Source organism: Nonomuraea sp. NPDC051298 (assembly GCF_055586305.1).
Genome location: NZ_JBVJIM010000010.1, coordinates 112,694 through 169,209, shown reverse-complemented (window position 1 = coordinate 169,209; position 56,516 = coordinate 112,694). Strand labels below are relative to the sequence as shown.

Genomic DNA, 56,516 nt, shown 5'->3' with positions numbered 1-56,516 from the left:
GGCCGCTCGCCCGGCAGGCCGGTCTTGCGCGCGGGCTTCTGGAGCGGCTCGGCGTCGGTCTTGGGTGCGTTCTCAGGACTGCTCATGCGGGTGTCCGTACCCGGCCCCGCCGGGGCCGTTTCGAGCGCCGGGCAAAACAATGGCGATTTCTCCCCGAAGTTTCCCCCGAACAGCGGGCGTATGACTTTTGTCGCCACCGTCCTCTACGCTCCCGGATCAATCGATCAAGCCAGGCGGATCTGGGAGAAACGCGGACATGACCTACCTCGAGCTGTCTGAGGACGGCGGCGGATCGCACAAGTTCTACGAGGTGACCGTGGCGGGCACGCAGGTCACGATCACGTACGGACGCATCGGCGAGGCCGGCCAGACCAAGGTCACCGCCTTCCCCACGGAGGCCAAGGCCCAGACCGCGGCGGCCAAGAAGCTCGCGGAGAAGGCCCGCAAGGGCTACGCGCCCGCCGTGCGCGGCGTGCGTCTGCGCCGGGCCGTCACCCGCCGGGCCATCGCCAGCACCGGCTCGACCGCCCAGCAGGCGCCGGTCCTGTGGCGGTTCGACAGCGGCGCGTCGGCGTTCGGCATCTTCGTGGACGAGGAGCGCTGCTGGGTCGGCAACCAGCGCGGCGACGTCTACACCCTCGGCCACTCCGGCACCGTGACCGGCCGCTTCCGGCTGCCGGACGGCGTGAAGTGCATCGTGGCCGACGACTTCTGGATCTACGCCGGGTGCGACGACGGCCGCGTGTACGACCTGAGCGGCAAGGTCCCGAGGGCCGCGTACGAGATCGCGCACGACGTGGACATCTACTGGCTCGACATCCACGACGGCGTGCTCGGCGTCTCCGACCGGGCCGGCCGGGTCACCGCGATCGACTACGAGGACGAGTTCCAGTGGGCGCGCACCGCGGGCGGCGACTCGGCGTGGATGGTCAGGTGCGACCAGGACTCGGTCTACTTCGGCCACTCGGGCGGGGTGGCCCGCTACGACCTCGCCGACGGCACGCCCGTATGGGAGACGAAGACGGTCGACCACGTGCTGTTCGGCTGGCAGGAGGAGCACTCGGTGTACGCGGGCACCGGCCGCCGCACCGTGCACCGGCTGGCCAAGGACGACGGCCGCGTCGAGGCCGTCTACCGGTGCGACGGCGCGGTCTACTCCTGCGCCACCTCGCCGGGCGGCCGCCACGTCTTCGCCGGTGACAACCACTCCTCCGTCTACTGCTTCGACGCCACCGGCCGACGCCTGTGGAAGCTCGGCACCGGCTGCGGTTCGGCGTTCTCCATGCAGTACCTGGACGAACGGCTCTACATCGTCACCACCGACGGCACCCTGGCCTGCATCGACGCCAGTGAGGCGGCGATCGCGGCGGCCCAGTCCGGCGACGTGCCGCAGCCGGTGGACGTCAAGGCGGCGGCCTCGCTGGCGGTCGTCGAGCCCTCGGTCGTGCTGGAGACGACGAGCGAGGTGGGCGACGGCGTGGTGGTGGAGTGCGTCAGCGAGGGCGAGCGGCTGCGCGTGCGCGTGGTGACCCCGGGCTACGAGTCGTGGAACGTGCAGTTCCCGAAGGAGATCCGCGAGGCCGGGGCCCGCTACCTGGTCGACGGTGTGCGGTCGGCCGGTCGCGGCGGGTTCTACCGGGCCTACGGCGACATCCGGCGCCTGCTCTGACCGGCCCTCGCCGACGCCTGCGGGGTACGTGCCGCGCGCGCGACCGGCCCGACGGCGACCAGGACGAGCAGGCCCGCCGCGACGCCGGTGACCCCGCCGGCCCGGTAGACGTCGTTGAGCGCGGCGTACCCGGTCTCATTGCCCTGGTAGAGGAGGCCGAGCACGGCGACGCCCAGCGCGTAGCCGAGTTGCCGTACCGTGTTGACCGTCCCCGCGGCCATGCCGGCCCGCTCGTGCGGCGCGTACGCCATGGCGGCCGAGTTGAGCGCGGGCACGGCCAGCCCCACCCCGAGGCCGCTGACGACCAGCCCGGCCGTCAGCGCGGTCCAGCCGGAGTGGGCGTCCAGCAGCCCCTGCAGGAACGCGCCCGCCCCGATCAGCAGCAGCCCGCCGCCGAGCGCGGCGCGCGGCGACAGCCCGGGGAACAGCCGGGCCGACGCCACGGAGACCACCAGCGAGGTGGCGGCCATCGGCGACAGCGCCAGCCCCGCCATCACCGGCCCGAGCCCCAGGTCCCGCTGCAACCACAGCGAGGTGAAGGCCAGGCAGGCGAACGCGGCGGGCATCAGCAGCCCGGCCCCCGCCATGATGCCGCCGAACGACCGCCCGGCGAACAGCCGCAGATCCAGCATGGGATGCGCGCCGCGCGTCTCCGCCGCGAGAAACGCACAGAACGCCACCACCGCCACGGCCAGCGGCACCAGCGTGCGCGCCGCCGCCCAGCCGTGCTGTCCCGACTCGATGAGCCCGTACGTGAGCGCGCCCGCCGCCACCGTGAACGTGAGCATCCCGGCCCAGTCGAGCCGGGCCCCGCCGGGCAGTCGTGACTCCTCGACGTTCCGCAGCGTGAGCCAGGCGGCGACCAGGGTGATGGGCAGGTTCACCAGGAAGATGGCCCGCCAGTGCAGGTGCTCGGTGAGCAGGCCGCCCAGCACGGGCGCGATGGCCGCGGCCGCCCCGTTGACCCCGCCCCACACGCCGAACGCGATGCCGCGCCGCCTGCCGTGATAGGTCGCGCTGAGCAGGGCGAGCGTGGTGGCCATCATGGCGGCGGCGGCCACGCCCTGGAGCACGCGGGCGGCCACCAGCAGCCCGCCGCTGGGCGCGAGCCCGCACGCCAGCGAGGCCAGGGCGAAGGCCGCCAGCCCCCACAGGTACACCTTGCGCCGCCCGGCGTGGTCGGCGAGCGAGCCGGCGGCCAGCAGCAGGGCGGCCAGGGCCAGCGCGTAGCCGTCCAGCAGCCACTGCGCGCCGGTGAAGGACAGGGCCAGGTCCTCGGTGAGGTCCGGGAGGGCGACCATGACGATGGTGACGTCCGCCAGGAGCATGAAAGCGCCCAGGCAGACGGCCACCAGGGGTGACCAGGAGACGGTCGCCGTCTCGGGCGCTCGGGTTTGCGTCATGGCGACAACCGTGACCCAGGATGCGGATTCTCGCCCGCTGAAGCGATAGTTCTGGTGGTTTTCCGTGCCGGTTAGCCTGTGGTGGTGAAAACCATCGAGCTGGACGACGTGGATCGCGGGCTGCTGCACGCGCTGCAGGTGGACGGGCGGGCCTCGTTCAGCCGCATCGGCGAGGTGCTCGGCGTGTCCGACCAGCGGGTGGCCCGCCGTTACCGGCGGCTGCGCTCCACCGGCCTGCTCAGGGTGGCCGGCGTGATCGACGGCCGGCGCCTCGGCTACGAGTCGTGGGCGATCAGGCTGCGCAGCACGCCCGACGCGGCGGTCGCGATCGCCGAGGCGCTGGGGAGGCGCTCCGACACGTTCTGGGTGCACCTGCTCTCAGGCGGCACGGAGATCTCCTGCGGCACGATGCAGCGTACGGCGCAGGAACGCGAGTCGCTGCTGCTGCACAAGCTCGCGCGCACCAACCGCGTGCTGTCGTTGTCCGCGCACCGGACGTTACACCTGTTCGCGGGCGGGCGGCTGGGCTGGTCCGGGCTGGCCGTGCTCTCGTCCGAGCAGGTGGCCCACCTGGAGGCAGGACGGATCCCCCGCGCGCACGAAACTGGCGAACCGATCACGCTGGGCCCCGGCGACCAGGCGCTGCTGGACCTGCTCTCCCGCGACGGCCGCGTCGGCTACGCGGAGATGGCGGCGGCGACGGGCTGGTCGGAGTCGACCGCCAGACGCCGGATGGAGCAGCTCTGCGCGGCAGGTGCGCTCTTCTTCGACACCGACGTGCTGCCCTGGCTGATCGGCTACCAGATCGAGGCACAGCTCTGGATGTCGGTGCCACCGGCCGAGCTGGACGCGACCGGGCGGGCGCTGATCCGGCACCCGGAGGTGGCGTTCGCCGGAGCGACGACCGGGCCGACCAACCTGAGCGCCTCCATCGTGTGCCGTGACGACGCGGCGCTCTACCGCTTCCTGACCGAGAGCGTGGGCGCGCTGCCCGCGATCAGGCACATCGAGACCGCGCCGATCATCAGGACCATCAAGCGGGCGGGGGCCGCACTGTCCCTCTGACCTCCAGTCCGTTTTCCGCGGGCGTGATCGGCCTATGGGGGTCTCGCGTGATAATCGAGGCGTGTCGTGGCCATCCAGGCGACTTTTCCTCCGGCTCGGCGGCGCCGCCGTGGCCGGGACCGTGGGGGCGGTCGTCCCGGCGGGGGTGGCGCACACGCCCGACGACACGTTCGTCCTGCTGCGCCGCCGCTGGCGGGAGGTGACCGCGGGGCCGGTGCCCGGACTGGGCCGGGATCCGGCGGCGGGACCGGCCGGGGCGCTGGGCCGGGCCGCCGCCCGCTACCGCGCCACGATGGCGCCCGGCCCCTCCTCGCTCTGGCCCGACCAGCCCTTCCCGTCCTTCACGGCCACGCCGCGGCGGCTGCGTACGATGGCGCAGGCGTACGTGGTGGAGGGCACCGGGCTGACCGGCGACCCGGCGCTCGCCCAAGCCGTCGCCGAGGGCGTCGACCACTACCGCCGCCACGTGTACGCCACGGGCGCGCGGGCGAGCGGCAACTGGTGGCACTGGGCGATCGGCGTGCCGAAGGCGCTGCTCGACGCGGCCGTGCTGACCGGCATGCGCACCCCGGCCCTGGCCACCGCGGTCGACCACTTCGTGCCCCCGAGCCGGCTCGCCCGCTACAGCGGCAACAGCACCGCCGCCAACCGGGTGGACCTGTGCCTGGTGACGCTGCTGCGGGCCATGCTCGACGACGACCACGGCCGCGCCGAACTGGCCGTCTCGGCGCTGTCACCGGTGTTCCGCACGGTGTCCGAGGGCGACGGCTTCTACCGCGACGGCTCGTTCATCCAGCACTCGTACGTGCCCTACCAGGGCGCGTACGGGGTGACGCTGCTGTCCGGCCTGGCCACCCTGTACGCCGTGCTGCGCGGCTCGCCCTGGGAGATCGCCGACCGGAGCCTGTTCGCCACGGTCGAGCGCTCGTACGCCCCCTTCGTCCGCGACGGCGCCTGCATGGACCTCGTACGCGGCAGGGGAGTCGGCAGGAGGCCGTTCGGCGACCACGAGCGCGGGCGGGAGATCGCCGCCGCGGTGCTGCTGCTGGGCGAGAGCGCGCCGGCCGGGCAGCGGGCGCGCTGGCAGGCCATGGTCAAGGGGTGGGCCGAGCGCGCGACGTACCGGCCGATGCTGGAGCACGCAGAGCCCGCCTTCCACGCCCGCCTGTCGGCGGTCATGGCCGACGACGCCGTGCCCGCCGCGCCCGAGCCGGTCGGGCACCGGCTGCTGCCGATGAGCGCACGGGCCGTGCACCGCGGGCCGGGCTGGTGCGCGGCGCTGAGCATGGCCTCGGACCGGATCGGCCACTACGAGCACGGCAACGGCGAGAACCTGCGCGGCTGGCACACCGGCTCCGGCCTGCTCTACTGGTGGGCCGAGGGGCACGGTGACCAGTACTCCGACTCGTTCTGGCCGACCGTCGACCCCTACCGGCTGCCGGGCACCACGGTCTCCACCCGGCGGCTGCCGGACGGGGCGGGCGCGGGCTGGGGCGACACGCGTACGCCGTGGCGGTGGGTGGGCGGCGCGACCGACGGCGCGTACGCGGCCGTCGGCCAGCACCTCAGCGGGCTGGAGAGCACGATGGAGGCGTTCAAGTCGTGGTTCTTCCTCGACGACGCCGTCGTCTGCCTGGGCGCGGGCATCACCGGCCAGGACGGCACCCCCGTCGAGACCGTCGTGGACAACCGCAGGACCGCCGCCCGGCTGACCACCGGCGGCGACTGGGCGCACCTCGACGGGCACGGCGGCTACCTCGTGCCCGGTGGCCAGGCCCTGCGCACGCTGCGGGAGCGCCGCTCCGGCGACGGGGTGAGCCGCGACTACGTGACGCTCTGGCTGGACCACGGCGTCGATCCGCGCTCGGCCGCCTACGTCTACACGCTCCTGCCCGGCGCGAGCCGGGAGCGGACGCGGGCCCGCGCCGCCGACCGGGGATGGCCGCGGGTGCTCGCCAACACCGCGCGCCTCCAGGCTGTTCACGTGCCCGCGCTGGGTCTCACGGCGGCCTGCTTCTGGAACGCCGGTACCGCCGGCGACCTGACGGCCTCCGCGCCGTGCGCGGTCCTGGTGCGCGGGCGGCCGGACGGGAGCGCCACGGTGAGCGTCGCCGACCCGCGACGCGACCTGGACGAGCTGTCCCTGACCTGGGACCGGCCGGTGGCCGAGGTGCTGCACGGCGACGCGGTACCGGCCGGTGGCGGGCTCGTGTTCGACCGGCTGGGCTCCCTGGAGGGGGCCTCGGTGACGGTTGCCGTACGGTTCGGGCCGGAGTGACGGCTGTGACCGTCCCGCTGATGTGCGGCTTTGCCAGAGAATGAGACCCGAGAATGAGACCCGAGAATGAGACCCGAGAATGAGACCCGAGAATGAGACCCGAGAATGAGACCCGAGAATGATGGGCGTGGCCGGGTGTTGCCACACGTGAACGCATGCATGGAGGTGCGGGGATGAGCGCGGGCAAGCGGGCGCTGGTGCTGGGCGGCGGGGGAGTCGCCGGGATCGCGTGGGAGACGGGCGTGCTGGCCGCCCTCGCCGACGGCGGGGTGGACGTCACGACCGCGGACCGGATCGTCGGCACCTCCGCGGGCTCCACCGTGGCCGCCCAGGTGACGAGCGGGCTGCCGCTGCCCGACCTGCTGGCCCGCCAGGCCGATCCCGCGCTGCAGACACCCGAGCTGGACAGCGGGGTGTCGCTGGAGGACCTGTGGGCCGAGTTCCAGCGGATCGCCGAGGGGGCGGCCGATCCCGTCGCGCAGCGGCGCACGGTCGGCGCGATGGCGCTGGCCGCCGCCACGGTCGGCGAGGCAGAACGGCGCGCGGTGATCGAGGCCCGGCTGCCGGTGCACGAATGGCCGGAGCGCGACCTGGTGATCGTCACCGTGGACGCCGTCACGGGTGAGCCCCGCCTGTTCGGGCCGGGCTCCGGGGTGGAGATGGTGGACGCGGTGGCGGCGAGCTGCGCGGTCCCCGGCGTGTGGCCGTGCGTGACCATCGACGGGGCGCGCTACATGGACGGCGGCGTGCGCACGGGCGCGAACGCCGACTACGCGGCCGGATTCGATCGCGTACTCGTGCTCGCGCCCATGGCCGAGCCGGAGGAGCCGTCGTGGGCGCGGCTGGAGGGCACGGTCGAGGTGATCGAGCCGGACGCGGCCGCGCTGGCCGCCTTCGGCGTCAACCCGCTCTCCCCGGCGGTACGCACGCCGAGCGCCGAGGCCGGTTACGCCCAGGGCCGGGCCCTCGTCGCCGGCGTGGCCGCGATGTGGCACTAGCCTCTGGCGATCCCTTCCCCGGCGCCTCCCGACCGGCCTTCGGCGCCGCTGGTGTTCAGTCCTCCAGGGTGAAGATCACCCACGACTGGCCCCTGGCCAGCCCGGCCAGCTCCCGTCCGCACTCGCGCAGCACCTGCGGGCCCGACGTGATGTGCTGCGTGCCCGCGTGCACGTCCCTGAACAGCCGCTGCACCAGGCCGTCGCGCAGCGTCGAGGTGCCGCCCGACGCGTAGACGAACCCGGCCACCCCGGCCAGCGTCGAGGTGACGTGGTTGAGCGCGAGCCGCACCATCGTCTCCTGCCGTACGTCGAGCGTCCGGCCCGAGTCGAGGGTGTGTTCGACGTCGTCCCACGTCTCGCGCACCAGGGCCGCCGCCGCGCGGAACCGGGCCTCGGCGCGGGCGAAGTCGGTGTGGAAGGCGTCGCTGCCGGCGATCTGGCCCGGCCGTCCCGCGCGTGCGCCCGCGTGGCGGCCCAGCTCGTCGAGCAGCCGGCGGCCGACGCCGAGCGCCCACCCCGTGTGGCAGATCAGCGCCTGGTCGAGCAGGCCCAGGCGGTAGATCGCGCCGCCGCGCAGCGGCTCGTCCAGGTCGAAGACGTGCGACTGCGACGCCGGTACGAACGCGCCCTCGATGGCGTAGTCGATGCTGCCCGTCGCGCGCAGCCCCAGGACGTCCCAGTTGCCGAGCGGCTCGACGTCCTCGATCGGGGTGATGAAGATCCGTTCCTCGCCGGTGCCCTCGATGGCGCCGAGGCTGTGGGCGTACTGGGAGTGCAGCATGCCCGAGGCGAAGCTCCACCGGCCGCTGAGACGGAAACCCCCGTCCTCCGGGACGGCCACGCCCGGCCGCGTGCCCTGCCCCGCGATCAGCGGCATCCGGGGGCCGGTGAAGATGCGTTCGACGGCGTCGTCGCCCAGGTACGCGCCGGCCGTGCCGTTCTCCAGCGTGGTGGCCATGACGACCCAGCCCGTCGAGGGGTCGGCGTACGACAGCTCGGCGAAGACGTCGAGCAGCTCCCTCGGGGACGATTCTGCTCCCCCGAGCGGCTCCGGCACCCAGACGCCGAAGAGCCCGGCCTCGTGCAGGGCGTCCACCACGGGGGTGGTGAGCTTGCCCTGCGCCTCGGCGGTGCCCGCCTCGCGCTCGATCAGCGGGCGCAGGTCGCGGGCGCGCTCGAGCAGCGTCGTACCGGCGGTGTGCAGTCGCGGCGAATCGCTCATGTCCCGGTGCTCCTGTTCCTGATCGTGGGCGCTCACTCCTCCGTCAGATCACGTCGGTGGCGCGTTGTCCAGAGCCCGTCAAGGAAACCGCCCCGACGGGTCTCCGACGCGCCAAGGGGTGGGAAAGGTTGTCACACGAAGACCCGGCGGATGGCATCGGCGGCGGCGGGCCGGGCACGGTGACCGGGGTACGCAGCGCGACCGCCGGCGAGTCGCCGGCGGCGAGGACCTTGGGGGGACTCATGAAAGTCGGCCTCGGCCTGCCCATCAGCGACCCTGTGGCCCTGCCGGAGTGGGCACGGCGCGCGGACGAGGGCCCGTTCAGCACGCTCGGCCTGCTGGACCGGCTCGTCTATGACAATCCAGAACCGCTGATCACCCTGGCCATGCTGGCGGGCGCCACCTCCAGGATCCGCCTGCAGACCGAGGTGCTGCTCGCCCCGCTCCGCGACCCGGCGCTGCTGGCCAAGCAGACCGCCACCCTGGACCGCATGTCGGGAGGACGCTTCACGCTCGGCATCGGGCTGGGCGCGCGCAGCGACGACTACGCGGCCGCGGGCGTCGACGTGCACACGCGCGGGGCGCGGATGGAAGAGATGGTGACGGCGATGCGTCACCTGTGGTCGGGCGAGCCGTACGGTGACGGGGTCGGCCCGATCGGCCCGCACCCCGCGCGCAGGGGCGGTCCCGAGGTGCTGTTCGGCGCCTTCAGCCCGGTCGCGATCCGCCGTGCGGCCCGCCTGGGCGACGGCTTTCTGTGCTCGACCCACATCGCCGACACCGACTCCCTGTTCCGGGCCATCGAGACGGAGTGGCGGGCCCAGGGCCGCGCGGGCCGTCCCCGGCTGGTCGCGCAGTTCAACGCCGCCCTGGGGCCGGACTACCTGATCAAGGAGGCCCACGACCGGCTGTACGAGTACTACAGCGCGCCCACCTACATGAACATGCCCGCCGGGTTCGCCGAGGCCGCGGTGGCGAACATGCTCACCACGCCCGCCCAGATCCACGAGGCGACGGCCCGGATGGCGGACCTCGGCGCGGACGAGGTCATGTTCTACTGCTGGGCCTCGGACGTGAGCCAGGTCGACCAGTTCGCCGGGGCCCTCGCCGCCGCCTGACACCCGTTCAGGGGACGACTTCGAGGTTGGCCATCATGCCGCCGTCCTCGTGGCTGAGGATGTGGCAGTGGAAGGGGTATTTCCCGGTGAAGTCGCGGAACCGCATGCGGATGACGACCTCGCCCCGGGTGGGCAACTGGACGGTGTCCTGCCAGCCGCGGAACGGGTACGGCCGGCCGTTGACGCTCATCACCTGGAAGTCGTTGACGTGCGCGTGGAAGGTGTGCTGCTCGTCGGAGGCGTTGCGGACGAGCCACTCCTCGGTGGTGTTGAGCTTGGCCCGCACGTCGATGCGGTTGGCGTCGAAGAGCTTGCCGTCGATGAAGAACTGGTTGGCCCCGCTGTTCTCCGAGAAGGTGACGGTACGCCGCTGGGCCAGCGGGTCGTGGCTCAGGTCGTCGATCGCGGCGAAGTCGGCGGGGATGGCGGCCGGACGCATGGGGGTGCCCGAGGAGATCAGGGTGGCGAGCGTCTTCTCCGGGTAGGAGTCGCCGGCCGGGCCGGTGGAGTAGGGCGTGGTGACCAGGTCGGTCCGGCCTTCCTGAGGGCCCTGCACGAGCACGTCGTAGCGCGCGCCCGGCGGCAGGAGCAGGGCTTCTGCGCTCCACGTGCGGTCGACGGGGTTGGCGTCCTGGGCCAGCACGGTGAAGCGGGCGCCCTTGAGCCGCACGTTGTAGGCGATGTTGGCGCCGATGTTGGCCAGCCGCCACAGTTGGGTCTCGCCGGGGCGGATGCTGATGACGGGGTTGATGAGCCCGTTCACGGTCCGGTTGGTGGGGGCGTTGCTGTCGATTTTGGTGGTGGGGATGGCGCCGTTCCTGACCTGGAAGTCCTTGAGCGCGATCAGGCGCTCGGTGATGCCGCGCAGCTCGGGTGGGAGATAGCGGTCGAGGCCGTCGACGATGATCGCGCCCGACAGCCCGGAGAACACCTGCGCCTCCGTGTGCCCGTGCGCGTGCGAGTGGTACCAGTAGGTGCCGGGGGCGAAGTCCTTGCCCAGGTGATAGCTGTGCCGGAAGCTCTCTCCCGGCTTGATGTGCAGGTAGATGTTGTCGGAGTTGCCGCTCGGGGAGACGTGCCAGCCGTGGGTGTGCAGGTTGGTCTCGTCGCCCAGCCGGTTGACCAGGGTCAGGTCCAGCCGGTCGCCGGGGCGCAGGCGGAGGGTCGGCGGCATGTAGTGGCCGTTGTACGTCATCGCCCGCACGTTCTGGCCCGCCAGCCGTACGGTGCGCTGCTCCACCAGCAGCCGCACGCGCAGCAGACCGTTGCTGCTCCTCAGCTCCAGCGGCTGGCGGAACGACGGCAGGGCCTCGGCGGTGGGGGAGGCCGGGTGGGCGGGGACGGCCCGCACGGTCGTGGTGCCGCCGCAGCCGGTCACCAGCACGAGGGCCAGTCCCGATGCGGCGGCGAGGCGTGACAGGGACATGGCGCTCCTCGGGCATGAGGTGGGACGCCCGCCTCAATGCCCGCGTGCCCGCCCGCCGATACCGCCTCTGACATGCATTTTCCGGAAGATTGACCGGGTCAGGGCGGTTCGGTCGACGGCGTGCGGCGGTTCAGGCCGGCTCGGCGACGCCGAGTTCGGCGAAGAGGGCCGCGGCCGCTCGCCGGTGCGGCCCGGCGGCCTCGCCGCCGTGCAGGGCGGACACCGCCTCGCCGAGGAGGCGCAGGGTGCGGGCCTCACCGAGGCGGTGGCCGGTCTCGCGATGGACGTCCAGCGCCGCCTCCGCGGGGTCACCGGCCCGGAGCGCGAGGTCGCCGAGCGCGGTCATCGCGAGCCCCTCCAGCAGCCGGAAGGAGCGTTCGCGGGCGATCCGGAGTGCGCGCTCGGCGAGGGGCACGGCTTGGGCGTGCTCGGTGACCACGGCGGCCAGGCCGATGAGCCCGGCGGTCTTGGGGAAGAGATTGTCGTCGCCGGCCAGGTCCACGGCTCGCCGGTGCCGGTGCACCGCCAGCGCGCGGCGGCCGGTCCGCGCGTAGGCCCGGCCGAGCGCGTTGAGCGCCAGCGACTCGGCGTGCTGGTCCTCGACGTCACGGCTGCGCGCCAGGGCCTCCTCGCCGAGGGCCACCGCCTCGTCGTACCGGCCGAGGTCGCAGTGGAGATCCGACAGCAGGACGAGGCAGTACGGTTCGACGGCGTGGTTCCCGCTCTCGCGCAGGATCGACCTGGCCGCGGTGAGGTGCCGCAGCGCCTGGTCGAAGTGTCCCTGCAGCAGCCGCACCTCGCCGAGATTGCATTCGACGAACCCGGACGAGCCGGACTCCAACGCCACGGTGAGATGGCCGAGTGCCGATTCCAGGCGGCCGAGCTGTGTGTACACGGCGGCGAGGTTGTTGTGCTTCGAGCGCAACGCGCCTGCCCGGCCGAGTTGCCGGTCCAGCCGCATGGCCTCTTCGAGCGACTCGGCCGCGTCCGTCAGCCGGCCGAGACGCCAGTAGGTGTTGGCGCGGTTGCTCAGGATGCCGCTCTTGCCGTGGAACCATCCGGCCTGGTCGGCGAAGGAGAGGGCGCGCGCGTACAGGGCGATGGCGTGGTGTTGTTCCTGGTGCGAGTAGGCGTCCGCCAGGCCGCGCAGGGCCGCGGCGGTGGCCGCCGCGTCGCCTTCCTCCTCGGCGACGGCCACGCCCGCCTGCGCGCAGGAGAGCCAGTCGTTCATGCGCCGGCCCGTCCAGAAATGGTTGCGCATCGCGTCGCCGAGCAGCCACACCGACTGTCTCGGGCCGGTCGAGACCGCCTGGTGGATGGCCGTGACCAGGTTGGCGTGCTCGACCGCCAGCCAGGTTCGCGCGGACGTGACGTCCTCGAAGGCGGCCGGGGTGACCGCGGTGAGCCCTGGTGGCGTGGGCAGCCTGGACCAGTGCGAATCGACGAGGTCGGCGGCGGCCCGGACGCTCAGCAGGTACCAGTCGTAGAGCCGTTGCCTGGCCTCCCGTACGCTCTCGGGGCTCTCCTGCGCGTGGACGCGTTCGGTGGCGTACAGGCGCAGCAGGTCGTGGAAGCGGTAGCGGCCTGGGGCGTACTGGTCGATCAGGTGCGCGGTGGTCAGCCGGGTCAGCTCCTGCCGGGTCGCGGGCAGCGGAGACCCGGTCAGGGCGGCGGCGGCCTCAGGCGTGAAGTCCGGCCCCGGCACCAGGCCGAGCAGCCGGAAGACCGCCCTGGTCCGTGGCGGCAGGGCGGCGTACGACAGGTCCAGCGTGCCGCGGATGGCGCTCTGCTGGTCGCCGTCGATCTGCAGGGCGCCCAGCCGGTCGTCCCCGCGCAGGTCGTCGACGTACTCGGACACGCTCCTGTAGCCGTCGATCGTGAGGTTGGCGACGGCGATGCGCAGCGCCAGCGGCAGGTGGGCGCACAGTCGTCCCAGCTCGGCGGTGGCGTGCGGCTCGGCCCGCGTACGGCCGGCCCCGAGGAGCGAGGTGAGCAGGGCCGCGGACTCCTCCGGCGCGAAGACGTTGAGGTCGACATGGCGGGTGTCGCCGTGCACCGACAGCCCGCGTAGCTGGTCGCGGCTGGTGACCAGCACCAGGCAGGCCGAGCCGGGCAGCAGGGGCAGCAACTGCGCCACCGTACGCGCGTTGTCCAGCAGCAGGAGCACCCGGCGGTCCGACAGCACGCTGCGGAAGAGAGCCGAACGCGCGTCGAGGTCGGCGGGAATGCGCTGGGCGGGCACGGACAGGCCCTGGAGGAGCTGCTCCAGCGCCGTGGCGGGGTCCATCGGCTCGTCCGGCCCGAATCCGCGCAGGTTCACGTAGAGCTGCCCGTCGGGGAAGTGCCGCTGCGCGTGGTGCGCCCAGTGGACGGCCAGCGCGGACTTGCCGACGCCCGCCGTACCGGTGATGGCGGCGATCCTGACCGGCCGCGGGCTCCCGTCGTCCACGGGCTCCCGCAGGGCGTCCAGGACCCGCAGGTGGTCGGCGCGTCCGGCGAAGGCGACCGTGTCGGAAGGAAGCTGCGACGGAGGTACGTCGCCCGCGTCGCCCCGGCCGGTCACGGACGCGGCGGACGGCTCCGCCGCGGGGAGCAGCAGGCCGGGCTCGGTGACCAGGATGGACTGGTGCAACCGCCGCAGGTCGGTGCCCGGATCGATGCCGAGTTCCTCCCTCAGCAGGCCGGCGACGGTGCCGTAGGCCCGCAGCGCCTCCGCCTGACGGCCGGACCGGTAGAGGGCGAGCATCAGGTGGGCCCACAGGCGCTCCCGCAGCGGGTGCGCGGCCGTCACGCTCTTCAGCTCCGGCACGATCTGCTCGTGCCGCCCGGACCGGAGGGCCAGCTCCAGCGAGCGTTCGAGTGCCCTCAGCCGTTCCTCGTCGAGCCGGCCCGCATGGTCCTGGTGCAGCGCCTGCGACGGCATGTCGGCCAGGACGGGTCCCCGCCACAACGCCAGCGCCTCGCGCAGCGGCGCCTCCTGCGCGTCCGCCTGCCCGGCCTGGTCGGCGCGGCGGACCAGCTCGCGGAACAGCGCGACGTCGATGTCGGCGTCGTCGGCGCGGAGCAGGTAACCGTGCTCTCTGGTGTGAATCAGCCGGTCGCCGTCGCGCCCGTCGTCCAGGACCTGGCGCAACCGGGCGATGTGCGTGCGCAGGGCCGCCCGCGCGTCGTTCGGGCTGCGCCCGTCCCACAGGTACTCGATCAGTTGGTCGTTGGAGACGTAGCGGTTGGCGTGGAGCAGGAGGGTGGCCAGCGCCACCCGCTGCTTGGCCGCGGGGACCGCGATCCGCCGACCGGCCCTCAGCACTTCCAGCGGACCCAGGATCCCGAACGACGACGAAGCCGGTCGCCGGGCTGACGGAGTGGCCGATGGTACCCGCTGTAGGATCAAGCCTCACCCCGCGTGTGGACGGTGATCGGGCCCGGCACGATCACGTTGCCTCGTTGCCTCCAGCTCTATGGTGCATGAGAATGCACTATTCGATGCAGTGGTTCAAGAGGTGACAATGACGAGCCTGCAGGACATCGCCGGCGTGATCGCGTCCAACGTACGTGCCGCCCGCCAGGCCCGCCGCTGGACCCTGGACGAGATGGCCGGTCGCAGCGGCCTGAGCCGGCGGGTCATCGTCCAGATCGAACAGGCCCAGTCCAACCCGAACATCGCCACCCTGTTGCGGATCTCCGACGCCCTCGGCGTGGGGCTGCCCAAGCTCGTGGCGATCCCCGACACGCCCAGGGTGCGCGTGGTGCGCGCCGGTCAGGGCCCCCGGCTGTGGCAGGGCGCCCATGGAGGGCACGCCGTCCTGGTGGCCGGGGGCGACCCGCCCGACGTTCTGGAGCTGTGGGACTGGACGATGTTCCCGGGGGAGTCGTACGCCGGCGAGGCGCACACCGCGGGCACCGTCGAGCACCTCCTCGTGATCAGCGGAGAGGTCCACCTGCGGATCGGGGGCGAGGAGGTGGACCTGCGGCCAGGAGACTCGGTGAGCTTCACCGGCGACCAGCCGCACACCTACGCGAACGCGAACGCGAACGCGAACGCGTCAGGCGGTGGCCCGGCCCGGTTCACGCTCAGCGTGATGCAGCCCGGCGTGGGCGTCTGACCGCCCGTTCCCGGCGACCGGGCTCGACTCCGCGCGACAGGCCGAAGACAGGCGGAAGACAAACGACTGCCCGATGATGCGACATCACGGGCAATCGCCGAGCAGGTCGTCTCCTCCTGGCGTTCGCTCGCACCGTGCCGGGAGTCGCCGAGGAGGGACATGACCGATCAACGGCTGGAACAGACCGGACGGGGGAGCCCGGCCGACCGTGTCGCCCGTCTCGTGACGGAGGTGTTCGCCCCCCAGTACGTCGGGATCGCCCTGCCACCACTCGTGGGCGCGCTGGCCGAGGGCTGGCCGGGCCTGGCGTGGGGCCTGCTCGCCGGGCTGTTGTGCGCGGGCGTGCCCGCGGCGGTGATCGCGCTCGGCGTACGGCGCGGGCGCCTGGACTCCGTGCACCTCGTCGCGCGTGACAGCAGGAGGGGGCCCATCCTGGTCGGCCTGGCCGCGGTGGTGGTCGGCCTGCTCGTGCTGGTGTCGGTGGACGCGCCGGCGGCGGTGGTGGCGTCCGTGGCCGTGCTGCTCGGCTGGGCGCTGGTCCTCGGCTCGATCACCCTGGCGTGGAAGATCTCGTTTCACACGGCGGTGTCGGCGGGCGTGGTGGTGGTCCTGGCGTTCCTGTTGCCCGCGCCGCCGGTGCTGCTCGCCGGATCGCCGCTGGTGGTGTGGATCGGCTGGGCGCGGGTCCGGGTGACGCACCACACCGTGGCGCAGGTGGTCGCCGGGGCGCTCGCGGGCGGCGGTGTGGCGCTCGCGGTGTTCGGCGCGTTCCGGTAGCTCGTTCGCCTGGAATGGGCGCCAGGGGCTCACGCCGGTGGGTGAGCCCCTGGACGCTCGATTTACTGGTCCTTCGTCCTCATGTCGGTACCCTCCCTTCTGCTCATCGATGGGGCGGTTCGCGGCCCGCGCAGGAGCGCCGCCCAGGCCCAGGCCGGGTACGCGCCCGCCACGACGCCGGCCAGCCCGGCCAGCGCGATGGTCAGGGCGGGGCTCGTCCAGGTGGCCACCAGGCCGCCCACCAGGATGCCCAGCCCCTGCACGGTGATGAGGACCGAGGAGAGCACGCCCATCCCCTGGGCGCGGGAGTGATCGGGGAGAATCCGTACGAACAGCGCGCCCACCTGCATCTGACAGCAGATCGAGAACGCGCCCGACAGCACGAACAACACCGCGGACCCGACCAGGCCAGGATGGAACGCGCACAACAACAGGGGCACCCCGGTCAGCAGGGCCAGCGCGCCGACCGCCCTGTTGCGCGCGTCCTCCGGCACGAAGCGGCCGAAGACGAACGCCCCGATCACGCAACCGACCGGATCCGCGGCCATGATCACGCCGACGGCCACCGCCGAGGTCTCGTTCAGCGCGTCCGCGTACGGGGCGGCCAGCCCTTCCGGCACGATGTAGAACCCGGCCAGCCAGCTTAGCGCCCCGAGCGACCTCAGCCTCGGATCACGCAACACCGCCCTGAGCCCGAAACCCCCCGCCAGCACCGACGGCGCCCTGCCCCCGTCTGGGCCCCCACCTGAGCCCCCGCCTGAGCCATCACCGGGGCCACCGTTCGGCGCCGGTCGTCGCCGCAGACAGAGGCGCACCAGCACGGCGGACACCCCGAACGTGGCGGCGTCGATGACCAGGCCGACGCTCGGACTCAGCCCCTGGGACAGCAGGCCGCCGCCCAGAAAACCGGCGATCTGGGCGGACTGCATGGTCATCTGCCGGATGGACAGGCCCAGCACGTACTGCTCGCCCTTGAGCACGTCGGCCAGCAGGGCGAGCTGGGCGGCCTTGAACGGCCCGCTCAGCGCCGTCATGGCGGCCAGCAGAACGCCCAGCACCGGCAGCGGCGCGCCCGGCACGGCCATCAGCCCGACGAGCGCGGCCCGGGTCAGATCGACGACGAAGATGACCTCGCGGCGCGGATAACGGTCGCCGATCCAGCTCAACGTGAGCCCGCCGACCAGCGACGGCAGGTAGGTGAGCGCGTACGTCAGCCCGGTCAGCGCGGCGGAGCCGGTCCGGTCGTAGACCAGCACCGCGATCGCGACCCTGGCGACCTGGTCCCCCACCTGGGAGAACAGCTCCGCCAGCCATAACGCCCTGAACTCGCCGACCGCCAGCACGGCGGCGAACGTCGCCGTCCGCCGCTGCGCGGGCGCCCTCATCGCACCTCCCGCGAACGCCGCGGGCCCGTTCCACCGATCTTCGACACCCACAGTCCTTACCGAGCCGTACACCTGGAAGCCGAAGCCAGTCTGCTCGGCCGCTCTGTCTTGACCGTGTCGCATCCCTGTCACCCCACTGTCGCGGCGGCGCGGGCACAGGAGCGCGCTGGGGGAGCTTCGGTCCCAGGCGTGAACTCTTCTGCGGGGCAGAGGTCCTTCTACCCCGCCTACTCCTCAAAGGCCATGGAGATCACGCCCCGGGTCTACCAGGAGTTCGGCCCGCAGCGGGCGTGCTCACGCGGTCCTCGGCTCCATCTCGAAGTCGTCCGCGTTCACGAAGTACCAGATCCGCACCAGCAGCCGCCAGGCGATCGGCATGGGGCCCGGCCGCCGTCCCTCGTGCGCGGTGATCAACCGGTCGGCCACCCGCCGGGCGAAGGGGTTCCTGGTGCCCCGGTCCCGCAGGCTCCCGAGAACGGCCAGCGCCGTGTCGGCCCGGCCCTCGCCGAACAGGCACCTCGCGGCGTGGCACCGTACGAGCGGATCGGCCTGGACGTCCTCGGCCACCCGGACCAGCGCCTCGGTCACGCCTGGTACGGCGGCCAGTACGTGCGTCGTCCCCATCGTCGCCACGCAGAGCAGCCGGATCCGGCGATCGGCCGCCCCACGGTCACGGGACAGCCGTTCCAGGACGGCCAGCGACTCGACGCCGGGGATCCCGTCCAGCACCTCCACCACGTCGAGGTCACCCGGGCGCCAGAGGATGAGCTTGTGCCGCGGGACCCGGACCACGAACCAGGCGGGGCCCTTCTCCCCCTTGGCCCGGGACAGGGCCACCAGCTCGTTGCCGGTGGACTCGGCGACCTCCCGCAGCGCCGCGACTCCCGGAGCCCCGTACGCCGTCAGCGAGATCGCCGCCTGATGCCGTACGTGGGCCTTCGTCCGCGCGTCGGACACGACCTCCCGCAGCACCGCGAGGCCCGCCGGGTCTCCGTGGAGCTGCATGGTGTCGCCGATGGTCACGCGCAGCGCCGCGTCCGGTGTCCGTGCGGCGAGGTGGGCGAGGTCCACCTCCTCGTCCAGTTCGAGCAGGGACAGCGCGGCGCGGTGGCGGTCGCGGTCGTGCGTGCCGGTCTCGTCGAGGACCGCGCGCAACGCCGCGACGCCTTCGGCCCGGTCGTGGCGTGACAGTGTCCTGGCGGCCTTCAGCCGCGCTCCCGTGTGCGGTGACCGGGTGGCCAGGGCGCGGAGCACGTCCTTGCCGAGCGGATCGCCCGCCCGCAGCAGTGCCAGCCCGACGCCGTGCCTGGCGTACGGCCCGACGCGTGGGTCCTCGGCCAGTTCGCGCAGCGCCGCGGGGTCGCCCAGGGCCAGCGCCGCGCCGTAGCGGGTCGGCAGCCGGGTGCCGCCTTCGAGCGTCCGGCGCAGGGCGTCCCTGGTGGGCTCGTCCCCATGGGCGAGGAGCAGGCGCCCGGCCGCGAGGCGGGTGGGCAGGCTCATCCGCTCGTCGGTCGCGAGCAGGCGGAGGGCCTTCAGGCCGGTCAAGTCGCCGCGTTCCAGGAGCGTCCTGGCCGCGCGGAAGCGAGCGCTGGGCGGCGTCGCCGTCCTGGTCAGGTCGTGTAAAATGGCCAGGCCCTCCTGATCGCCGTGGTCGGCGAGCAGGGCCGCGGCCTCGTACCTCAGCGTCGGCAGGACCTTGGGGTCGGCCGCCAGCGCCCGCAGGCCGGTCAGGACCGGGGGCCGGGCCGACTGGGCCAGCACCCTGGCCGCCTCGAAGCGGACCCGTACGTCACCGCCGCGCGCGGTCGCCAGCTCGACCAGCGTCGGGACCGCGCCCGGCGCGGCCTGCTCCAGCAGCGCGGTGGCCGCCTGGAGCCGGCGCCTGACGTCCTGGCGCGGATCGTCGGCGAGCGCGGTCAGCGCGGGTTCCGGGACCTCCGGCAGCGGCGGCAGCAGGTCGGAGGACCACGCGGGCGATGTCACGTCCTCGTCCCGCTCCACGATCTCCCGCAGGCTCGCGTCACTGCTCTCGTCGTCGCCGTGCGCCAGGAGGCGGTCGGCGCACCAGCGTCGTACCGGGTGGGACCTGAGGGTGTGGTCCATCGCGATCAGGGTCAGCAGCGCGTGTCCTGCCTCTCTGTCGACCTCGATCAGCGCGTCGGCCAGCATCCCCCGTGTCCAGGCCGGGACCCCCGCGTCCCGGCACGTCTCGGTCAGCGCGCGAAGGACCTCGGATCGGAACGCGGCCAGCTCGGTGAGCACGTGCAGGCACTGGTCGCCGTACCGGTCCGCCCTGATCCGGGTCAGCAGGCCGGTGACCACCCGGTCGATCTGCTCCTCCGGCACGCCGGCCCCGTCCGCGATCACCCGGCCCGCCGCCGCCAGGCCCGCGTCGGTGCCGTCCAGCAGGCGGGGCAGCAGCTCGGTGGCCGGCGGGCCGGTCCTGCCCAGCACGAACAGGGCGAACTCCCTGGCCGACGGATCGTCCATGGCCTGCCGCCACGTGGCCTCGTCGAAGGGCTCGAGCCCCGCGGCCAGGTACTCGGCGATGCTCTGGTGGACGAAGGCGACGTCGCGGCCGTCCGCGACGAGCAGGGAGGTGGCCAGGAGCCGGTTGACCACCGTACCGGTGAGGGCCGAGCGCGTCATCGGCGTGGGGCCGAGGGCCGAGGTCCACTCCACCGCGGCCTGGAGCAGGTGGCGTTCCGGCGCGTGCACCCTGGTCGCGGCCAGGTGGTCGAGGAGCCGGCTCTCGTGCGCGGTCCACTCCTGCTCGCCGCCCTTCTCCTCCCACCGCCTGGCGGAGCGGAGCAGGGCGACGAATTCCTCGTAGAGCTGGGTACGGTCGGCGGGGAGCCCTGTGGCGGGGTTCTGCTCGTACAGCAGGGCCGCCATGGTGACCAGCAGCGGCACGCGCGGCAGCGCGGCCACCCCGCTGCGCCTGATGCCGGCCACGAACGCGCCCGCCGCCTTCGATGGGTCGCCCTCCGGCCCCGCCGGTGGCCGCGCCTCGAACCAGCGCCGGGCGAAGCGTTCCAGGTCGGCCGGGTCGAACAGGCGCAGCCGCAGCTCCGCCGCACCTGCGCGGACCAGCTCCGACAGCTCGCCGGACGGCAGCGGCCGGCTCGTGACGAGGAACCTGAACACGTCCGAACGCTGCTCCATGGCGGTGGCCAGCAGGGTCAGCACCTGTGAGCGGTCGCCGGGGTCGGCGATCTCGTCCATGCCGTCGACCAGGATCAGCCATCGCGCGCCGTCCAGCGGTGGCGCGGTGAACATCTCCTGCGCCGCCTGCTCCCCGTGACCGGACCAGTAGCCGGCCAGCGCGGCGGGCAGGTCGCTGCCGACCAGCCGGGACGCGGGCAGCCTCAGGGCGACGGCCGAGCCGTACGGCGACCTCTTCCGCGGGCCCCGCCGTGCCGTCTGCCACCAGTCACAGGACGCCGCGGCGAGGTGGGCGGTGAGCATGGACTTGCCGGCTCCCGGCTCCGCCACGACCACGGCATGGGTGTGCCGCGTGACGATCTCCAGCGGCGACAGCGCGCCGGTCACCTGCGCCATCCGCCCGCCGGACCCGAGGCCGGTCTCCGCCCGCTGCTGGACGTACAGGGTGGTGACCCGCGGCAGATGCGTTCCCGTCAGGTGGTAGTGGTGGCGCTCGGCCTCCAGGCGCTGGGCGGCCAGCAGGCGTCGCAGGGCCGAGCCGAGCGGCACCGGCTCCCTGCGGCGTACGGCGAGGTGGATCGCGCCGGTCACGGCGACCAGGACGACGGCGGCGACCGGCCGCAGCCCGGCCTCCCGGTACGCCACCGCCAGCCCCGCCGAGGCGAGGGCGACCAGCACGGCGGTGACGAAGGCCGCCAGGGACAGCCGGCCCGCCCACGGGCGGGAGCGCCCGTCGTCCCCGTCGCCGCCGGCGGGCCGCCGGGTGACCGTCAGCACCTGGACGAGCAGCGCGGTCACCCCCGCGACGGCTCCCACCACCGAGGCGACCTTGTCACCGACGTCCAGCCATTCGGGGGGCATGCCAAGGAATGTACGACATGCGGATCATCACCGGCCTCGCATCCGCGGCCGAGAACCGGGCCGCACAGCGCGGGTTCCGACGAAAACAAGTATCCCGATAAAACAAGTAGGAAATATTGACTTATGGGACACCTCGACCTACTGTCGGAGACATGAGGCAGGGTCTCCTCCTGACCAAGCGCTCCCACGTGGATTTCGGCCACGTCGCCAGCGCCCAGTGTCGTTGATCATGGACTAGCGGTCGCGGGCTTCCACCGCCCGCGTTTCTCCTACGTGCTCCGGGCATGGCCGACGTCGTCCACGCCCCCCATCCGACCTCGCGTCCCGGAAAGCGACCCGGGGCGCCGCGTGAGCATGCCTTCTCCCGTGAGGAACCTTCTCGTGATCGTGCCATCAATGACCTCAGGCCACCCCGGCGCGACGGGGACGACCCCATGACCGACACGCTTCCCGACCGCGCCGTCGCCGCCGACGAGTTCAGGCAGGCGCTGGCCGTGCACGCCAGCGGAGTCGTGGTCATCACCGCGCAGCACAACGGCATCCCCGTCGGGCTCACCGCCACCTCCTTCTCCTCCGTCAGCCTCGAACCGCCCCTGGTCTCCTTCTACGTGGACCGTTCCTCCACCACCTGGCCCCAGTTGGGCGCCGCCGACCACTTCGCCGTCAACATCCTGGCCAGCGACCAGGCGGATCTGGCGGCCAGGTTCGCCCGCAAGAGCATCGACCGGTTCGCCGCGCCCACCCGCTGGCGACCGGGACCCCTGGGCGCCCCGCTGCTCCAGGACGTCTCCGCGCACCTCATCTGCCTGCCCTACGAGCGGGCCGAGGTCGGCGACCACCTCCTGGTCGTCGGCCTGGTCGCCGAGGCGGACGTGCACAGCCCGGGTCGTCCGCTGCTCTACCACCAGGGCCGTTTCGGCCGCTTCCTGGCCCACCCCGACTCCTGACCCCGGAGGACCTGTGTCCATCACCACGCAGCCGCCGGTCTACGCGACCTCCGTCGACCACGTCGCCTACGGCCACTACGGTCCCGGCCGCCTGCACCTCTCGCCCGCCTGGGACCGCCCGATCTACCCCTTCCAGGGGCGGATCAGCGCCGACGGCTCCAGCGGCTTCCGCGCCGAGCCCGGCCGCTACCACCTCTACGTCTCCTGGGTCTGCCCGTACGCCCACCGCGCCGCGATCGTCCGCAAGCTCAAGGGCCTGGAGGACGTGGTCTCGCTGTCGTACGTGGACGACGAGCGCGACGGCCGGGGCTGGGCGTTCAGGGAGCGCAGGGGCCCCGACCCGGTCAACGGCTTCACCCTGCTGGAGCAGGCGTACGAGGCCACCGAGCAGGGGTACGGCGGCCACATCTCGGTGCCCGTGCTCTGGGACAGGAAACGCGGCACGATCGTCAGCAACCACTTCCCCGACATCACGCTCGACCTGGCCACCCAGTTCGAGCGGTGGGCCGACCCCGTCGACCTCTACCCCGAGGCGCTCCGCCCGGAGATCGACGAGCTGAACGACCGGATCTACCAGGACGTCAACACCGGCGTCTCCCGCGTCGCCCGCGCCGGCACGCGGGAGGACCGCGAGCGGGAGCGGCACCAGGTGGTGGCCGCGCTGGAACGGCTGGACGAACTCCTGGCCGAGCGGCGGTTCCTGACCGGCGACACGATCACCGAGGCCGACGTGCGGCTGTGGGTGACGCTGGCCAGGTTCGACGGCGAGCACAACCGCGGTCACGCCGTCAGCGAGCGCGAGCTGAGCGACTTCGAGCACCTGTGGCCCTACGCCCGCGACCTCTACCGGCTGCCCGCCTTCCGCGAGACCACCGAGGGCCTGCCCGCCACCTGGGACGCGCCGCACGGGCGGGGCCGATGACGCGCAAGCGGGTGCACCTGGCGGCCCACTTCCCCGGCGTGAACAACACGACCGTCTGGAGCGACCCCCGCTCCGGCAGCCAGATCGACTTCGCCTCGTTCGTCCATCTCGCCAGGACGGCCGAGCGCGGCACGTTCGACTTCTTCTTCCTGGCCGAGGGGCTGCGGTTGCGCGAGCTGAAGGGGCGCATCCACGACCTCGACGTGGTGGGCCGCCCCGAGTCGCTCACCGTGCTCAGCGCGCTGGCCGCGGTGACCGACCGGCTCGGCCTGGCCGGGACCGTCAACGCGACCTTCAACGAGCCGTACGAGCTGGCCCGGCGCCTGTCCACGCTGGACCACCTGAGCGCGGGCCGGGCCGCGTGGAACGTGGTGACCACCTCCGACGCCTTCACCGGCGAGAACTTCCGCCGTGGCGGCTACCTCGACCGCTCACAGCGCTACGAGCGGGCCGCCGAGTTCGTCCACCTGTCGCGTGAGCTGTGGGACTCCTGGAGCCGGGACGCGGTCGCCGCCGACGCGGCGGCGGGCACGTTCGTCCGCCCTGGGGCCATCGGCACGGTCGAGCACCGGGGCGCGCACTTCACCGTCGAGGGCCGCTTCACGCTGCCCCGCAGCCCGCAGGGCAGGCCCGTGATCATCCAGGCGGGCGAATCCGACGACGGCCGCGAGTTCGCCGCCGCCCACGCCGACGTGATCTTCTCGCCGCACGGCAGGCTGGAGGACGGCAAGCGGTTCTACGCCGACGTCAAACGCCGCCTGGCCAGGTACGGCCGCGAGCCGCACGAGTTGAAGATCATGCCGGGGGTCACGTTCGCGCTGGGCGACACCGAGGCGGAGGCCGCGGAGAACGCCGCCCGCATCCGCCGCCAGCAGGTGGGCCCGCAGACCGCGATCGCGTTCCTGGAGCAGGTGTGGGGCCGCGACATGTCGGCGTACGACCCGGAGGGCCCGCTGCCGGCGATCGAGCCCGACCTGTCGGAAGGCGTCTCCCAGGGGAGGGTGCCGATCAAGGACCGGCCGGCCGTGGCCGCCAAGTGGCGGGCGCTGGCCGAGGAGAAGGGGCTCTCCATCCGCGAACTCGTCATCGAGGTGACCGGGCGGCAGACGTTCGTCGGCACCCCTGAGAGCGTGGCCCGGCGGATCGACGAGCACGTGCAGGCCGACGCCGCCGACGGGTTCATCCTCGTGCCGCATCTGACGCCGGGCGGGCTGGACGAGTTCGTGGACCGGGTGGTGCCGCTGCTGCGCGAACGCGGCTCCTTCCGTACCCACTACACCGGCGTGACCCTCCGTGACCATCTGGAGCTCGCATGACCCTGCATCTGGCCGTGGCGTTGGACGGCGCGGGCTGGCATCCCGCCGCCTGGCGCGAATCCGCCGCCGACGTCTTCTCGGCCCGTCACTGGGCGGGACTCGTGACCGAGGCGGAGCGCGGGCTGCTCGACTTCGTCACCTTCGAGGACACGCTCGGGTTGCAGTCGACGCTGCCCGACGGCGACGACGACCGTACCGACCAGGTGCGGGGGCGGTTCGACGCGGTGCTGCTCGCCTCCCGGCTGGCGCCGCTCACCAGCCGGATCGGGCTGGTGCCGACCGCGACCGTCACCCACACCGAGCCGTTCCACGTCGCCATCGGCATCGCCACGCTCGACCACGTCAGCGGCGGCCGGGCCGGGTGGCGGGCGCAGCTCTCCCCGCGGGCCTCGGAGGCCAGGCTCGTCGGACGGCGGGAGTTCCCGCCGCTCGACCGGCTGCTGAATCGGCCCGGCGGCGCGGACCTGTCCGCCGACCCGCACGTGCGCGACCTGTTCGCCGAGGCCGCGGACGCCGTGGAGGTGTCGCGGCGGCTCTGGGACAGTTGGGAGGACGACGCCGAGATCCGCGACGTGTCCACCGGCCGGTTCATCGACCGGGACAAGCTCCACCACATCGACTTCTCCGGCCGGTTCTTCTCCGTCAAGGGGCCGTCGACCACGCCGCGCCCGCCGCAGGGCCGGCCGGTGGTGACCGCGCTCGCGCACGCGCGGCTGCCGTACGAGTTCGCCGCGGGCGCCGCCGACGTCGTGTACGTCACGCCGCAGTCCGCCGAGCAGGCCCGCGCCATCGTCGAGGAGCTGAGAGGGCTCTCCGGCGAGCTGAAGATCTTCGCCGACCTGCTCGTCTTCCTGGGCGAGGACGCGGCGGGACGCAAGGCGCGGCTCGACGAACTGGCCGGAGCCGAACTGGCCTCCGACGCCGCGATCTTCACGGGGACGGCGGGGGAGCTGGCCGACCTGCTGCTGGAGTGGCGGCAGGCCGGGATCCAGGGGTTCCGGCTGCGGCCCGGCGCGCTGCCGTACGACCTGGAGCGGATCGCCCGGGAGCTGACGGCCGAGCTGCGCGGGCGGGGGGCGTTCCGGCACGCGTACGAGGCGGCCACGCTGCGCGGGCTGCTCGGCCTGCCGCGCCCCGGCAGCCGGTACGTGGAGGCACGATGAAGTTCCTGCTCATCACGCTGATCGTGCACAACGACGAGCGGTCGACCACAGAGCGCTTCCGCGCGGTCGTCGAGAACGCGGTGCTGGCCGAGGAGCTGGGCTTCGACGGGTTCGGCGTGGGGGAGCGGCACGAGCGGCCGTTCATCTCCTCCTCCCCGCCGGTGGTGCTCAGCCACATCGCCGCCAGGACGTCCAGGATCCGGCTGTTCACGGCGGTGACCACGCTGAGCCTGCTGGACCCGGTACGGGCCTACGAGGACTACGCCACGCTCGACCACCTGTCCGAGGGCAGGCTGGAGCTGATCATCGGCAAGGGCAACGGCGCCGCGCAGGCCGAGCTGTTCCACGTCACGGCCGAGGACCAGTGGGAACGCAACCGCGAGGGCTACGAGCTGTTCCGCCGCCTATGGCGGGAGGACAAGGTCACCTGGGCGGGCACGTTCCGCCCGTCGCTCACCGAGGCCGAGACCTGGCCGCGCCCCCTGCAACGGCCGATCCGCGTCTGGCACGGCAGCGCCACCAGCAAGGAGTCGGTGGACCTGGCCGCCAGGTACGGCGACCCGCTGTTCTCCGCCAACGTCACCAACCCCATCGACCCGTACGGCGAGCTGATCGACCACTACCGGGAACGCTGGGCGCACTACGGGCACGACCCGGCCGACGCGCTGGTGGGGGCAGGGACGGCGGGCTTCTACACGGCCAGGACGTCCCAGGAGGCGATCGCGACGTACCGGCCGATCTACGACGCCCGCGTGGCGTTCCAGCGCAGGCTGGGGCTGCCGATCGTCTTCCCCACCCTGGAGGACGCCATCGAGCGCAGCTCGATCCTGGTCGGCGGCCCGCAGCAGATCATCGACAAGGTGCTCCGCTACCACAAACGGTTCGGGCACGAGGTCATGCACCTGCACGCCGACGCCGACGGGCTCACACCCCGGCAGCACCGGGAGGCGCTGGAGCTGTTCCAGACCGAGATCGCGCCCGTGCTGCGGGCCGAGATCCCCAGCAGGCCGTTCCCCGGAGGTGCCGCGTGACCCTGTCCATCCTCGATCTCGCCCCGATCGTGTCGGGAGGCGGCGCCGGCGACGCGCTGCGCAACACCATCGACCTGGCCCGGCGAGCCGAGGAGTTCGGTTACCGCCGCTACTGGGTCGCGGAGCACCACTTCGCGCCGGGCGTGGCCAGCTCGGCCCCGGCCGTGCTGATCGGGCTGCTCGCGGCGGCGACGGACACGATCCGGGTCGGGTCGGGGGCCGTGCAGCTCGGGCACCAGACGCCGCTGTCGGTGGTGGAGCAGTTCGGCCTGGTCGACGCGTTGTACCCGGGCCGGGTCGACCTCGGGATCGGCCGCTCGGGCCAGCGCCGCGCCGAACTGGCCAAGAGCGCCGAGCCCGCCGGGAACGCCGAGAGGTCCGGGAACGGCGAGCGGGCCGGAAACGGCGAGCCGGTCACGGACGCGGCCGTCGGGCAGCAGCCCGCCAGGATCGTCGACGGGCTGCTCATCCCGCCGCCGTTCGACTGGTCGCTGCTCGCCCAGCACCCCCAGCTCGTCCACTACGCCACGCTGCTCCAGCAGCCCGGCGCCCAGACGCCCGACTTCGCCGCCCAGATCGACGACGTGCTCGCCTTCCTCAACGGCACGCACGAGGCGCACGCCGTGCCAGGGGAGGGCGCGGACCTGCAGGTGTGGATCCTCGGCAGCAGCGGCGGCCAGAGCGCGCAGGTCGCCGGCGAGCGCGGGCTGCCGTTCGCGGCCAACTACCACGTCAGCCCGTCCAGCGTGCTGGAGGCCGTCGAGGCGTACCGGGAGGCGTTCAAGCCGTCGGACGCGCTGGCCGAGCCGTACGTGATCGTCTCGGCCGACGTGGTCGTGGCCGGGGACGAGGCGCGGGCGCGCGAGCTGGCCAAGGGCTACGGGCTGTGGGTCCGCAGCATCAGGACCGGCGCGGGGGCGATGCCGTACCCCACGCAGGAGGAGGCCGACCGCCACGTCTGGACCGAGGCCGACCGGCGGCTCGTCAAGGACCGCATCGACACCCGGTTCGTCGGCTCACCACGCCAGGTGGCGGACGGGCTGCGCGTGCTGCGCCGGGTCACCGGGGCCGACGAGCTGCTCGTCACCACCATCACCCACGACCACGACGACCGCGTGCGCTCCTTCGAGCTGCTCGCCGAGGCATGGGACCGCCCGTGAGACGCTCGATCCCCGCGCTGCTGCTGATCCCCGCGCTGCTGGCCGTGGCCGCGTGCGGTGCGCAGCCCGCCCGGTCCGCCCCAGGCACCACGCTGGTGTGGGCGATAGAGACGCAGCCGATCACCCTGAACCCGCAGTTGTGGGCGCAGAACAAGGTGCGGCTGCTCGTGTTCGACCAGTTCGACGCGCTCGTCTCGAAGGCGGAGGACGGCACCTTCCGCCCCTGGCTGGCGAAGTCGTGGCAGGTGTCGGACGACGGCCTGACCTACACCCTCGACCTGCGCGACGACGTCACCTTCCACGACGGCACGAAGTTCGACGCCGCCGCCGTCAAGGCCAACCTCGACCAGTTCGGCGTGCCGGGCTACAACCCGGCGGTGGCCGCCATCCAGCTCAAGGCTTTCGACCGGGCCGAGGTCGTGTCGCCGTACCGGCTGAAGATCACCCTGACCGAGCCGGACGGGCTGTTCCTCGACTTCCTCGCCTCGCCCTACGCCGGGCAGGTGTCGCCCAAGTCGCTCAAGAGCGCCAAGGACCTGAAGTTCGGCGGGACCGACCTGGTCGGCACCGGGCCGTTCATCCTCGACCGGTACGTCCAGGGCCAGGAGATCCACTACCGCCGCAACCCCGCCTACCGGTGGCCCCCGGCGGGGGCGGCGCACCAGGGCCCGGCCCACCTGTCCGAGCTGACCTACCGATTCCTGCCCGAGGCCGCGGTCAGGGTCGGCGCGCTCACCTCCGGTCAGGTGCAGGTGATCGAGGGCCTCCCCGCCACCGAGGTCGCCCTCATCGAGAAGGATCCGACCCTGACCCTGCAGACCGCGCTGAACTCGGGCACCGCCTACTCCTACTACTTCAACACCTCCCACGCCCCCTTCGACGACCAGCGCGTACGCGAGGCGTTCCGCGAGGCCGTGGACGTGGACGCCGTGCTGAGATCCGTCTACCAGGGCACCGCCACCAGGGCCTGGAGCATCGTCGGCAAGAACAGCCCCTTCTACGACGCCGGGCTCGACGGCTCGTTCGGCGGCGACGTGGCCAAGGCCAACGCCCTGCTCGACGCGGCCGGGTGGAAGGAGCGCGACGCCGAGGGGTTCCGGGTCAAGGACGGCAAGCGGCTCACGGTGCGCGAGATCGCCTCGGCCCCCTTCGTCCGCGACCGCAGGGACGTCCTCGCCCAGGCCATCCAGGCCCAGGTCAAGCAGAACGCCGGCATCGACTTCCAGGTGAGGATCGTGGACCAGGGCAGCGCCCAGAAGGCCGTCGACGACAACGAGTACGAGCTGTTCGGCAACTCCCGCGGCGACTCCGACGCGGGCGCGGCGCTCAACCTCATCCTGCCGGCCGATGGCGCGGTCAACCGCACCCGCTTCGCCGACCCCCAGGTGGAGAAGTGGCTGGCCACCGCCTCCGCCACCTCCGACCAGGCCGAACGCAAGCGGCTCTACGCCGACGTGCAGCGGGAGGCCGTGCTGGAGGACGCCATCGTGTTCCCGCTCTACGTCCCCGCCGACCAGATCGCCGCGCAGAAGACCGTGCAGGGGCTCGGGTTCGACCCGTCCTCGGGCACCCCCGCCGCCGCGTACGACGTGCGGATCGGGACATGATCAAGCGCCTCGGCACCGGGCTGGCGGTGTTGTGGGCCGCCGCCACGGCCTCGTACGTCGCGTTGCTGCTGGCCCCGGGCGACACCGTCGACATCCTGGTCGGCGACGGCCCCGACACCCCGGAGGTCAGGGCGGGGATCGTCGCGGAGTGGGGGCTCGACCGGCCGGAGATCGTGCAGTACCTGTCCTACCTGTGGCGGCTGCTGCACGGCGACCTCGGCCGCTCGTACCAGCTCCAGCGTGGCGTGGGCGAGGTGCTCGCCACCCAGGTCGGGCCGACCCTGCAGCTCACGCTCGCCGCGGCCGGGACCGGGGTCGCGCTGGCCGGGGCCATCGCCATCCTCACGGCGGGCAGGGGACGGTGGCTGCGCGGCGCGGCCTCGGCGGCCGAGCTGGTGTCGGTGTCGGTTCCGCCGTTCCTGATCGGGATCGTGCTGCTGTCGGTGTTCTCGTTCACGCTCGGCTGGTTCCCGGTCTCCGGGGCGCAGGGGCCGCAGGCGCTCGTGCTGCCCGCGGTCGCGCTCGGCCTGCCCATCGCCGGCGTGCTCGGCCAGGTGCTGCGCGGCGGGCTGGAACGTGCGTTGGAGCAGCCGTTCGCGGTGACGGCCAGGGCGCGCGGGCTCACCGAGCGCGCCCTGGTCGCCCGGCACGCCCTGCGGCACGCGCTGATCCCGGCGGTGACGCTGGCCGGATGGTTCACCGGGACGCTGCTGGGCGGCGCGGTGATCATCGAGGTGCTGTTCGGGCGGCCGGGGCTCGGTCAGGTGGCCATGCAGGCCGTGACCGGCCGGGACATGCCCGTCGTGATGGCCGTGGTGCTGCTGTCCGCCGTCGCGTACGTCGCCATCAGCACCCTGCTCGACCTGGCCTACCGCGTCATCGACCCCCGGATCCGGGGCTGACCCGCGATGCGCGTGCTCACCCGCGGGGAGTCCCGCCCCGCCCGCCGGACCCTGCGCCGGCCCGCCGCACCCGCCCTGCGCGGACCAGGTGTGCCCGTCCTGCTCCTGCCGGTGGCCCTCCTCGCCCTGCTCGCGCTGGCCGTGGCCGCGCCCGGCCTGCTCACCGCCGCCGACCCGCTGGCCGCCGACCCGCTGAACGCGCTCGCCCCGCCCGGCGCCGGCCACTGGTTCGGCAGCGACCATCTCGGCCGCGACGTGCTGGCCAGGGTCGTGTTCGGCGCCCGCCACTCCGTCGGCATCGGCGTCGCCGCCGCCGCGCTGGCCGTCACCGCCGGCCTGCTCCTCGGCCTGGCCGCGGGACTGTCGCCGAAATGGCTGGACGAGGCGCTGGCGCGCTCGTTCGACGTGCTGTCCACCCTGCCCGAGCTGCTGCTCGCCCTCCTCGTCGTGGCGATCACCGGTCCCGGCACCAGCAACGTGATCTTCGCCATCGCCGTCGCCCAGATCCCGAACTACGCCCGGGTGATCCGGGCGCAGACCTTCGTCGTCCGGCACGCCGGTTACGTGGAGCAGGCCCTGACGTTCGGCCGTCCCCGCCTGGCGATCATCACCGGGCACGTGCTGCCCAACGTGCTCGGCCCGATCCCCGTGCTGGCCACCATCGGGCTCGGCCAGGCCGTCATCGCCAGCTCCGGGCTCAGCTTCCTCGGCATGGGCCCGCAGCCGCCGGCCGCCGAGTGGGGCGCGATGCTCTCGGAAGCCCGCAACTACCTGCGGGTCGCCTGGTGGGAGGCGTTCTTCCCGGGCCTGGCGATCACGCTCACCGTCGTCTGCCTCACCGTCGTCGGACGCCGCCTGCAACGCCGCTTCGAGGGGAGAACCTCATGACCTCGCTGGTGACCCCGCTGGTGACCGTCGAGAACCTGCGCGTGAGCTTCGGCGACACCGAGGTCGTGCACGGCGTCTCCCTGTCGATCGCGCGCGGCGAGTGCGTGGCGATCGTGGGGGAGTCCGGGTCGGGCAAGAGCGTCACCGCACGGGCACTGCTGGGCCTGGCCGGGCCAGGCTCGTCCGTACGGGCCTCGGCGTTCCGCGTGTCCGGCCGGGACGCGCTCTCCTTCGCCCCCGGCGACTGGCGCCGGCTGCGCGGCAGGTTCGCCGGGCTCGTCCTGCAGGACGCGCTGGTCTCGCTCGACCCGCTGCGCACCGTGGGCGCCGAGATCGCCGAGGTGCTTGCCGTCCACGACGTCGTCGCGCGGGCCCGCCGCGCGGACCGGGTGCTGGACCTGCTCGACGCGGTCGGCGTGCCCGAGCCGGAGCTGCGCGCCCGGCAGCACCCGCACCAGCTCTCCGGCGGGCTGCGGCAGCGGGCGCTCATCGCCTCCGCCATCGCCGCCAACCCCGAACTGATCATCGCCGACGAGCCCACCACCGCGCTCGACGTCACCGTCCAGGCCCAGATCCTGCGGCTGCTCGCCGAGCGCAAGGCGGCGGGGACCGCGCTGCTGCTGATCAGCCACGACCTGGCCGTGGTCGCCTCGATCGCCGACCGCATCCTCGTCATGAAGGACGGGCAGATCGTGGAGGAGGGACCCGCCAGGGAGGTGCTGGCCGCGCCCGCGCACGACTACACCTGCGCGCTGCTGGCCGCCGTGCCGTCCGCGGCCTCCCGGGGCACCCGCCTCACCAGCGGCGCCCCGCGCAGCCGCGCCGCCCCCGACCTCTCGGCCCAAGTGCTCGCCGGAGCCGGGCTCACCCGCTCGTACGGCCCGCGCCGCGTCAACGACGACGTCTCCTTCACCCTCCACGAGGGCGAGACCCTGGGCGTCGTCGGCGAGTCGGGCTCGGGCAAGACCACGCTCGCCCGCTTGGCCCTCGGCCTGCTCGAACCCGACACCGGCCAGGTCACGCTGCACGGACGCCCCTGGAGCCACCTGCGGGAGCGCGAACGCCGCCCGCTGCGCCCCAGGATCCAGCTCATCTCGCAGAACCCGCTCGACTCCTTCGACCCCCGCCACACCGTCGGCCGTGTCGTCGCCGAGCCGCTGCGCCTGCCCAGGGCCGAACGCCACGCGCGGGTGCTGGACCTGCTGGCCCGCGTCGGCCTGCCACCGGAGACCGCGGCCCGCCGCCCGCGCGAGCTGTCCGGCGGCCAGCGTCAGCGCGTCGCCATCGCCCGTGCCCTCGGTCCCCGCCCCGACGTGCTGGTCTGCGACGAGCCCGTCTCCGCGCTGGACGTCTCCATCCAGGCCCAGGTGCTCGACCTGCTCGCCGATCTCCAGGCCGAGTACGGCACCGCGATGTTGTTCATCTCCCACGATCTGGGGGTCGTCCATCACGTCGCGGACCGCGTACTGGTCATGAAGGACGGCCGGGTCGTCGAGGAGGGCGGCGTCGGGGAGGTGTTCACCCGGCCACGCCACCGCTACACGCGGGAGCTGGTCGCCGCCGTCCCCAGCATGGAGTCCATCGGCGGCGTGGCCGGGTCGGGTGCGGTCTAGGAGAACAGCCGGGCGGCGTGCCGCAGACCGTGGGCCGCGACCTGGCTGCCCAGCGTCACCCCGGCCCGGTCGGCGGAGCGGGTGTGGATGCCCGACCAGACCCGGGCGTCGACGTTCTCGTCGGACAGGACCTTCCACGTGGTGTAGGTGCGGGTGGCCCCGGGCGCGGTCGGGCTCGTGAGCGTGAACGGCTCGCGGGACTGGGCGCCGACCAGCGTGGTCAGCACCTGCTCCGCGGCGCCGGAGTAGGTGTTGTGGCCGCTCGGGTAGTCGGGGTGCGCCGGCGTCGTGTGCAGCGGGGTCCAGGCCGGGTCGGAGGGCACGGCGGAGTGGCCGGTGTCGGCGGCGCGCAGCGCGGTGACCGGACGCCAGCGCACGTAGAAGTATTTGGCGTCCGAGGTGGCGATCTGGGTGTCCACCAGCGCGACGTGGAAGAGCGCGACGAGTTCGGCCCGCTTCGGCGTCGTCGCGCGGGACTGGAGGAGGGCGGCACGCAGCGCGCCGTCGTAGATGGTCAGCGAGGATCCCAGCCAGAACTGCGCGACGTCCGTCTGGGCCTGCGTGCGTACGGTGCTGTTCGCCGCGCCGTGGTCGCGTACCTCCTCGAGGTCGGCCCGATACGCCGGGGAGCCGAGCGCGGGAGGCGGCACCGGCCGGAACTGGTCGGCGCGGTCCAGGAGGAACGGCCTGGCGAACCTCGTGCCCGACTGCGCGGCAGGGGCGTGCGCCGGCGGCGTCGGCTGCCAGGTCCCCGGCGTGGGCTGGGGAACCGGGTACGGCGGGCTGACCGAAGCCGGGTCGAGGCCGTCACCGGCCCGCTCCGCGAGCAGCGAGGTCGCCTCGTCGGCCCCCGCCGCCACCCCGCGGTCCTTGGCCGGGCCGTCGGGGATGCGCGCCAGCGTCGCCGTGAACGCCGCGTCGAGCTGGGCGGCGCGGGCCGGGGCCAGGCTGACGAGCGAGGTGTGCACCGCGGAGGCCAGCGCGGCGTCCTGGAAGGGCCGCTGCGCAGGGCCGGAGCGCAGGGCCCTGGCGGCGGACAGCCAGCCGATCGCCCACGTGCGGCTGTTGGTGACCTGCGTGGCAGCCCCGGCGGCGGCGATGGTGGCGGCGGTGACGTCGTACCATTCGACCGCCACGTCGACGCCGGTGCGTCCCGAGGTCGGCGCGGTCGACGCGAGGGCGGGGGTGCTGGTGACGGTCGTCGTGGTGGCGAGCACGGCCGCGAGGGCGACGGCGCGCAGCCGGCGAGATCGTGCGGCCGGCGTGCGGTGTGAGCTCTCTAACAAGGTCGGACGTCCCTTCAGGAGGAGTCAGGAGGGCTCGTGCGGTTCGGGCACGCGGGCTCCGGCCAGGGTCTGGCCGTTGCCGCCCACGACGCCAGCATAACCCACTAAACCTATAGGATTTAAGGGTTTTTCCCGGCGGACTCGCCTCAACTCCTCGCCGCGCGGCCGGCGGCGATCGTGTCGAAGTCCGGGATGCGCCGGGCGATCGGGTCGCCGGTGAAGTCGCCGACCCAGCCGTCGTCGTCGTGGAAGAACCGGATGGCGGTGAAGTCGGGCTCGGTGCCCATGTCGAACCAGTGCGTGGTGTTCCTGGGCACGCTCAGCAGGTCGCCGGCCTCGCAGAGCACGGCGTGCACCCTGCCGTTCACGTGCAGGTAGAAGATGCCCGAGCCGGAGACGAAGTAGCGGACCTCGTCGTCGTCGTGGGTGTGCTCGTTCAGGAACTTCTGCCGGGCCGCCGTGGCGCGCTCGGGCCAGTCGGGGCTGTCGTCCGGGTGGAGTTGGGCGACGTCGACGAAGGTGTAGCCCTCCTCGGCGATGACGCGGTCGACCTCTGTGCGGTAGGCGGCCAGGATCTCGTCCTGGCCGGCGTCTTTCGCCAGGTCCTCGGCGACCGCCCAGTGGCGCAGGACGACGTCGATCTCCTTCAGTGTCGCCGCGATCTCCGTGGTGTCCTCGGTCTCCAGCAGGGTCTCGGGCTGCTCGCCGTCGGTGTAAACGGTCAGGTATGTCATGCTAGAAAAGTCTACAATACATGCATGAATTGTCGGGTATAGTCCGTTATGTGAACCTCGCACGACTTGTGGGCGCGGTGGCTCTCCTCGCCCTGGCGGGCTGCTCCCAGGGCACGCCCGCCGCCGCTCCCTCCGCTCCACCGTCTCCGTCTTCTTCATCGCCGGTCGCCGCCCCGACCGGTGCCGTGCCGGCCGAGTTCGCCGCCGGGAACGTCAGGATCGCCCTCGTCCGGCAGCTCTCCTCCGGCGACTACTTCGAGCAGTGGCTGGCCGGCGCCCAGGCCGAGGCCGAGGCGCTCAACGTGAAGCTGGAGGTCTCCAGCGGCGACGGCAACAACGACAAGCAGGCGCTCAACCTCGAACAGGCCGTCACCGCCAAGGCGGACGCGATCATCGTCGACCACGGGTTCGCCCAGACGGTGCAGCCCGCCATCAAGAAGGCGGTCGCCGCCAAGGTCCCGCTCGTCGCCTTCGACGTCGACCCGGGCGCCCCCGAGGCCGTGGCACTCACCCAGGACGATCACCAGATCGCCGAGCAGGCCCTGAGCGCGCTGAAGGCGGACACGGGCGGCTCCGGCGAGGTCGTCTACGTCTACGTCGCCGGGTTCGCGCCGCTGGACCGGCGCAACGAGACCTGGGAGCAGTTCAAGCGGGACAACCCGGGCATCAAGCAGGTGGCGCAGATCGGCGTGGTCAACAGTTCGACCGCCGCGGCCGTGGCCGACCAGGCCAAGGCGGCGCTCCAGGCCCACCCGGGCGTCAAGGCGATCTTCGCGCCGTACGACGAGTTCGCCAAGGGCGCGGCGCTGGCCGTCAAGGAACTCGGCCTGGCCGGGCAGGTGAAGATCTACGGCGCGGACGTGTCCACCGCCGACATCGGCGTCATGACCGAGCCGAACAGCCCGTGGGTGGCGACCTCGGCCACCGACCCCGCCAACGTGGGCCGGATCGCGGTGCGCGCCGCCGCCCTGCTGGTCGCGGGCGAGCAGGTGGACCGGGCGCTCACCGTGCCCCCGTCGCTGATCACGCAGAAGGGGCTGCGTGACGCGGGCATCACCGGCGTCGAGCAGCTCACCAGGGCCTTCCCCGCACTAACGACGCCCGAGGTGGCCCGCGTGCCGTGGCCGGCGTCGTGACGTTCGCGGTCACGTCCGTCTCCAAGAGGTACGGCGCCACCGCGGCCCTGTCCTCGGTCTCCCTCGGCCTGCGGCCCGGCGAGATCGTCGGGCTGATCGGCACCAACGGGGCCGGCAAGTCCACGCTCATCAAGATCCTCTCCGGCGCCACCCCGCCCAGTTCGGGGACGCTGTCGTTCGACGGGCGGCCCGTGACGTTCGGCGGGCCGCTGGACGCGCAGGCGGCGGGGGTGCAGACCGTGCACCAGAACATCGACGACGGCGTGGTCTTCGGCGCCACCGTGGCGGACAATCTCACGCTCGACACCCTGGCCGGAGGAGGGTGGTTCCGCACCCGCGCCCGGGTACGCGCCGCCGCCGCGGCCGTCGCCCCCGGCCTCGGGCTGCCCCTGGACGCGCCGGTGGAGAGCCTGCCGGCGAGCGCCAGGCAGCAGATCGTCATCGCCCGCGCGCTGGCCCGCCGGGCCCGCCTGCTGATCCTCGACGAGCCCACCTCGACGCTGTCCGAGATCGAGTCGGAGGCGCTCGCCGCCCGGGTGCGCGAGGCGGCGGCCACGGGCGTGTCCGTGCTGTACGTCTCGCACCGGCTGTCGGAGATCGAGGCTCTGTGCGATCGGGTACTGGTGCTGAGGGACGGCGAGCTGGTCGCCACGTTCGCCGCGCCGCTGGACCGCGCGGCCATCGTCGCGGCCATGCTCGGCCCCGCGGCCGGCGCGAGCCCCACGCGCACGGGCCCGCCGGCGGAGCCGGGCCAGGAGGTGCTGGTCGCCGACGGCGTACGGGCAGTGCGGGGCGGGCGCGCGTTCGGGTTCCGGGTGCGCGCGGGGGAGGTGCTGGGCGTGACCGGGCTGGTCGGGGCGGGCAAGACGGAGCTGCTCGAACAGCTCGGCGGGGCGCGTCCGCTGGTGTCGGGGAGCCTCTCGCTCGGCGGAGTGCCGTACGAGCCGAAGCACCCCCACGACGCGATCGCGGCCGGGGTGGCGCTGGCCCCGGAGGAGCGGGCGGCGCAGTCGATCGTGCCCGGCTGGTCGGTACGCGCGCACGTCACGCTGCCCTGGCTGCGGCGGCACGGCCGGTCCGGGCTGCTGGCCCGCCGCTCGGAGCACGCCGCCGCCCGGCGCGTGATCGAGCTGTTCGGCGTCCGCGGCCCAGGGCCGGAGGCGCCCATCGAGTCGCTGTCCGGCGGCAACCAGCAGAAGGTGGTGGTCGGCCGCTGGCTGGCGGGCGACCTGCGGCTGCTGGTGCTCGACGAGCCCTTCCGCGGCGTGGACGTGGCCGCCCGCGCGGACCTCTCCGGTGTCGTCAGGGAACGCGCACGGCGGACGGCCGTGGTCGTGGCCTCCTCGGACCCGCAGGAGCTGCACGGCCTGGCCGATCGGGTGCTCGTGCTGCACGAGGGCGACCTGGCGGGGGAGCTGCCGATCGCCGACGCCACGCCGGAGCGCCTGACCGCCCTCATGTCGGGCACGTCTGGTGCCACCGAGCGGGGCGGTGCGCGGTGACGGGCCTCGCGTCGGGCGTCGGCACCGCGGCGTCCGCGCGGCGCCGGGCGGCCTCCCACGCCGCGGGCCTGGCCTACCGCTACGGCCTCCTCGGCGTGCTCGCCGTCATGCTCGTCCTGTTCTCCCTGCTCAGGCCCGCCTTCGCCACCTACCCGAACGCCCTGGTCGTCCTGCAGTCCGTGGCCGTGGTCGGGATCGTCGCGCTCGGCGTCACCGTCTCCATGACGACCGGCGGGTTCGACCTGTCGGCGGGCGCCTGCGTGGGCACGGTGGTGATGGTGACCGCGCTGACCATGGTGCGGTTCAACCTGACCGGCGGCACCGCGATCGTGGCCGGCCTGCTCACCGGGCTGGTGGTGGCCGGGGTCAACGTGCTGCTGACCGTCGTCGCCAAGGTGCCCGACCTGGTGGCGACGCTGGGCACGCTGTTCCTGTTCCAGGGGCTGGCGCTGATCGTCACGGGCGGGCAGTCGGTCGCGCCCGGCATGACGGTCGACGGCGCGCCCGCCCCTGGCCGCTTCACCGAGGGCTTCGTCTGGCTGGGCAGCGGCACGATCGTCTCCGTGCCGGTTCCCGTGGTGGTGTTCGCCCTGCTCGCCGCCGCCGTGTACGTGCTGCTCAACCACACCCGGTGGGGCCGGGCACTGTACGCGATCGGCGGCAACGCCGAGGCCGCCCGCCTGGCGGGCATCCGGGTGGCCCGCTACCGCGCGCTGGCCTACGCCGTGTCGGGGGTGTGCGCGGCGGTCGCCGGGATCCTGCTGACGGCCAGGCTCGGCAGGGGCGACGTGGGGGCCGGGGACCCGTACCTGCTGCAGTCGGTCGCGGCGGCGCTGATCGGGTTCGCGGTGCTGGGCGCCAACCGGCCCAACGCGCTGGGGACCGTGGTGGGCGCGCTGTTCATCGGCGTCGCGATCAACGGCCTGACCATGCTGAACGCGCCCTACTACGCCCAGACCTTCGTCCAGGGCGCGCTGCTCGTCGGCGCGCTGGTGACCAGTTACACGCTCAGGAGGATCAGGTGAGCTACGAGCTCCTCACCGTGGACACGGTGCCCGGCTACGTCGCCGCGCGGCCCGCCCTCGCCCGCTTCGGCGCGGTCTCGCGGGTGCGGGAGGTCGGCGACGGCAACCTCAACCTGGTGTTCGTCGCCGGGACCGAGGAGGGCGGGGGGCTGGTGCTCAAGCAGGCGCTCCCGTACGTGCGGGTGGACCCCACCTGGCCCATCACCCCGGAGCGCAACGGCATCGAGGGGCGCGCGCTGCGCGTGCACAACGCGGTCGCGCCCGGCCTCGTGCCGGAGCTGTACGACACCGACGCGGAACGGCACGTCATCGCCATCGAGGACCTGTCGGACCATCGGGTGTGGCGGGGCGCGCTCAACGAGGGGCAGCGGCACGACGGCGTGGCCGGTGACCTGGGCCGGTACGTGGCGAAGGTGGCGTTCGGCACCTCGGTGTTCGGGCTCGGCGCCAAGGGGCACAAGGCGGCCCTGGCCACCGCCGCCAACCCCGAGCTGTGCGAGATCACCGAGGACCTCGTCTTCACCGAGCCGTACCTCGCCCACGAGCACAACCGGATCCTGCGGGCCAACGAGGCCGACGTGGCCGCGTACGCCGGCGACCCGGACGTGCGGGCGGCCGTCGGGGCGGCCAAGCTCGCGTTCATGACGCACGCGGAGGCGCTGATCCACGGCGACCTGCACACCGGCTCGGTGCTGGTCCGCGACGAGCCGCACTCGGCCAGGGCGTTCGACGTGGAGTTCGCGTTCTACGGGCCGGTCGGGTTCGACGTCGGCGCGCTGTGGGGCAACTACGTGCTGGCCGCCGCCCGCGCGCTCGTCCTGGGCGAGGACGCGCACGCCGCGTGGGTGCTGACGCAGGCGGCGCGGACGTGGGAGGGGTTCGCCGAGGAGTTCGCCGCGCTGTGGCCGGGCCGGGCCGACCCGCGGATCATCGACCTCGACCGCTACCTGGCCAAGGTGTACGCGGACGCGGCGCCGTTCGCCGCGGCCAAGGCCGCCCGGCGGGTCATCGGCTTCTCCTCGGTCAGCGACATCGAGACCCTGCCCGAGGACCTGCGCGTGCGGGCCATCCGCGCCGTGCTGGCCGCGGCCAGGCTGCTGCTCGCCCCGGAGGCCCGGCGGGGCGAGCCGAAGCCGCTGTTCGACCGGGTGGGCCAGGTCCTGGCGGAGGCGGGCAGGTGATCGGCGCCCCCGCCGCGCGTGGCGGGGGCCGTCAGGCGACGGCCAGCGCGTAGGCGAGCAGCCACTCGACGCACTCGGTGACGTGCCTGGCGTGCTTCAGGTCGGCGCCCCACACGTACAGGCCGTGGTCGGCCACGATCACGGCAGGCGTGCGCGGGTCGTACCCGGACTCGAACCAGTCGCCCAGCTCCCGCATGTCCTGGCTGTTGCCGATCACCGGGATCCGCACCTCGTCGTCGTGCGCCAGGCGGCCGATGCCCTTGAGCGTCTCCACGTCCCGCAGCAGCACCCCGTCCGGCCAGCGCCGCCCGGCCACGACCGCGTTGAGCGCGTGCACGTGCACGACCGCGTCGGCGCCGGTCAGCGCCGCGACCCGGGCGTGCAGCCCGGCCTCGGCGGACGGCCTGAGCGGCGCGACCCCCTCCACCACGACGGCCTCCCCGCGCGAGCCGACCACGGCCACATCGGTGGGCAGCAGCTCGCCCTTGTCCAGCCCGCTGGCGGTGACCGCCAGCCGCAGCGGCTCGCGGGAGACCACCTCCGAGAGGTTGCCGGAGGTGCCGCGCATCCACCCGAATCCGGTGAATCTGGCCGCCTCCACCGCCAGCCTGGCTCCCGCCGCGTGCACTTGGTCGGCGACGAGGGTCGTGTCGGCGCTCATATGGTCAGCTCCTCGAAGGTCGTGATCACGGGATGGACGCCGAACGGCGTGCCCTCGTTCGGCTCGCCCGGTCTGCGCACTCCGGTCGTGCCCCAGCCGGCCGCCGCCGCGGCGTCCAGCTCGGCCGGTACGTCTGACAGGAACAGCAGGTCAGCGGGGTCGCCCAGGGTCCGCGCGATCCGGACGTAGGAGGCAGGCTCCCGCTTCGGCCCCGCGTTCACCGTGTCGAACCAGTGCCCGACCAGCACGGACAGGTCCCCGTACGCCGTGTTGGCGAACCACGGCCGCTGGCTCGTCACCGACCCCGACGAGAACACCGCCAGCCCGTGCCCCGCCGCGTGCCAGGCCCGCAGCGCGGGCGGCACGTCGGGGAAGAAGTGGGCGGTCAGCTCGCCCGCGGCGAACCCCTCCGCCCAGATCCGGCCCTGGAGCGTCTTCAACGGCGTGGCCTTGACGTCGCCGTCCATCCAGCCGTGCAGCACCTTGACGGCCGCCGCCGTCGTGGCGGCGCCGAGTTCGGCGAGGACCGCGCGCACCTCGGGGTCGTCGCGGTGGGCGTCGAGGTACGGGCCCAGCCGGGGCCGCGCGTAGGCGTACAGGCCGACGTGGACGGACTCCGTCGAACTGGTCGTCCCCTCGATGTCGATCACGATCACGGTCACCGGGTCAGCACCTCCACGAAGTCGGCCACGAACCGCCGCGCGTCCACGGCGGTGATCACCCGGGTGGGCGGCGCGGGCTCGTACGGGAAGGCCGGAGGCAGCCCGTCGTGCGTGCGCATCAGCCTGGCGCGGTGCAGGAAGCCGTCGCCGCGCACGTTCACCGGGCCGTCGGCCCAGGCGGTGGCGTACGCGGGGTCCAGCAGGATGCCCGCGGCCAGCGGGTCGTGCAGCGGGATGATCCTGCGGCCCCACTCGTTCTGGTAGAAGTCCAGGTACGCGTCCAGGATCTCGGTCGCGAAGCGGGCCGTGGGCGTGCCGGCGGCGCGCAGGGCGGCGATGGCGTGCTCGTCCAGGATCGTGCCCGCCGTCACGTTCACGCCCACCATGACCAGCTCGCGGCGCGGCGCGGCGAACACGGCCCTGGCCGCGTCGGGGTCGTTGTTGATGTTGGCGTCGATCATCAGCAGCGTGCCCGGCGGGGCGTAGGGGCCCGAGCCGCCCATGAGCACCACCGAGCGGTACCTGGTGAACAGCTCGGGGTCCAGGCGCAGGGCCAGCGCCAGGTTGGTGAGCGGGCCGAGCGCGAGCAGGTCCAGCTCGCCAGGACGCTCGTTCGCCAGGCGTACCAGCAGCTCGGGGCCGGTCTCGGCGGCCACCCGGGGGAGCGGGCGGTCGTGGCCGAGGTCGCCCAGGCCGTCCTTGCCGTGCACGTACCCGGCGATGTGGGCGGGGCCGCGCAGCGGCTCGGCGGCGCCCCTGGCGACGGGGACGTCCAGGCCGAGCAGACCGGTGACGTACCCGATGTTGCGGGTGGCGTCCTCCTCGGCGCAGTTGCCGTACACCGACGTGATCGCGACGATCTCGGCGTCGGGGCGGCCCGCCAGGTACAGCAGGGTGTGGGCGTCGTCGATGCCGGTGTCGGTGTCGACCACGACGTGTCTCACGAAAGCTCCTTGGGGTGGTGGACGCCGCGCTCGGTCACGATGCGGGTCACGAGGTCGGGCGGGGTCACGTCGAAAGCCGGGTAGTAGCCGGTCACGCCGTCGGCGGCGGTGCGCACGCCGAGCGCGTGCAGCACCTCGTCGCCGTCGCGCCGCTCGATCACCACGTCGGCGGCCGTCCTGGCCTGCGGGTCGGGGGCGTCGACCAGCGCGTAGAACGGGACGCCGAACGCCTTGGCCGCCAGCGCGACGCCGAGCGTGCCGACCTTGTTGATCACATGGCCGTCCAGCGTCACCCGGTCGGCGGCGGTCAGCGCGACGTCGGCCAGCCCGTCGGACAGGGCGGCGGCGACCATCCCGTCGGTGATGAGGGTCGGCCGGTAGCCCATCTCGACCAGCGTCGCCGCGGTCAGCCTGGCGCCCTGCAGGTAGGGCCGGGTCTCGGTGCAGACGAACTCCAGCCGTTTGCCCGCCCTCTGCGCCGCCCGTACCGTCGCGATCAGGTACGCGTCGGCCCAGCAGTGGGTGAGCACGCGCGTGCCGTCGGCGAGCAGCGAGGCGGCGTGCTCGCCGAGCGCGGCGCTGCGCGCCCGGTAGCCGTCGTCGTGCTCCCGCGCCGCCGCCTCCACCGCCGCGACCAGCTCGTCCCCGGCCAGTTCAGCGGCGTTCACGGTCGCCGACAGGACGGCGTGGACGGCGTCCCTGATGTGGTTGTTCGTCGGCCGGGTGGCGACCAGCCGGGCGCCCACGGCCCGGAGCCTGGCCGCGGCCGCCTCCGGCGGGTCCCGCCGGGCCTCGCGTGCCCCGAGCACCAGGCCGGCCGTGGTGGCGAACAGCGGCCCCGAGCTCTGGGTCACCATCCGTTCGACGGCAACGGCCACGTCCTCGCTGGTGGCACAGCGCACCCAGCGCACCTCGAACGGATAGACCCGGCGGTCGAGGATCTCCACCGCGTCGTCCGTCAGCCGTACCGAGTCGGCCAGCACCGGCCCGCTCATACCGTTCTCTCCTTGTCACGACGCGTCGCCGCCGCCACGACCAGGGCCAGCAGCGTGATCAGATAGGGGGCTGCGTCGGCCGCCTGCTGCGGCAGCCCGAACCCCTGCAACCGGAAGCCCAGCGCCTCGGCCGCCCCGAACAGCAGGCACGCGCCCAGCCCGAGCCACGGCCGGGCGCCGGCGAGCATGACCGCCACGACGGCCACCCACCCCCGCCCCGCGCTCATCCCCTCGCTGAACAGCGTCACGTTGCCCAGCGCCAGTTGCGCCCCGCCGAGCCCGCACAGCGCCCCCGCCCCCAGCACCGCGGCGTGCCGGTACGCCGGCACGCGCAGCCCGATCGACTCGGCCGCCTCCGCGTGCTGCCCGATGCCGCGCAGCCGCAGCCCCGACCTGGTCCGTCCGAGCCACCACGAGGCCCACACCACCAGCAGGAACGCGACCGGCACCAGCGGCGACTGCGGCCCCAGCACCGGCACGTCCAGCCCGAGCGCGGCCAGCGTGGGCAGCCCGGACAGGTCGGGGGAGCTGAAGGTGCCGCCGCTGCCGAACACCTGCCGCATGAGGAACGCGGTCAGCCCGAGCGCGAGCAGGTTCGTCCCCACCGCCACCACGACCGGATCCGCGCGGAACGTCACCGCGGGCACCGACAGCGGCGCGGCGTAGAGGACGGTGGCGAGCACCGCGCCCGCCACGCCGAGCCAGGCGCTGCCCGTCGCATGGCTGAACAGCACCGCCGTGAACGCACCCCACAGCAGTTGCCCCTCCAGCGCCATGTTGAACACGCCGGACACCGAGCACAGCAGCCCGCCCAACGCCGCCAGCACGACCGGAGCGGTGGCGGTCAGCACCGCCGCGAGGAAGGTGTTCATCCGCGCCTCCCCACGGGGGCTGGTGCGGCCGCCGGGAACCCGTTCACGCGCGCCTCCCCGCCGACCGGCCCCGCACGACCGCGCCCACCGCGACGATCACGATGATCAGGCCCTGCACGATCTGGGTGAGCTGGCTGGGCACCCCGGCCTCCCGCTCCATGCCCTGCCCGCCGGCCTGCAGGATCGTCAGCAGCGCCACCGCCCACGGGACCGCGGGCGGGCGGCCGGCCGCCAGCAGCACGGCCGCGATCGCGGTGAACGTGTAACCGGGCGCGCTCAGCGCGCCGTCCACGAAGCGGTACGGCGGGCCGAGCACGATCAGGCCGCCGACCACCCCCGCGAACGCCCCGCCCGCGGCCAGCGTGACAGCGGCCAGCCGGTCCACGCGTACGCCGCCGTACCTGGCGAACTCCCGGTTCGCGCCGAGTGCCCGGATCTCGTAGCCGGGGACGGTACGCGCGTCGGCGTACAGCCACAGCGCGGTCAGCACGGCGACCACGGGCAGCGCGATCGTGACGTACGAGCCGGCCCCGAACGCCGGGAGCCGGGCGGCCTCCGGCAGCAGCGGCGTCTGCGCCAGCCCCGTGCCCGGCTCGGCCAGCGGGAACCTGGCGAGGTAGGAGGCCAGCGAGACGGCCGGGGCGCTCAGCAGCAGCGTGCTGACGATCGCCGGGACGCCGAGCCTGGTGCGCAGCGGGGCCGACAGCCCGGCCAGCAGCGCTCCGGCCAGCGCCGCGCCCAGCAGCGGCACCACGTACGAGCCGCCGGCGTGCAGGGCGAGCGCCGCCGCCGCGATGCCGCCGAGCGCCAGTTGGCCGTCGCCGCCCAGGTTGAACTCGCCCGCCCGCAGCGGGATCGCGAACGCCACGGCCATGCCGAGCGTGGGGACGTACGCCGCGAGCGTGTACTCGAAGTTGCCGTCCATGAGCGCGCCCCGCAGCAGCGCGGGGTAGGCGAGCGACGGGTCGACCCCGACGACGACCATGACCAGCGTGGTCAGCGCCAGCGCGCCCACCACGGACAGCACGGCGGGCGACAGCACCAGCCGCCGCACGACCGCCCACCCCCGCCCGCCCTTGGCCTCCGCCTCGCGGGCGGGGGCGGGGGTGCCCGTCGGGTTCTCGACCCTGGTCATCCGGCCGCCTCCTCAGCGCCGCCGGTCGGCTGGGGGAGGGTGGCGCCGGTCATGGCGGCGCCGAGGCGTTCGTCGGTGGCCTGCGACACGGGCAGCTCGGCGACCACGCGGCCCTCGAACATGACCAGCACCCGATCGGCCAGGGCCCGTAGCTCGGACAGCTCGCTCGACTGCAGCAGCACGGCCCGCCCGGCGTCGCGGGCGGCGGCCAGCAGGGCGTGGATCTGCTCCTGCGCGCCGACGTCCACCCCCTGGGTCGGCTCCTCGACCACCAGCACGGGCGTGTCCCTGGACAGCTCCCTGGCCAGCACCGCCTTCTGCGCGTTGCCGCCGGACAGGTGCGCGATCGGCGCACGTACCGAGGAGGCGCGGATGGAGAAGCGCTCCACCAGCGCCGCGGCCCGCCGCCGCACCTGGGCCGGGCGCAGGCGGATGCCGTGCTGCGCGCCCATCAGCAGGTTGTCGGCCAGCGACATGGCGGGCGCGGTCGCGCGTCCCGCGCGGTCTCCTGGGACGTAGGCCACCCGCCGCTCGTTGCCGGCCTCGACGGGCCGGCCGCCCAGGAGCACCGTGCCCGAGCCCGCCCGGCGCAGCCCGGTGACGGTCTCGACCAGCTCGCGCTGCCCGCTCCCCGCCACACCCGCGAGCCCGACGATCTCGCCGGCCCGCACCCCGAACGACACCCCGGCCACCGCCGCCACACCGTCCCGGTCGCGGACCCACAGGTCCCGCACCTCCAGCAGGGCGGAACCCGCCTCCCCGGCCCTCGCCCCGGCCTTCACGCCGACCACCGCGGCCTCCACCGGAGCGAGTCCCGCCGACGCGGCGTCCACCGGAGCGAGTCCCGTCGGCGCGGCCTCCACCGGTTGCCGACGCTCCTGACGGGCGGTGCCGAGCGAGCGGCCGATCATGGCCCGGACCAGCTCGTCCGCCGACGTCTCCGCCGTGGCGAACCGCCCGGTCACCCGGCCCCCGCGCAGCACCGTGACCCGGTCGCCGGCCGCCAGCACCTCCTCCAGCTTGTGCGTCACCAGCAGCACTGACACGCCCTCGGCGGCGAACTCCCTTACGGTCAGGAACAGGCTGTCGGCCTCGCCCGGGGTGAGCACGGCGGTGGGCTCGTCGAGGATGAGCACCTCGGCCCGCCGGTAGAGCGCCTTCAGGATCTCCACCCGCTGCCGCACGCCCACCGGCAACTCGCCGACGCGGGCCGCCGGGTCCACGCCGAGCCCGTACCGTCCGGCCAGCTCCGCCACCGCCTCGTGCGCGGCCGTCCGGTCGAGCACGCCGCGTCGCACCGGCTCGGCGCCGATCACCACGTTCTCCGCCACGCTGAGACCGGGAAAGAGCCGCAGGCGCTGATGGACCATGCCGAGCCCGTGCGCGATGGCGTCGGCGGGGGAGCGCAACCGTACGGGCACGCCCGCGCGCAGCACCTGCCCGGCGTCCGGGCGGTGCAGCCCGTACAGGATGGACATCAGCGTGGACTTGCCCGCGCCGTTCTCCCCGACGACGGCGTGCACCTCGCCCCGCTCGACGGTCAGGTCGATCCCGTCGTTGGCCAGGACGTCGCCGAAGCGCTTGGTGATGCCGGCCAGCTCGACGGAGGGCGCACGAGCGTGATCGTTCATCCGGCCAAGGGGTCCGTGACCGTGATCCGGCCCGCCACGATGTCGTCGCGGACCTGCTTGACCTTCGTGACCACGTCGGGGTTCGACGCGACCGTGCAGCCCGAGGAGGCGAGGTCGGCGTCGAGGGCGTTGACCCCGACACCGCCCTCCTTCAGCCCGTACACCTTGACGCCGCCCGCCTTGCCCGCCGCGATGTCCTTGATGGCGGCGAGTTCGGCCACGTCGACGTGCTTGAGCACGTTGTCGATGATGGTGCCGGCGCTCTGCGCGCACTGGTTGACGTCCACGCCGAACGCCTTGGCCCCGGAGGCCGCCGCCGCCTCGAAGACGCCCTGGTTGCCGGCGGACGCCGCGGCGGCCACGATGTCGACCCCCTGGCCGGTGAGCGTCTGCGCCTGCGACTTGGCCCTGGCCGGGTCGCTGAACGGGTTGTTGCCGCCGACGTAGAGCGGCGTGCCGGTGACGGAGGGCTTGACGGACTTGGCGCCGGCGAAGAACGGATCGATCCACCGGTGCACGAACGGCGAGTCGAGCGCCGCCACCACGCCCAGCTTGCCGCTCTCCGACAGCAGGCCCGCCTCGACCCCGGCGAGGTAGGCCGCCTCGTGCTCCTTGAACGACACGCAGGTCAGGTTGGGGGCCTGTTCCTTGGCGCACGAGTCGACCTGGAGGAACTGCTGGCCGGGCTGCTGCTTGGGTACGGTGGCGAACAGGTCGTCGAAGGAGAAGCTGACCCCGACGATCACGGTTGGCTTCGCCCTGACGGCGGCGTCGAGGTTCTGGGCGATGCTCGTGGGGTCCTTGCTCTCGTACAGCTTGAACGAGGCGCCGATCTCCTTCGCCGCGGCCTCCGCGCCCTTGACGCTGAGCTGCAGGAAGCTGTTGGTCCCCACGGGGTTGGGTGTGATCAGGATGACGGACTTCCCGGGGGAGGCGGCCGGCTGACCGGCTCCGCCGCAGGCCGTGAGGGCGAGCGCGGCGGTAACCAGCACGGACGCCAGGGAGATGGTGCGCATAACGACGAATATAACATGTATATCCAGTAGGAAATGTTGATAATGGAACGACCGGATTTGCCGGGCCGGGGAACCGCGGCGGCCGAGCCCGCCGGCCCGGCGGGCGCCGTGGTCAGGTCGTTCGCCGGGCCCCGGAAGTCATCCGGTCAGCGAAGGGCCCTTTCCAGCTCCGCCTTGGTCATCTTGGAGCGGCCCCTGATCTTGCGGCGCCGGGCCTCGGCGTAGAGCTGGTCCTTGGTACGCCCGCCCGCACCGGAATGCGAGCGCAGCCCGCCCCGCCGGCTCGACGAGATGTCGTGGAGGGACGTCCGGCTCGCGATCCGGGATTCGCCCGCCCTGGCCCGCTCCTTGTTCACGGTACGGGCGGCGATCTCGGTCGCGCGCCTGGCGCTCTCCCCGCGCCGCAGCTCACTGTCCCTGATGGCCTCGTACTGCCGTTCTCTCTTCGGGCTCGATCCGCGAGGCATCTCTCCCCCTCGTGCAGACAGTTCAGACGTGGTGCCCCTACCCGGACGAGGCCCGCGAAACAGTGAGCGGGCTGGTGTAGTCGCGGCCGGCCCGGGGAGATGTGTACGGATGGGAGCGGCGCTCACGGCTGAAGCACTCGCGGGCCAGGGGTGGGTCCAACTGCGCGAGCTGGGCCTGGCCCTGCTGCTGTCCGCCGCGATCGGGCTGGAGAGGGAGATCCGGCAGAAGAGCGCCGGGCTGCGTACGCACACGCTGGTCGGCTTCGCCTCGGCGCTGATCGTGCTGGTCTCCAAGTACGGCTTCGGCGACGTGCTCGGCGACCACGTCGTGCTCGACCCCTCCCGGGTGGCCGCCCAGATCGTGGCCGGGATCGGGTTCATCGGCGGTGGCCTGATCTTCGTCCGGCGGGATGTGGTGCACGGCCTGACCACCGCCGCGGTGGTGTGGCTGACCTGCGCGGTCGGCATGGCCGCCGGAGCCGGGCTGTGGCTGCTGGCCATCGCCGTGACCATCGGTCACTTCGTGGTCATGTTCGTCTTCAACGAGCTGACCGGACGCCTGCCCCGCTCGAAGTACACCCAGTCGCGACTGCACCTGACCTACCTCAACGAACGGGGCGCGCTCCGGCGGGTCCTCGCCACCTGCACCGACAGGGGCTTCGTCATCGCGGAGCTGACCGTCGAGCGCGAGCACGAGCACCGCGACCCGGGGATCAGCTCGATCCTGCTCCTCGTGCAGGGCCCTGGGTCGATCCGCGACCTCGCCACCGAACTGGCGGAGATCGACGGCGTGCTCACGGTCTTCAGCTCCGATCTCGGCGCGCCGGCCCCGTGACGCGAGCGGCGGGCGGTGCGGTGGTCACGAGCGCAGAGCCGCGTCGATCTTGGCCTTGAGGTTGTCGTAACTGGGCTCGACGTCCAGCAGCACGCCGTTGAAGAAGATCGTGGGAGTGCCCTGCACGCCGAGCGCGAGCCCGTCGCCCTGGTCCTTCTTGACCCGTTCCGCCGTCGCGGGCGCGTCGAGGTCGCGCTTGAAGGCCGTCAGGTCGAGCCCGGCCTGCTCGGCCAGGTCGAGGAAGAACGCCTCCTTGGACTCGGTCGCCTCACCCCACTGCGGCTGCGTCTCGAACAGCTTGGCGTACATCGCCTCGAACTTGCCCTGCTGGGCGGCGGCCTCGGCGACGCGCGCGGCGAGGTCGGCGTTGCGGTGGCCGGGCATCGGGAAGTAGCGGACGACCAGGTTGACGCGCCCGGCGTACTCGGCGCGGATGCGTTCCATGTGCGGGAAGACCGCGCCGCACCCCTCGCACTCGAAGTCGAGGAACTCCACCAGCGTGACCTTGCCGTCGGCGGCCGTGGAGAGCCGGTGGCTGTCCTCGCGCACGAGGAACTGCGGGGGCACGGCCTGTCCCGAGGAGACGGCGACCGGCGCCTCCGCGCGCCCGCCGCCGAACACCACGACCGCGGCCACGATCAGCGCCAGGATGAGCGCCACGACCGCGCCGATGCCGAGGCTGATCTTGAGATTCGTTGTCATCTTCCGCTCTCCGTGGACAGGGCTTCGTGGGCAGGGGTCATGGGTCTTTCGGCCGTCGGTCCTGGCCCGGCTCCGCGCCGTCGTTGTTCCCGCGGCGCCGGGAGCCGCTCCTTCGGCGTGCCGCCCGGCTCGTCCACCCCCGCCACCTCCGCTTCTATGGAACGTAGAACTTCTACAGTATGTCGAATATGTCGGCCATAAGAGGTGGCCCGCTGGGTGTCAGTACATGGAGACGTGGACGTGATCCTGGTGGTTGGCGGTGACGCCGCCCCGGCTCGACATGGCCTTCCAGCCCGAGCCCTGCCAGATCCGCTGGTAGAAGATCACGTACTTGATGCCGAGGCGGGAGGCGTTCTTGGTGGCCCACGCCGCCAGCGCGTCGCCCTCGGCCTTCTGGGCGGGGGAGGGCCAGGCGCCGCCGCTGGTGATCATGAAGTCGCAGGCGCGGCCCTGGGGATGCTCGCCGCCGTCCTGGAGCGAGCGGTAGCAGCCGGTGCCTGCGAGCCTGAACCGCTGCTCGACCTGGTCGCGAACCATCCGGGTGCGGGGCGTGATGTTGTCGGCCCCGGACGGCAGCTCCGGTGCCCAACTGCCGTCGGATCCCCGTACGCCGGGCGCGACCAGCAGGCGGTCGATCCGGTCCTGGATCTTGGTGACGAGCTTCTCGGCCCGCTGCCGCTCGGCGCGCAGCTTGCTTCCCCGGTCGCGAAGCTCGCGTGCCTTCGCCGTGGCGTCGTTCTGGGCGCGGCGGCGGGTGTCGCGCGCGGTGGCGTACCGGCCGATGATCGCCTGCTGGTTCTGTGCCCGCAGGCGCAGGATCGCCGCCGCGTGCAGGCGGTCACCCGGGTCGCCCGCGCCCGGCGGGAGGCCGAAGGGCTGCGGCGGGTTCTGGTAGACGAGGGCGGCCAGCTCGGAGATCTGCCGCCGGGCAACCTCGTAGTCGCGCTCGGCGGTCTTCAGCCGGGCCGCGGCCGAGCGTTCCGCCCGCTCCGCCGCGGCGAGCGCCACCCGGTTGGCGTTGTAGTCGGCGGCGACGGCGTCGAAGTCCTTCTGCAACCGGCCCAACTGCTTGCGGAGCTGTTCGGCGGTGGGCTCGGGGGCGGCCGTCGCCGGTCCCGCGAGGAGCGCCATCGCCGCGATCAGCGCGTACGCGGGCATGAGTCGTGAGCCCGGCCGTCGAGCCGCCACCGACGTCCCCTCCCTCTTTGTTTCTACGTAGCGTAGAAGTAAGAAGGAGTGTACGGGGCCGGACCGCCGGTGGCGGAGTCAGACCGTGATGCCCACCCAAGGCGCGATCAGCACGGCCATCGGACCGCCGACCAGCAGCACCGCCACCCCGGCCGCGACCAGCCGGGCGATCACGGCTCGGCCCCGTCCCGTCCGCCGAGCGCCTCCCGCAGGGCGGCGGCCACCTCGGGCGACACCGTCCCGACGAACCGCTGTACGGCCGCCGCCACGTCTCCCGCCTCGTCGAGCGCGGCGCGCATGGCCTCGGCCACGAACGCGTCCTTGCCGGCGGTGGCCTTGTACAGGTGCGCTCGCCCGACCCGCTCACGGGAGACCATGCCCTTGTTCGCCAGCCGCATCAGGACGGTCAGCACGGTCGTGACCGCGGGCTCCGAGGGCAGACCGGCCGCCAGGTCGTGGGCGAACAGACCGTGCGGATGCCGCCACAGCGCTTCCATGATCGATCGCTCAAGGTTCCCGAGCTGCACCGGCGGCCTCCACGTGCGCTTCTACTCGGAGTAGAAGGCTACTGCGCGTACGGTCGATCGCCAATGGGCGCCGACACGGCGGCTACGCGGTGGGTTTCGCCGGTTGCAGCCCGGCCAGGAGGTTGAACGCGCCCGTCAGGAGGTTGAGCGCGACCAGCCCCGGCAGCTCCGCGATGATCCGGTCGCTCCAGCCGTGGGCGCGCAACTCCGCGACGTCCTCATCGGTGATCGAGGAGGGCTGCGCGAGCACGCGTACCGCCACCGCGACGAGCGCGGCCTCCCTGGCGTCGGTGGACGTGCCCTGCCTGGCCAGCGCGATGTCGGTGTCGCTGAGCCCGGCGGCGCGGGCGGCCTCGGTGTGCGCCTGGAGGCAGGTGCCGCAGCCGATGCGTTCCTGTACGGCGAGCGAGATCTTCTCGCTGAGCGCACGCGGCAGCTTGACGCGGTTCATGGCCCGCGAGAAGCCCAGGTACCCCTCCAGCAGCGCGGGGGAGTGGGCCATCGTGGCGACCATGTCTCCCACGCCGCCCCTTCTGCCGATGATGTCGTTCAGCAGGTCTTTGGACCTGCCGGGCGCGTCAGCGGGTTCGAGCCGGGTCAGGCGTCTCATGCGTCCTCCCAAATGCTCATCGATGTACCATACCCCCCTACCGTACATTGGAGTGAGTGACGTGATGGAACGACTGCTGGTCGAACACCTGTCCCGCTGGCTCGGCGACCGGCCGGCGGCCACCGGGCTGAGCATCGTCGGCGCGCCCGAGCGTGACCGCCCCGGCTGGGACGGCCGGATCCACCCCGTGCTCGGAGTGTCGAGCCCCGAGGGCGGCGTGCTGTCGGTCCCGCCGCACGCCGCCGCGACCGTGACCGAGCAGTACGCCAAGGACCGGGACCTCGCCGTACTGGGGCCGCGGATCCCCACCATGGTGGGCTTTCCCGAGCGTGGCTGGTTCACCGCCGTCTACCGCTGGACCACCCGCCCCGCGCCCCTCCCCGACGCCGGGACCTGGGTTCCCGCCGACGCGCCCGAGGTGCCGGGCTGGCTCCGTCCGTTCGGCGGGGACGTCCTGGTGGCCACGGACGCTGTGACCGGGGAGCACCTGGCGGGAGTCGGTGTGAAACGACACGACTCCTACGGCCACGAACTCGCCGTCGTCACCGCCCCGCACGCACGCGGCCGGGGCCTGGCCCGCAGGCTCGTCGCGCAGGCGGCCAGACGCGTGCTGGACGAGGGCGTCCTGCCCACCTACATGCACGACCCCGAGAACCGGGCCTCCGCCGCGGTCGCCGAGGCCGCCGGCTTCGACGACCGGGGCTGGCACGCCTTCGGCGCCACCGAGGCCCGCTGACCACGCCGGCGCCGGCCGACACGGGACTATGGGTGCGGCTCACATTGACCCGCACCTCTCCGGCGGGCGAACGTGACTCATCCGAGCTTCCTGGGAGGTCTGATGAGACGACGTTCGTGGGGACGAGTGGCCGCGGCCCTCGCGTTGTCGGCCGGAGCGCTGTTCACGACACCCGCCGCCGCGAACGCGACGGCGTCGGTGACGCTGGAGGCCACCTACACCTCGGGCCTGGAGAACGGCTGGTCGCTCGTCGAACGCTACAAGGACAACTCCACCGGGTTCCAGGCCGAGGCGTACCCGTCCGACGGGCGTGGCGACCAGAAGGGGCAGACCAGGCGCCTGTTCGGTGACGTCGCCCGGCCGCACTCCTCGCGCTTCCTGCTCTACCACGCGCCGGGCTGGCAGACGGGCGTCAAGAGCACCCCCGTGCTGCTGGTGCACGGCGCCAACCAGAACGCCGATCTGGCCTGGGCCAACCCCAACGCCGCCGGCGCGTACGGCTGCGGCCAGGCCACCTGCCCCACCACGGGCCTCATGCAGCACCTCACCGGGCAGGGCTACAAGGTCTTCGCGATCGGCTTCCCGCACGCCACAGGCGACGGCCACTACTGGGCCGAACAGATCCACGACGCCGTCGCCAGGATCCAGGCGAAGACCGGTGCGGCGCAGGTCGACGTGATCGGCTGGTCGAAGGGCGCGTTCAACGCCCGCATGTACGTCTCGTCGCTACGCAAGTCGTGGGGCACGGCCTACGCGGGCGGCGTCAGGAAGCTGATCCTCGTCGGCGGGCCGAACAAGGGCTTCGACTGGGGTTACCGGCACGGCTGGACCCACGATTTCGCCATCTTCCCCGAGTGCGGGGGCTCGCTGAACGCGCCCGCGCCCCACAGCCAGATGGTCTGTTACGGCCTGTGGCGCAACCATCCCGAGCTGAGCTACGAGGGCGACGCCTACCCGGGCTCCGACGACATGCTCTACCGCTGGGACGACGTCTACCCGCTGCCCACCGTCGAGCAGGACTGGTACACCACCTATTACGGCGGCACCGGCTTCTACACCGCAGGCCGCGGCATCCAGTGGGCCATCGACAGAGGCTCGCTGGTGCAGCCCCTCATCAACGCGGGAACCCCGTCGAGCGTCCCGGTCTACCAACTGTGCGGCAACATGCCGGACATGGCGCTGATGCACAACGAGCACACCGGGCCGTCCGACGGCGCTGTCTTCGTCGCGAGCTGCACCGCGCCCGACGGCGTCGCGAACCGGGCCGCGACCGCGACGCTGCCGCTCAACCACCTCAAGCTCGGCTGGTCCCCGACCGCCATGTCCCAGCTCACCACCTGGCTCGGCTGAGCGTCCAGCGGGCCCGCGCGGCCGGCCTGATCACCTGCTGAGCGGTGGTCAGGTCGGCGGTGGCGGTCAGGCCAGTGGGGCGGTGGCGAACTCCTTCATCCCCTCGGTGAACCCGATCCCGGCCTGGTAGCCGAGTTCGACGGCCGCCCGCTGCGGCGAGGCCACGATGTGGCGAACGTCCCCCAGCCGGTACTCCCCGGTGGTCACCGGTTCGGGGCCGCCCCGCTGCGCCGCCAGCGCCGCGGCCATCTCCCCGACCGTGTGGGGCTCCCCGCTGGCGATGTTGTAGGCGGTCAGCGTTCCCGGCTCGCCGCCGGTGAGGGCGGCCACGTTCGCCTCGGCGACATCGCGGACGTGGACGAAGTCGCGCCTCTGCCCGCCGTCCTCGAACACCCGCGGTGCGCGACCCGCCTCCAGCGCCGACCGGAAGATCGCCGCGACGCCCGAGTACGGCGTGTTCCTCGGCATCCTGGGGCCGTAGACGTTGTGGTAGCGAAGGGCGGTCGCCGTGCCGCCCGTCTCCCTCGCCCAGTTCGCGGCGAGATGCTCCTGCGCCAGCTTGGTGGTGGCGTACGCGTTGCGCGGGTCCGTCGGCGCGTCCTCGTCGATGGCGACGAAGGCCACGCCCGCACCGCAGCGGGGACAGCGGGGCTCGAAGGACCCGCGCGCCAGGTCCGCGGTGGAGCGAGGGCCGGGACGTACCCGGCCGTGCCGGGCGCAGTCGTAGGCGCCCTCGCCGTAGACCACCATCGAGGACGCCAGCACCAGCCGCCCGACGCCGTGCTCCGCCATCGCGGCCAGCAGCACGGCCGTGCCGAACACGTTGACCGAGGCGTAGTCGGGCAGGTCAGCCACGTCCACGCCGAGCCCGACCTTGGCCGCCTGGTGCACGACCACGTCGGCGCCCGGCAGCAGCCGATCGAGAACGGCCCTGTCGCGCACGTCGTCGCCGGAGCGAAGGTCGAGACCGTTCACCTCGTGGCCGCGCGCCTCCAGCGCCTCGGCCACGTGGCTCCCGATGAACCCCGCCGCACCCGTCACCAGCGCCTTCGTCATCGCCATGCTCCGATTCACGTGGTCCCGTCCTGACGGGCCAGGACCCGGCGCATGTCGCCGATCGCCCGCAGGGTGCCGCGTACCGTGCCGGTCACCTTCGACCTGCCCGCGCGGGGCAGGTAGTCCACCTCTGTCTCCTGGATGTGCCAGCCCGCCGCCCCGGCACGCAGCACCATCTCCAGTGGATAGCCGAATCGCCGGTCGACCAGCCCCAGCCGGAGCAGCGCGACGCGCCCGCACGCCCGCATCGGCCCCAGGTCGTGCAGCGCGGCACCGGTACGGCGGCGCAGCCTCCTGGCCAGTACGGCATTGCCGAGCCGGGCGTGCGCCGGCCACGACGCTCCCGGCCGCAGGACACGACGGCCGAGAACGAGGCCGGCCGCACCGGCCACGACGGGCTCGCTCACCCGGGGCAACTGCCGCGGGTCGAGCGACGCGTCGGCGTCCATGAAGCACACGACGTCGGAGGTCGCGGCCATCAGCCCGGCGTGGCAGGCCGCGCCGAAGCCGCGCAGGGGCTCGCACACCACCGTCGCGCCGAGCCCGGCCGCGATCTTCGCGGATCCGTCGGTGGAGCCGTTGTCGACCACGATCGGGCGAAAGCCGTCCGGCATCCGCCCGAGCACCCACGGAAGGGCCGCCGCCTCGTTCAGGCAGGGCAGCACCACGTCGATCTCCCGCTCGGTCTCCGTGTCGGTCTCCGCGCCGGTTTCCAGGTCGATCTCCACGTCGCCGACGCTAACGCGGCTCCTCGGTCCGCATCCCCGCGCGAAGATCCGCCTTTTCCGAGAAATGACCAGCTCAGACCCGCTACCAGGACCGCAACGCGGACGACGGCGTCGACCGTGGCCTGAGCGGGGCCGGGAGCCGGGCCCGAGTTCGCCCGGTGCGGCCGGACGGGAGCCGGGCGGCCGAGGCACGCGGGCTCGCGCCGTGCGGCCCTACGCTGATCGCATGTCACGAACCCTGCGACTGTTGATCACCGGCGGCGGCACCGGTGGTCACACCTATCCGGCCCTGACGACCCTGACGGCCGTCCGGCGCCGGCAGGTGCCGCACGACGTGCTCTGGGTGGGCACCGCCAACGGCCTGGAGGCGCGGATCACCGCCGAACACGGCATCCCCTTCAAGGCCATCACCACCGGCAAGCTACGCCGCCGCCCCAACCTCAAAGAGCTGGGCACCAACCTCGCCGACGTGTTCCGCATCCCCGTCGGCGTCCTCCAGGCCGTCGGGCACGCCGCCC

49 protein-coding genes (2 of these 49 running past the window's edge) are annotated in these 56,516 nt (G+C 73.2%); 25 read left to right on the top strand and 24 right to left on the bottom strand.

The window, feature by feature from the left end; translation table 11 throughout:
* Positions 1 to 86, bottom strand: partial view of a hypothetical protein gene (locus tag ACZ6S0_RS27520; RefSeq protein WP_465922207.1) — the 5' portion only. 175 nt of this gene lie to the left of the window's left edge; 86 of the gene's 261 nt are visible here — the first part of the coding sequence; its start codon is at positions 84 to 86; its stop codon lies beyond the left edge, outside the window.
* A 170-nt stretch (positions 87 to 256) separates the two neighbouring features.
* Between ACZ6S0_RS27520 and ACZ6S0_RS27515 the strand changes: the two genes are divergently transcribed.
* Positions 257 to 1,669, top strand: coding sequence for a WGR domain-containing protein (locus ACZ6S0_RS27515; RefSeq protein ID WP_465922206.1), 1,413 nt, complete (start codon positions 257 to 259; stop codon positions 1,667 to 1,669).
* Here the strand turns inward: ACZ6S0_RS27515 and ACZ6S0_RS27510 are convergent.
* Complete coding sequence (locus ACZ6S0_RS27510) at positions 1,642 to 3,072, bottom strand: DHA2 family efflux MFS transporter permease subunit (RefSeq protein ID WP_465922205.1); 1,431 nt, start codon at positions 3,070 to 3,072, stop codon at positions 1,642 to 1,644. The two genes, ACZ6S0_RS27515 and ACZ6S0_RS27510, sit on opposite strands and share 28 nt — an antisense overlap.
* A gap of 84 nt (positions 3,073 to 3,156) precedes the next feature.
* Between ACZ6S0_RS27510 and ACZ6S0_RS27505 the strand changes: the two genes are divergently transcribed.
* The 3 genes from ACZ6S0_RS27505 (at position 3,157) to ACZ6S0_RS27495 (ending at position 7,413) form a co-directional block, all read left to right on the top strand.
* Positions 3,157 to 4,137: an Lrp/AsnC family transcriptional regulator gene (locus ACZ6S0_RS27505; protein ID WP_465922204.1), complete on the top strand. Its 981-nt coding sequence runs from the start codon at positions 3,157 to 3,159 to the stop codon at positions 4,135 to 4,137.
* 61 nt (positions 4,138 to 4,198) lie between these two features.
* Positions 4,199 to 6,415 (top strand): polysaccharide lyase 8 family protein, encoded by a 2,217-nt coding sequence (locus ACZ6S0_RS27500; RefSeq protein ID WP_465922203.1) that lies wholly within the window; start codon positions 4,199 to 4,201, stop codon positions 6,413 to 6,415.
* A 173-nt stretch (positions 6,416 to 6,588) separates the two neighbouring features.
* Positions 6,589 to 7,413 (top strand): patatin-like phospholipase family protein, encoded by an 825-nt coding sequence (locus ACZ6S0_RS27495; protein WP_465922202.1) that lies wholly within the window; start codon positions 6,589 to 6,591, stop codon positions 7,411 to 7,413.
* A gap of 55 nt (positions 7,414 to 7,468) precedes the next feature.
* Here the strand turns inward: ACZ6S0_RS27495 and ACZ6S0_RS27490 are convergent, their stop codons facing one another.
* Positions 7,469 to 8,635 (bottom strand): acyl-CoA dehydrogenase family protein, encoded by a 1,167-nt coding sequence (locus ACZ6S0_RS27490; RefSeq protein ID WP_465922201.1) that lies wholly within the window; start codon positions 8,633 to 8,635, stop codon positions 7,469 to 7,471.
* Between the two features lie 128 nt (positions 8,636 to 8,763).
* Here ACZ6S0_RS27490 and ACZ6S0_RS27485 point away from each other — a divergent pair, with 128 nt between their 5' ends.
* Positions 8,764 to 9,753, top strand: a complete 990-nt coding sequence (locus tag ACZ6S0_RS27485; protein ID WP_465922200.1) for an LLM class flavin-dependent oxidoreductase — start codon at positions 8,764 to 8,766, stop codon at positions 9,751 to 9,753.
* A 7-nt stretch (positions 9,754 to 9,760) separates the two neighbouring features.
* Here the strand turns inward: ACZ6S0_RS27485 and ACZ6S0_RS27480 are convergent, their stop codons facing one another.
* Together ACZ6S0_RS27480 and ACZ6S0_RS27475 are read right to left on the bottom strand one after the other, a co-directional pair.
* Complete coding sequence (locus ACZ6S0_RS27480; RefSeq protein WP_465922199.1) at positions 9,761 to 11,179, bottom strand: multicopper oxidase family protein; 1,419 nt, start codon at positions 11,177 to 11,179, stop codon at positions 9,761 to 9,763.
* Positions 11,180 to 11,309: 130 nt separating this feature from the next.
* The gene (locus ACZ6S0_RS27475; protein ID WP_465922198.1) at positions 11,310 to 14,486 is read right to left on the bottom strand and encodes an AfsR/SARP family transcriptional regulator; all 3,177 of its coding nucleotides are present in this window, start codon (positions 14,484 to 14,486) and stop codon (positions 11,310 to 11,312) included.
* 199 nt (positions 14,487 to 14,685) lie between these two features.
* On the opposite strand from ACZ6S0_RS27475, the gene ACZ6S0_RS27470 reads away from it, so the two are divergent.
* A complete protein-coding gene (locus ACZ6S0_RS27470; protein WP_465922197.1) occupies positions 14,686 to 15,282 on the top strand; it encodes a helix-turn-helix domain-containing protein in 597 nt (198 codons plus the stop codon).
* Positions 15,283 to 15,441: 159 nt separating this feature from the next.
* Positions 15,442 to 16,059: a hypothetical protein gene (locus tag ACZ6S0_RS27465; protein WP_465922196.1), complete on the top strand. Its 618-nt coding sequence runs from the start codon at positions 15,442 to 15,444 to the stop codon at positions 16,057 to 16,059.
* A gap of 62 nt (positions 16,060 to 16,121) precedes the next feature.
* On the opposite strand, the gene ACZ6S0_RS27460 is transcribed toward ACZ6S0_RS27465, so the two are convergent.
* On the bottom strand, positions 16,122 to 17,444 hold the full coding sequence (locus ACZ6S0_RS27460) for an MFS transporter (protein ID WP_465922195.1): 1,323 nt from the start codon (positions 17,442 to 17,444) through the stop codon (positions 16,122 to 16,124).
* A gap of 294 nt (positions 17,445 to 17,738) precedes the next feature.
* Positions 17,739 to 21,470 carry a hypothetical protein gene (locus ACZ6S0_RS27455; protein ID WP_465922194.1) on the bottom strand — a complete coding sequence of 1,244 codons (3,732 nt, stop codon included), beginning with the start codon at positions 21,468 to 21,470 and terminating at the stop codon, positions 17,739 to 17,741.
* A gap of 434 nt (positions 21,471 to 21,904) precedes the next feature.
* On the opposite strand from ACZ6S0_RS27455, the gene ACZ6S0_RS27450 reads away from it, so the two are divergent.
* From ACZ6S0_RS27450 to ACZ6S0_RS27405, 10 genes are read left to right on the top strand one after another with little or no spacing between them, the layout of a single operon-like run.
* Positions 21,905 to 22,417, top strand: a complete 513-nt coding sequence (locus ACZ6S0_RS27450; protein ID WP_344879265.1) for a flavin reductase family protein — start codon at positions 21,905 to 21,907, stop codon at positions 22,415 to 22,417.
* Between the two features lie 13 nt (positions 22,418 to 22,430).
* Positions 22,431 to 23,339, top strand: coding sequence for a glutathione S-transferase C-terminal domain-containing protein (locus tag ACZ6S0_RS27445; RefSeq protein WP_465922193.1), 909 nt, complete (start codon positions 22,431 to 22,433; stop codon positions 23,337 to 23,339).
* Positions 23,336 to 24,655 (top strand): NtaA/DmoA family FMN-dependent monooxygenase, encoded by a 1,320-nt coding sequence (locus ACZ6S0_RS27440; protein WP_465922192.1) that lies wholly within the window; start codon positions 23,336 to 23,338, stop codon positions 24,653 to 24,655. Before ACZ6S0_RS27445 ends, ACZ6S0_RS27440 begins: the two co-directional genes overlap by 4 nt.
* Entirely contained in the window at positions 24,652 to 25,818 is a 1,167-nt protein-coding gene (locus ACZ6S0_RS27435) for an LLM class flavin-dependent oxidoreductase (protein WP_465922191.1), read from the top strand. Before ACZ6S0_RS27440 ends, ACZ6S0_RS27435 begins: the two co-directional genes overlap by 4 nt.
* Positions 25,815 to 26,849 carry an LLM class flavin-dependent oxidoreductase gene (locus ACZ6S0_RS27430; protein WP_465922190.1) on the top strand — a complete coding sequence of 345 codons (1,035 nt, stop codon included), beginning with the start codon at positions 25,815 to 25,817 and terminating at the stop codon, positions 26,847 to 26,849. Before ACZ6S0_RS27435 ends, ACZ6S0_RS27430 begins: the two co-directional genes overlap by 4 nt.
* On the top strand, positions 26,846 to 28,009 hold the full coding sequence (locus tag ACZ6S0_RS27425) for an LLM class flavin-dependent oxidoreductase (protein ID WP_465922189.1): 1,164 nt from the start codon (positions 26,846 to 26,848) through the stop codon (positions 28,007 to 28,009). The genes ACZ6S0_RS27430 and ACZ6S0_RS27425 overlap by 4 nt, the downstream gene beginning before the upstream one ends.
* Positions 28,006 to 29,616 (top strand): ABC transporter substrate-binding protein, encoded by a 1,611-nt coding sequence (locus tag ACZ6S0_RS27420; RefSeq protein WP_465922188.1) that lies wholly within the window; start codon positions 28,006 to 28,008, stop codon positions 29,614 to 29,616. The genes ACZ6S0_RS27425 and ACZ6S0_RS27420 overlap by 4 nt, the downstream gene beginning before the upstream one ends.
* Positions 29,613 to 30,518, top strand: a complete 906-nt coding sequence (locus tag ACZ6S0_RS27415) for an ABC transporter permease (RefSeq protein ID WP_465922187.1) — start codon at positions 29,613 to 29,615, stop codon at positions 30,516 to 30,518. The genes ACZ6S0_RS27420 and ACZ6S0_RS27415 overlap by 4 nt, the downstream gene beginning before the upstream one ends.
* Positions 30,519 to 30,524: 6 nt before the next feature.
* On the top strand, positions 30,525 to 31,406 hold the full coding sequence (locus ACZ6S0_RS27410; RefSeq protein ID WP_465922186.1) for an ABC transporter permease: 882 nt from the start codon (positions 30,525 to 30,527) through the stop codon (positions 31,404 to 31,406).
* Positions 31,403 to 33,019 carry a dipeptide ABC transporter ATP-binding protein gene (locus tag ACZ6S0_RS27405; RefSeq protein WP_465922185.1) on the top strand — a complete coding sequence of 539 codons (1,617 nt, stop codon included), beginning with the start codon at positions 31,403 to 31,405 and terminating at the stop codon, positions 33,017 to 33,019. The genes ACZ6S0_RS27410 and ACZ6S0_RS27405 overlap by 4 nt, the downstream gene beginning before the upstream one ends.
* On the opposite strand, the gene ACZ6S0_RS27400 is transcribed toward ACZ6S0_RS27405, so the two are convergent.
* Positions 33,016 to 34,305, bottom strand: a complete 1,290-nt coding sequence (locus tag ACZ6S0_RS27400; protein WP_465922184.1) for a vanadium-dependent haloperoxidase — start codon at positions 34,303 to 34,305, stop codon at positions 33,016 to 33,018. The genes ACZ6S0_RS27405 and ACZ6S0_RS27400 overlap by 4 nt on opposite strands.
* 146 nt (positions 34,306 to 34,451) lie before the next feature.
* Entirely contained in the window at positions 34,452 to 35,039 is a 588-nt protein-coding gene (locus tag ACZ6S0_RS27395; protein ID WP_465922183.1) for a 1,2-dihydroxy-3-keto-5-methylthiopentene dioxygenase, read from the bottom strand.
* A gap of 50 nt (positions 35,040 to 35,089) precedes the next feature.
* Between ACZ6S0_RS27395 and ACZ6S0_RS27390 the strand changes: the two genes are divergently transcribed.
* From ACZ6S0_RS27390 to mtnK, 4 genes are read left to right on the top strand one after another with little or no spacing between them, the layout of a single operon-like run.
* The gene (locus ACZ6S0_RS27390; protein WP_465922182.1) at positions 35,090 to 36,175 is read left to right on the top strand and encodes a substrate-binding domain-containing protein; all 1,086 of its coding nucleotides are present in this window, start codon (positions 35,090 to 35,092) and stop codon (positions 36,173 to 36,175) included.
* Positions 36,160 to 37,677, top strand: coding sequence for a sugar ABC transporter ATP-binding protein (locus ACZ6S0_RS27385; protein ID WP_465922181.1), 1,518 nt, complete (start codon positions 36,160 to 36,162; stop codon positions 37,675 to 37,677). The genes ACZ6S0_RS27390 and ACZ6S0_RS27385 overlap by 16 nt, the downstream gene beginning before the upstream one ends.
* Complete coding sequence (locus ACZ6S0_RS27380; RefSeq protein WP_465922180.1) at positions 37,674 to 38,702, top strand: ABC transporter permease; 1,029 nt, start codon at positions 37,674 to 37,676, stop codon at positions 38,700 to 38,702. Before ACZ6S0_RS27385 ends, ACZ6S0_RS27380 begins: the two co-directional genes overlap by 4 nt.
* Complete coding sequence (gene mtnK / locus ACZ6S0_RS27375; RefSeq protein WP_465922179.1) at positions 38,699 to 39,883, top strand: S-methyl-5-thioribose kinase; 1,185 nt, start codon at positions 38,699 to 38,701, stop codon at positions 39,881 to 39,883. Before ACZ6S0_RS27380 ends, mtnK begins: the two co-directional genes overlap by 4 nt.
* 31 nt (positions 39,884 to 39,914) lie before the next feature.
* Here mtnK and mtnB read toward each other — a convergent pair whose 3' ends face one another.
* The 9 genes from mtnB to ACZ6S0_RS27330 form a co-directional block, all read right to left on the bottom strand.
* The gene (gene mtnB, locus ACZ6S0_RS27370; protein WP_465922178.1) at positions 39,915 to 40,544 is read right to left on the bottom strand and encodes a methylthioribulose 1-phosphate dehydratase; all 630 of its coding nucleotides are present in this window, start codon (positions 40,542 to 40,544) and stop codon (positions 39,915 to 39,917) included.
* Entirely contained in the window at positions 40,541 to 41,206 is a 666-nt protein-coding gene (mtnC, locus tag ACZ6S0_RS27365; protein WP_465922177.1) for an acireductone synthase, read from the bottom strand. The genes mtnB and mtnC overlap by 4 nt, the downstream gene beginning before the upstream one ends.
* The gene (locus ACZ6S0_RS27360) at positions 41,203 to 42,150 is read right to left on the bottom strand and encodes a nucleoside hydrolase (protein ID WP_465922176.1); all 948 of its coding nucleotides are present in this window, start codon (positions 42,148 to 42,150) and stop codon (positions 41,203 to 41,205) included. Before ACZ6S0_RS27360 ends, mtnC begins: the two co-directional genes overlap by 4 nt.
* Positions 42,147 to 43,145, bottom strand: a complete 999-nt coding sequence (locus ACZ6S0_RS27355; protein WP_465922175.1) for a s-methyl-5-thioribose-1-phosphate isomerase — start codon at positions 43,143 to 43,145, stop codon at positions 42,147 to 42,149. The genes ACZ6S0_RS27360 and ACZ6S0_RS27355 overlap by 4 nt, the downstream gene beginning before the upstream one ends.
* Positions 43,142 to 44,017 carry an ABC transporter permease gene (locus ACZ6S0_RS27350; protein WP_465922174.1) on the bottom strand — a complete coding sequence of 292 codons (876 nt, stop codon included), beginning with the start codon at positions 44,015 to 44,017 and terminating at the stop codon, positions 43,142 to 43,144. The genes ACZ6S0_RS27355 and ACZ6S0_RS27350 overlap by 4 nt, the downstream gene beginning before the upstream one ends.
* Positions 44,018 to 44,060: 43 nt before the next feature.
* The gene (locus ACZ6S0_RS27345) at positions 44,061 to 45,152 is read right to left on the bottom strand and encodes an ABC transporter permease (protein WP_465922173.1); all 1,092 of its coding nucleotides are present in this window, start codon (positions 45,150 to 45,152) and stop codon (positions 44,061 to 44,063) included.
* Positions 45,149 to 46,783 carry an ABC transporter ATP-binding protein gene (locus ACZ6S0_RS27340; RefSeq protein WP_465922172.1) on the bottom strand — a complete coding sequence of 545 codons (1,635 nt, stop codon included), beginning with the start codon at positions 46,781 to 46,783 and terminating at the stop codon, positions 45,149 to 45,151. The genes ACZ6S0_RS27345 and ACZ6S0_RS27340 overlap by 4 nt, the downstream gene beginning before the upstream one ends.
* A complete protein-coding gene (locus ACZ6S0_RS27335; protein ID WP_465922171.1) occupies positions 46,780 to 47,799 on the bottom strand; it encodes a BMP family ABC transporter substrate-binding protein in 1,020 nt (339 codons plus the stop codon). The genes ACZ6S0_RS27340 and ACZ6S0_RS27335 overlap by 4 nt, the downstream gene beginning before the upstream one ends.
* Positions 47,800 to 47,945: 146 nt before the next feature.
* Entirely contained in the window at positions 47,946 to 48,266 is a 321-nt protein-coding gene (locus ACZ6S0_RS27330; protein ID WP_465922170.1) for a hypothetical protein, read from the bottom strand.
* Positions 48,267 to 48,375: 109 nt separating this feature from the next.
* On the opposite strand from ACZ6S0_RS27330, the gene ACZ6S0_RS27325 reads away from it, so the two are divergent.
* Positions 48,376 to 49,101, top strand: coding sequence for an MgtC/SapB family protein (locus tag ACZ6S0_RS27325; RefSeq protein WP_465922169.1), 726 nt, complete (start codon positions 48,376 to 48,378; stop codon positions 49,099 to 49,101).
* A gap of 24 nt (positions 49,102 to 49,125) precedes the next feature.
* Here the strand turns inward: ACZ6S0_RS27325 and ACZ6S0_RS27320 are convergent, their stop codons facing one another.
* From ACZ6S0_RS27320 to ACZ6S0_RS27305, 4 genes are all read right to left on the bottom strand, one after another.
* A complete protein-coding gene (locus tag ACZ6S0_RS27320) occupies positions 49,126 to 49,803 on the bottom strand; it encodes a DsbA family protein (RefSeq protein WP_465922168.1) in 678 nt (225 codons plus the stop codon).
* A 219-nt stretch (positions 49,804 to 50,022) separates the two neighbouring features.
* On the bottom strand, positions 50,023 to 50,991 hold the full coding sequence (locus ACZ6S0_RS27315) for a coiled-coil domain-containing protein (RefSeq protein ID WP_465922167.1): 969 nt from the start codon (positions 50,989 to 50,991) through the stop codon (positions 50,023 to 50,025).
* Positions 50,992 to 51,161: 170 nt separating this feature from the next.
* Positions 51,162 to 51,518, bottom strand: a complete 357-nt coding sequence (locus ACZ6S0_RS27310; protein WP_465922166.1) for a BlaI/MecI/CopY family transcriptional regulator — start codon at positions 51,516 to 51,518, stop codon at positions 51,162 to 51,164.
* An 82-nt stretch (positions 51,519 to 51,600) separates the two neighbouring features.
* Positions 51,601 to 52,128 carry a carboxymuconolactone decarboxylase family protein gene (locus tag ACZ6S0_RS27305; RefSeq protein ID WP_465922165.1) on the bottom strand — a complete coding sequence of 176 codons (528 nt, stop codon included), beginning with the start codon at positions 52,126 to 52,128 and terminating at the stop codon, positions 51,601 to 51,603.
* 52 nt (positions 52,129 to 52,180) lie between these two features.
* Between ACZ6S0_RS27305 and ACZ6S0_RS27300 the strand changes: the two genes are divergently transcribed.
* Together ACZ6S0_RS27300 and ACZ6S0_RS27295 are read left to right on the top strand one after the other, a co-directional pair.
* A complete protein-coding gene (locus ACZ6S0_RS27300; protein ID WP_465922164.1) occupies positions 52,181 to 52,864 on the top strand; it encodes a GNAT family N-acetyltransferase in 684 nt (227 codons plus the stop codon).
* A gap of 102 nt (positions 52,865 to 52,966) precedes the next feature.
* Positions 52,967 to 54,214: an esterase/lipase family protein gene (locus tag ACZ6S0_RS27295; RefSeq protein ID WP_465922163.1), complete on the top strand. Its 1,248-nt coding sequence runs from the start codon at positions 52,967 to 52,969 to the stop codon at positions 54,212 to 54,214.
* Between the two features lie 66 nt (positions 54,215 to 54,280).
* On the opposite strand, the gene ACZ6S0_RS27290 is transcribed toward ACZ6S0_RS27295, so the two are convergent.
* Entirely contained in the window at positions 54,281 to 55,276 is a 996-nt protein-coding gene (locus tag ACZ6S0_RS27290; protein ID WP_465922162.1) for an NAD-dependent epimerase/dehydratase family protein, read from the bottom strand.
* Positions 55,277 to 55,284: 8 nt separating this feature from the next.
* A complete protein-coding gene (locus ACZ6S0_RS27285; protein WP_465922161.1) occupies positions 55,285 to 55,998 on the bottom strand; it encodes a glycosyltransferase family 2 protein in 714 nt (237 codons plus the stop codon).
* 226 nt (positions 55,999 to 56,224) lie between these two features.
* Here ACZ6S0_RS27285 and ACZ6S0_RS27280 point away from each other — a divergent pair, with 226 nt between their 5' ends.
* Positions 56,225 to 56,516: the 5' portion of a UDP-N-acetylglucosamine--N-acetylmuramyl-(pentapeptide) pyrophosphoryl-undecaprenol N-acetylglucosamine transferase gene (locus ACZ6S0_RS27280; protein WP_465922160.1), read on the top strand. The gene runs 872 nt beyond the window's last position; 292 of the gene's 1,164 nt are visible here — the first part of the coding sequence; it begins with the start codon at positions 56,225 to 56,227; its stop codon lies off the right edge, out of view.

Coding starts and splice junctions, on each gene's coding strand:
- ACZ6S0_RS27515 (WP_465922206.1), top strand. CDS start 257: ATGACCTACCTCGAGCTGTCTGAGGACGGCGGCGGATCGCACAAGTTC.
- ACZ6S0_RS27510 (WP_465922205.1), bottom strand. CDS start 3,072: ATGACGCAAACCCGAGCGCCCGAGACGGCGACCGTCTCCTGGTCACCC.
- ACZ6S0_RS27495 (WP_465922202.1), top strand. CDS start 6,589: ATGAGCGCGGGCAAGCGGGCGCTGGTGCTGGGCGGCGGGGGAGTCGCC.
- ACZ6S0_RS27490 (WP_465922201.1), bottom strand. CDS start 8,635: ATGAGCGATTCGCCGCGACTGCACACCGCCGGTACGACGCTGCTCGAG.
- ACZ6S0_RS27480 (WP_465922199.1), bottom strand. CDS start 11,179: ATGTCCCTGTCACGCCTCGCCGCCGCATCGGGACTGGCCCTCGTGCTG.
- ACZ6S0_RS27470 (WP_465922197.1), top strand. CDS start 14,686: ATGACGAGCCTGCAGGACATCGCCGGCGTGATCGCGTCCAACGTACGT.
- ACZ6S0_RS27465 (WP_465922196.1), top strand. CDS start 15,442: ATGACCGATCAACGGCTGGAACAGACCGGACGGGGGAGCCCGGCCGAC.
- ACZ6S0_RS27460 (WP_465922195.1), bottom strand. CDS start 17,444: ATGAGGGCGCCCGCGCAGCGGCGGACGGCGACGTTCGCCGCCGTGCTG.
- ACZ6S0_RS27455 (WP_465922194.1), bottom strand. CDS start 21,470: ATGCCCCCCGAATGGCTGGACGTCGGTGACAAGGTCGCCTCGGTGGTG.
- ACZ6S0_RS27450 (WP_344879265.1), top strand. CDS start 21,905: ATGACCGACACGCTTCCCGACCGCGCCGTCGCCGCCGACGAGTTCAGG.
- ACZ6S0_RS27440 (WP_465922192.1), top strand. CDS start 23,336: ATGACGCGCAAGCGGGTGCACCTGGCGGCCCACTTCCCCGGCGTGAAC.
- ACZ6S0_RS27435 (WP_465922191.1), top strand. CDS start 24,652: ATGACCCTGCATCTGGCCGTGGCGTTGGACGGCGCGGGCTGGCATCCC.
- ACZ6S0_RS27430 (WP_465922190.1), top strand. CDS start 25,815: ATGAAGTTCCTGCTCATCACGCTGATCGTGCACAACGACGAGCGGTCG.
- ACZ6S0_RS27415 (WP_465922187.1), top strand. CDS start 29,613: ATGATCAAGCGCCTCGGCACCGGGCTGGCGGTGTTGTGGGCCGCCGCC.
- ACZ6S0_RS27410 (WP_465922186.1), top strand. CDS start 30,525: ATGCGCGTGCTCACCCGCGGGGAGTCCCGCCCCGCCCGCCGGACCCTG.
- ACZ6S0_RS27405 (WP_465922185.1), top strand. CDS start 31,403: ATGACCTCGCTGGTGACCCCGCTGGTGACCGTCGAGAACCTGCGCGTG.
- ACZ6S0_RS27395 (WP_465922183.1), bottom strand. CDS start 35,039: ATGACATACCTGACCGTTTACACCGACGGCGAGCAGCCCGAGACCCTG.
- mtnB (WP_465922178.1), bottom strand. CDS start 40,544: ATGAGCGCCGACACGACCCTCGTCGCCGACCAAGTGCACGCGGCGGGA.
- ACZ6S0_RS27355 (WP_465922175.1), bottom strand. CDS start 43,145: ATGAGCGGGCCGGTGCTGGCCGACTCGGTACGGCTGACGGACGACGCG.
- ACZ6S0_RS27350 (WP_465922174.1), bottom strand. CDS start 44,017: ATGAACACCTTCCTCGCGGCGGTGCTGACCGCCACCGCTCCGGTCGTG.
- ACZ6S0_RS27345 (WP_465922173.1), bottom strand. CDS start 45,152: ATGACCAGGGTCGAGAACCCGACGGGCACCCCCGCCCCCGCCCGCGAG.
- ACZ6S0_RS27340 (WP_465922172.1), bottom strand. CDS start 46,783: ATGAACGATCACGCTCGTGCGCCCTCCGTCGAGCTGGCCGGCATCACC.
- ACZ6S0_RS27335 (WP_465922171.1), bottom strand. CDS start 47,799: ATGCGCACCATCTCCCTGGCGTCCGTGCTGGTTACCGCCGCGCTCGCC.
- ACZ6S0_RS27330 (WP_465922170.1), bottom strand. CDS start 48,266: ATGCCTCGCGGATCGAGCCCGAAGAGAGAACGGCAGTACGAGGCCATC.
- ACZ6S0_RS27325 (WP_465922169.1), top strand. CDS start 48,376: ATGGGAGCGGCGCTCACGGCTGAAGCACTCGCGGGCCAGGGGTGGGTC.
- ACZ6S0_RS27320 (WP_465922168.1), bottom strand. CDS start 49,803: ATGACAACGAATCTCAAGATCAGCCTCGGCATCGGCGCGGTCGTGGCG.
- ACZ6S0_RS27305 (WP_465922165.1), bottom strand. CDS start 52,128: ATGAGACGCCTGACCCGGCTCGAACCCGCTGACGCGCCCGGCAGGTCC.
- ACZ6S0_RS27295 (WP_465922163.1), top strand. CDS start 52,967: ATGAGACGACGTTCGTGGGGACGAGTGGCCGCGGCCCTCGCGTTGTCG.
- ACZ6S0_RS27290 (WP_465922162.1), bottom strand. CDS start 55,276: ATGGCGATGACGAAGGCGCTGGTGACGGGTGCGGCGGGGTTCATCGGG.